This is a genomic window from Corynebacterium pilbarense (assembly GCF_026930265.1).
Taxonomy (GTDB): Bacteria; Actinomycetota; Actinomycetes; order Mycobacteriales; family Mycobacteriaceae; genus Corynebacterium; species Corynebacterium pilbarense.
This window is the reverse complement of sequence record NZ_JANRML010000001.1, coordinates 282,992-338,884: the sequence shown is the minus strand read 5'-3', so window position 1 is coordinate 338,884 and position 55,893 is coordinate 282,992. Positions and strand designations below refer to the sequence as shown.

General features: G+C 65.3%; 53 protein-coding genes, 1 tRNA gene and 2 pseudogenes (2 of these 56 only partly in view). 13 read left to right on the top strand and 43 right to left on the bottom strand.

Going from position 1 to position 55,893, the window contains the following annotated elements; translation table 11 throughout:
* Positions 1 to 43 carry the start of an NADP-dependent phosphogluconate dehydrogenase gene (gene gnd / locus NUW87_RS01660; RefSeq protein ID WP_269026978.1) on the bottom strand. It extends 1,427 nt beyond the left edge of the window, so 43 of the gene's 1,470 nt are visible here — the first part of the coding sequence; its start codon is at positions 41 to 43; its stop codon lies off the left edge, out of view.
* Between the two features lie 52 nt (positions 44 to 95).
* On the opposite strand from gnd, the gene NUW87_RS01655 reads away from it, so the two are divergent.
* Positions 96 to 545 carry a PaaI family thioesterase gene (locus NUW87_RS01655; protein ID WP_239218927.1) on the top strand — a complete coding sequence of 150 codons (450 nt, stop codon included), beginning with the start codon at positions 96 to 98 and terminating at the stop codon, positions 543 to 545.
* On the opposite strand, the gene NUW87_RS01650 is transcribed toward NUW87_RS01655, so the two are convergent.
* The 5 genes and pseudogenes from NUW87_RS01650 to NUW87_RS01630 form a co-directional block, all read right to left on the bottom strand.
* Positions 546 to 1,616, bottom strand: a complete 1,071-nt coding sequence (locus tag NUW87_RS01650; RefSeq protein WP_269026977.1) for a magnesium and cobalt transport protein CorA — start codon at positions 1,614 to 1,616, stop codon at positions 546 to 548.
* Positions 1,617 to 1,822: 206 nt separating this feature from the next.
* Positions 1,823 to 2,698 carry a pyruvate formate-lyase-activating protein gene (pflA, locus tag NUW87_RS01645; RefSeq protein WP_269026976.1) on the bottom strand — a complete coding sequence of 292 codons (876 nt, stop codon included), beginning with the start codon at positions 2,696 to 2,698 and terminating at the stop codon, positions 1,823 to 1,825.
* 3 nt (positions 2,699 to 2,701) lie between these two features.
* Positions 2,702 to 3,289 (bottom strand): annotated as a pseudogene (grcA2, locus tag NUW87_RS11940) (autonomous glycyl radical cofactor GrcA2).
* Positions 3,290 to 5,050, bottom strand: a pseudogene (locus NUW87_RS01635) (pyruvate formate lyase family protein); the annotation flags it as partial.
* Positions 5,051 to 5,379: 329 nt separating this feature from the next.
* The gene (locus NUW87_RS01630; protein ID WP_269026975.1) at positions 5,380 to 6,717 is read right to left on the bottom strand and encodes an NAD(P)/FAD-dependent oxidoreductase; all 1,338 of its coding nucleotides are present in this window, start codon (positions 6,715 to 6,717) and stop codon (positions 5,380 to 5,382) included.
* A gap of 686 nt (positions 6,718 to 7,403) precedes the next feature.
* Here NUW87_RS01630 and NUW87_RS11725 point away from each other — a divergent pair.
* On the top strand, positions 7,404 to 8,171 hold the full coding sequence (locus NUW87_RS11725) for an SAM-dependent methyltransferase (RefSeq protein WP_336296904.1): 768 nt from the start codon (positions 7,404 to 7,406) through the stop codon (positions 8,169 to 8,171).
* A 152-nt stretch (positions 8,172 to 8,323) separates the two neighbouring features.
* Here NUW87_RS11725 and NUW87_RS01620 read toward each other — a convergent pair whose 3' ends face one another.
* Both NUW87_RS01620 and NUW87_RS01615 read right to left on the bottom strand, forming a co-directional pair.
* Positions 8,324 to 9,034, bottom strand: a complete 711-nt coding sequence (locus tag NUW87_RS01620) for a YceI family protein (RefSeq protein WP_269026973.1) — start codon at positions 9,032 to 9,034, stop codon at positions 8,324 to 8,326.
* A gap of 7 nt (positions 9,035 to 9,041) precedes the next feature.
* The gene (locus NUW87_RS01615; protein ID WP_034999375.1) at positions 9,042 to 9,368 is read right to left on the bottom strand and encodes a hypothetical protein; all 327 of its coding nucleotides are present in this window, start codon (positions 9,366 to 9,368) and stop codon (positions 9,042 to 9,044) included.
* Between the two features lie 140 nt (positions 9,369 to 9,508).
* Between NUW87_RS01615 and NUW87_RS01610 the strand changes: the two genes are divergently transcribed.
* Complete coding sequence (locus tag NUW87_RS01610) at positions 9,509 to 9,886, top strand: RNA polymerase-binding protein RbpA (protein ID WP_034999032.1); 378 nt, start codon at positions 9,509 to 9,511, stop codon at positions 9,884 to 9,886.
* Between the two features lie 82 nt (positions 9,887 to 9,968).
* Here NUW87_RS01610 and NUW87_RS01605 read toward each other — a convergent pair whose 3' ends face one another.
* From NUW87_RS01605 to NUW87_RS01585, 5 genes are read right to left on the bottom strand one after another with little or no spacing between them, the layout of a single operon-like run.
* Positions 9,969 to 10,964, bottom strand: a complete 996-nt coding sequence (locus tag NUW87_RS01605) for a polyprenol monophosphomannose synthase (RefSeq protein ID WP_377734516.1) — start codon at positions 10,962 to 10,964, stop codon at positions 9,969 to 9,971.
* Between the two features lie 4 nt (positions 10,965 to 10,968).
* Positions 10,969 to 12,546 carry an apolipoprotein N-acyltransferase gene (gene lnt, locus NUW87_RS01600; RefSeq protein WP_269026972.1) on the bottom strand — a complete coding sequence of 526 codons (1,578 nt, stop codon included), beginning with the start codon at positions 12,544 to 12,546 and terminating at the stop codon, positions 10,969 to 10,971.
* Positions 12,547 to 13,089 (bottom strand): FxsA family protein, encoded by a 543-nt coding sequence (locus NUW87_RS01595; RefSeq protein ID WP_269026971.1) that lies wholly within the window; start codon positions 13,087 to 13,089, stop codon positions 12,547 to 12,549.
* A gap of 26 nt (positions 13,090 to 13,115) precedes the next feature.
* Positions 13,116 to 13,850, bottom strand: a complete 735-nt coding sequence (locus NUW87_RS01590) for an SDR family oxidoreductase (RefSeq protein WP_269026970.1) — start codon at positions 13,848 to 13,850, stop codon at positions 13,116 to 13,118.
* Complete coding sequence (locus NUW87_RS01585) at positions 13,843 to 14,958, bottom strand: M24 family metallopeptidase (protein ID WP_377734512.1); 1,116 nt, start codon at positions 14,956 to 14,958, stop codon at positions 13,843 to 13,845. The genes NUW87_RS01590 and NUW87_RS01585 overlap by 8 nt, the downstream gene beginning before the upstream one ends.
* A gap of 23 nt (positions 14,959 to 14,981) precedes the next feature.
* Here NUW87_RS01585 and NUW87_RS01580 point away from each other — a divergent pair, with 23 nt between their 5' ends.
* On the top strand, positions 14,982 to 15,551 hold the full coding sequence (locus NUW87_RS01580; protein ID WP_269026968.1) for a trypsin-like peptidase domain-containing protein: 570 nt from the start codon (positions 14,982 to 14,984) through the stop codon (positions 15,549 to 15,551).
* Here the strand turns inward: NUW87_RS01580 and NUW87_RS01575 are convergent.
* From NUW87_RS01575 to dop, 8 genes are read right to left on the bottom strand one after another with little or no spacing between them, the layout of a single operon-like run.
* Positions 15,548 to 18,310 (bottom strand): DEAD/DEAH box helicase, encoded by a 2,763-nt coding sequence (locus tag NUW87_RS01575; protein ID WP_269026967.1) that lies wholly within the window; start codon positions 18,308 to 18,310, stop codon positions 15,548 to 15,550. The genes NUW87_RS01580 and NUW87_RS01575 overlap by 4 nt on opposite strands.
* 5 nt (positions 18,311 to 18,315) lie before the next feature.
* On the bottom strand, positions 18,316 to 19,326 hold the full coding sequence (gene tatC / locus NUW87_RS01570; protein WP_239218901.1) for a twin-arginine translocase subunit TatC: 1,011 nt from the start codon (positions 19,324 to 19,326) through the stop codon (positions 18,316 to 18,318).
* Positions 19,327 to 19,335: 9 nt separating this feature from the next.
* A complete protein-coding gene (gene tatA / locus NUW87_RS01565; protein WP_239218899.1) occupies positions 19,336 to 19,599 on the bottom strand; it encodes a Sec-independent protein translocase subunit TatA in 264 nt (87 codons plus the stop codon).
* 35 nt (positions 19,600 to 19,634) lie between these two features.
* Positions 19,635 to 20,561, bottom strand: a complete 927-nt coding sequence (locus NUW87_RS01560) for a helix-turn-helix transcriptional regulator (protein ID WP_269026966.1) — start codon at positions 20,559 to 20,561, stop codon at positions 19,635 to 19,637.
* Positions 20,561 to 21,511 carry a helix-turn-helix transcriptional regulator gene (locus NUW87_RS01555; RefSeq protein WP_269026965.1) on the bottom strand — a complete coding sequence of 317 codons (951 nt, stop codon included), beginning with the start codon at positions 21,509 to 21,511 and terminating at the stop codon, positions 20,561 to 20,563. The genes NUW87_RS01560 and NUW87_RS01555 overlap by 1 nt, the downstream gene beginning before the upstream one ends.
* 6 nt (positions 21,512 to 21,517) lie before the next feature.
* Complete coding sequence (gene pafA, locus NUW87_RS01550) at positions 21,518 to 22,885, bottom strand: Pup--protein ligase (RefSeq protein WP_269026964.1); 1,368 nt, start codon at positions 22,883 to 22,885, stop codon at positions 21,518 to 21,520.
* Positions 22,886 to 22,913: 28 nt separating this feature from the next.
* Positions 22,914 to 23,102, bottom strand: coding sequence for a ubiquitin-like protein Pup (locus NUW87_RS01545; protein ID WP_239218891.1), 189 nt, complete (start codon positions 23,100 to 23,102; stop codon positions 22,914 to 22,916).
* A gap of 10 nt (positions 23,103 to 23,112) precedes the next feature.
* The gene (dop, locus tag NUW87_RS01540) at positions 23,113 to 24,612 is read right to left on the bottom strand and encodes a depupylase/deamidase Dop (RefSeq protein ID WP_269026963.1); all 1,500 of its coding nucleotides are present in this window, start codon (positions 24,610 to 24,612) and stop codon (positions 23,113 to 23,115) included.
* 66 nt (positions 24,613 to 24,678) lie between these two features.
* Between dop and NUW87_RS01535 the strand changes: the two genes are divergently transcribed.
* Complete coding sequence (locus NUW87_RS01535) at positions 24,679 to 26,163, top strand: peptide MFS transporter (protein ID WP_269026962.1); 1,485 nt, start codon at positions 24,679 to 24,681, stop codon at positions 26,161 to 26,163.
* A 105-nt stretch (positions 26,164 to 26,268) separates the two neighbouring features.
* On the opposite strand, the gene pdxS is transcribed toward NUW87_RS01535, so the two are convergent.
* On the bottom strand, positions 26,269 to 27,144 hold the full coding sequence (gene pdxS / locus NUW87_RS01530; RefSeq protein WP_269026961.1) for a pyridoxal 5'-phosphate synthase lyase subunit PdxS: 876 nt from the start codon (positions 27,142 to 27,144) through the stop codon (positions 26,269 to 26,271).
* A 58-nt stretch (positions 27,145 to 27,202) separates the two neighbouring features.
* Here pdxS and pdxR point away from each other — a divergent pair, with 58 nt between their 5' ends.
* The gene (gene pdxR / locus NUW87_RS01525) at positions 27,203 to 28,582 is read left to right on the top strand and encodes a MocR-like pyridoxine biosynthesis transcription factor PdxR (RefSeq protein WP_269026960.1); all 1,380 of its coding nucleotides are present in this window, start codon (positions 27,203 to 27,205) and stop codon (positions 28,580 to 28,582) included.
* Between the two features lie 6 nt (positions 28,583 to 28,588).
* Here the strand turns inward: pdxR and arc are convergent, their stop codons facing one another.
* From arc to NUW87_RS01510, 3 genes are read right to left on the bottom strand one after another with little or no spacing between them, the layout of a single operon-like run.
* Positions 28,589 to 30,109 (bottom strand): proteasome ATPase, encoded by a 1,521-nt coding sequence (gene arc, locus NUW87_RS01520; protein WP_269026959.1) that lies wholly within the window; start codon positions 30,107 to 30,109, stop codon positions 28,589 to 28,591.
* Positions 30,110 to 30,138: 29 nt separating this feature from the next.
* Positions 30,139 to 30,972 (bottom strand): tRNA (adenine-N1)-methyltransferase, encoded by an 834-nt coding sequence (locus NUW87_RS01515; RefSeq protein WP_239218879.1) that lies wholly within the window; start codon positions 30,970 to 30,972, stop codon positions 30,139 to 30,141.
* A 15-nt stretch (positions 30,973 to 30,987) separates the two neighbouring features.
* Entirely contained in the window at positions 30,988 to 32,199 is a 1,212-nt protein-coding gene (locus tag NUW87_RS01510; protein ID WP_269026958.1) for a M18 family aminopeptidase, read from the bottom strand.
* A gap of 26 nt (positions 32,200 to 32,225) precedes the next feature.
* Here NUW87_RS01510 and NUW87_RS01505 point away from each other — a divergent pair, with 26 nt between their 5' ends.
* Positions 32,226 to 33,089 (top strand): RecB family exonuclease, encoded by an 864-nt coding sequence (locus NUW87_RS01505; protein WP_239218875.1) that lies wholly within the window; start codon positions 32,226 to 32,228, stop codon positions 33,087 to 33,089.
* Here the strand turns inward: NUW87_RS01505 and NUW87_RS01500 are convergent.
* From NUW87_RS01500 to NUW87_RS01470, 7 genes are all read right to left on the bottom strand, one after another.
* Positions 33,086 to 34,753 (bottom strand): formate--tetrahydrofolate ligase, encoded by a 1,668-nt coding sequence (locus tag NUW87_RS01500; protein WP_269026957.1) that lies wholly within the window; start codon positions 34,751 to 34,753, stop codon positions 33,086 to 33,088. The genes NUW87_RS01505 and NUW87_RS01500 overlap by 4 nt on opposite strands.
* 5 nt (positions 34,754 to 34,758) lie before the next feature.
* On the bottom strand, positions 34,759 to 36,069 hold the full coding sequence (locus NUW87_RS01495; protein WP_269026956.1) for an anaerobic C4-dicarboxylate transporter: 1,311 nt from the start codon (positions 36,067 to 36,069) through the stop codon (positions 34,759 to 34,761).
* A 111-nt stretch (positions 36,070 to 36,180) separates the two neighbouring features.
* Positions 36,181 to 37,620: an aspartate ammonia-lyase gene (aspA, locus tag NUW87_RS01490; RefSeq protein ID WP_269026955.1), complete on the bottom strand. Its 1,440-nt coding sequence runs from the start codon at positions 37,618 to 37,620 to the stop codon at positions 36,181 to 36,183.
* A gap of 54 nt (positions 37,621 to 37,674) precedes the next feature.
* A complete protein-coding gene (locus NUW87_RS01485; RefSeq protein WP_269026954.1) occupies positions 37,675 to 38,343 on the bottom strand; it encodes an HAD family hydrolase in 669 nt (222 codons plus the stop codon).
* Positions 38,336 to 38,734, bottom strand: coding sequence for a hypothetical protein (locus NUW87_RS01480; RefSeq protein ID WP_269026953.1), 399 nt, complete (start codon positions 38,732 to 38,734; stop codon positions 38,336 to 38,338). Before NUW87_RS01480 ends, NUW87_RS01485 begins: the two co-directional genes overlap by 8 nt.
* Positions 38,735 to 38,758: 24 nt before the next feature.
* Positions 38,759 to 39,973, bottom strand: coding sequence for a cysteine--1-D-myo-inosityl 2-amino-2-deoxy-alpha-D-glucopyranoside ligase (gene mshC, locus NUW87_RS01475; protein WP_269026952.1), 1,215 nt, complete (start codon positions 39,971 to 39,973; stop codon positions 38,759 to 38,761).
* A gap of 16 nt (positions 39,974 to 39,989) precedes the next feature.
* On the bottom strand, positions 39,990 to 40,835 hold the full coding sequence (locus NUW87_RS01470) for an undecaprenyl-diphosphate phosphatase (RefSeq protein WP_269026951.1): 846 nt from the start codon (positions 40,833 to 40,835) through the stop codon (positions 39,990 to 39,992).
* 70 nt (positions 40,836 to 40,905) lie between these two features.
* Here NUW87_RS01470 and NUW87_RS01465 point away from each other — a divergent pair, with 70 nt between their 5' ends.
* A complete protein-coding gene (locus NUW87_RS01465; RefSeq protein WP_269026950.1) occupies positions 40,906 to 41,958 on the top strand; it encodes a YncE family protein in 1,053 nt (350 codons plus the stop codon).
* 12 nt (positions 41,959 to 41,970) lie between these two features.
* Entirely contained in the window at positions 41,971 to 43,050 is a 1,080-nt protein-coding gene (locus NUW87_RS01460) for a quinone-dependent dihydroorotate dehydrogenase (RefSeq protein ID WP_269026949.1), read from the top strand.
* On the opposite strand, the gene NUW87_RS01455 is transcribed toward NUW87_RS01460, so the two are convergent.
* The 4 genes from NUW87_RS01455 to tetA are packed head-to-tail and all read right to left on the bottom strand — an operon-like array spanning position 43,047 to position 47,337.
* On the bottom strand, positions 43,047 to 43,403 hold the full coding sequence (locus NUW87_RS01455; RefSeq protein WP_269026948.1) for a hypothetical protein: 357 nt from the start codon (positions 43,401 to 43,403) through the stop codon (positions 43,047 to 43,049). The two genes, NUW87_RS01460 and NUW87_RS01455, sit on opposite strands and share 4 nt — an antisense overlap.
* A 10-nt stretch (positions 43,404 to 43,413) precedes the next feature.
* Positions 43,414 to 43,947: a YbhB/YbcL family Raf kinase inhibitor-like protein gene (locus NUW87_RS01450; RefSeq protein WP_269026947.1), complete on the bottom strand. Its 534-nt coding sequence runs from the start codon at positions 43,945 to 43,947 to the stop codon at positions 43,414 to 43,416.
* 21 nt (positions 43,948 to 43,968) lie between these two features.
* On the bottom strand, positions 43,969 to 45,774 hold the full coding sequence (locus tag NUW87_RS01445) for an ABC transporter ATP-binding protein (RefSeq protein WP_269026946.1): 1,806 nt from the start codon (positions 45,772 to 45,774) through the stop codon (positions 43,969 to 43,971).
* A complete protein-coding gene (gene tetA, locus NUW87_RS01440) occupies positions 45,775 to 47,337 on the bottom strand; it encodes a tetracycline efflux ABC transporter TetAB subunit A (protein WP_369127936.1) in 1,563 nt (520 codons plus the stop codon).
* Positions 47,338 to 47,444: 107 nt separating this feature from the next.
* On the opposite strand from tetA, the gene NUW87_RS01435 reads away from it, so the two are divergent.
* Positions 47,445 to 47,533, top strand: a tRNA-Leu gene (locus NUW87_RS01435).
* Here the strand turns inward: NUW87_RS01435 and NUW87_RS01430 are convergent.
* A complete protein-coding gene (locus tag NUW87_RS01430) occupies positions 47,495 to 47,785 on the bottom strand; it encodes a hypothetical protein (protein WP_269026945.1) in 291 nt (96 codons plus the stop codon). The genes NUW87_RS01435 and NUW87_RS01430 overlap by 39 nt on opposite strands.
* Positions 47,782 to 48,366: a hypothetical protein gene (locus NUW87_RS01425; RefSeq protein ID WP_269026944.1), complete on the bottom strand. Its 585-nt coding sequence runs from the start codon at positions 48,364 to 48,366 to the stop codon at positions 47,782 to 47,784. Before NUW87_RS01425 ends, NUW87_RS01430 begins: the two co-directional genes overlap by 4 nt.
* Positions 48,367 to 48,497: 131 nt before the next feature.
* Here NUW87_RS01425 and NUW87_RS01420 point away from each other — a divergent pair, with 131 nt between their 5' ends.
* On the top strand, positions 48,498 to 49,100 hold the full coding sequence (locus NUW87_RS01420; RefSeq protein ID WP_269027022.1) for a TVP38/TMEM64 family protein: 603 nt from the start codon (positions 48,498 to 48,500) through the stop codon (positions 49,098 to 49,100).
* Between the two features lie 176 nt (positions 49,101 to 49,276).
* Positions 49,277 to 49,852 (top strand): MarR family transcriptional regulator, encoded by a 576-nt coding sequence (locus NUW87_RS01415; RefSeq protein WP_269026943.1) that lies wholly within the window; start codon positions 49,277 to 49,279, stop codon positions 49,850 to 49,852.
* On the opposite strand, the gene NUW87_RS01410 is transcribed toward NUW87_RS01415, so the two are convergent.
* Genes NUW87_RS01410 through NUW87_RS01400 form a run of 3 tightly spaced genes read right to left on the bottom strand, consistent with a single transcriptional unit; the run spans position 49,824 to position 52,391 of the window.
* Complete coding sequence (locus tag NUW87_RS01410; protein ID WP_269026942.1) at positions 49,824 to 51,098, bottom strand: SPFH domain-containing protein; 1,275 nt, start codon at positions 51,096 to 51,098, stop codon at positions 49,824 to 49,826. The two genes, NUW87_RS01415 and NUW87_RS01410, sit on opposite strands and share 29 nt — an antisense overlap.
* On the bottom strand, positions 51,099 to 51,527 hold the full coding sequence (locus NUW87_RS01405) for an NfeD family protein (protein WP_269026941.1): 429 nt from the start codon (positions 51,525 to 51,527) through the stop codon (positions 51,099 to 51,101).
* Between the two features lie 21 nt (positions 51,528 to 51,548).
* Positions 51,549 to 52,391 (bottom strand): DUF3097 domain-containing protein, encoded by an 843-nt coding sequence (locus NUW87_RS01400; RefSeq protein WP_269026940.1) that lies wholly within the window; start codon positions 52,389 to 52,391, stop codon positions 51,549 to 51,551.
* Positions 52,392 to 52,431: 40 nt separating this feature from the next.
* On the opposite strand from NUW87_RS01400, the gene NUW87_RS01395 reads away from it, so the two are divergent.
* On the top strand, positions 52,432 to 53,184 hold the full coding sequence (locus tag NUW87_RS01395) for an Rv1486c family protein (protein ID WP_269026939.1): 753 nt from the start codon (positions 52,432 to 52,434) through the stop codon (positions 53,182 to 53,184).
* Here the strand turns inward: NUW87_RS01395 and NUW87_RS01390 are convergent.
* Complete coding sequence (locus NUW87_RS01390; protein WP_269026938.1) at positions 53,181 to 54,218, bottom strand: ferrochelatase; 1,038 nt, start codon at positions 54,216 to 54,218, stop codon at positions 53,181 to 53,183. The two genes, NUW87_RS01395 and NUW87_RS01390, sit on opposite strands and share 4 nt — an antisense overlap.
* Before the next feature lie 18 nt (positions 54,219 to 54,236).
* Positions 54,237 to 55,893, bottom strand: partial view of a DIP1281 family NlpC/P60 protein gene (locus NUW87_RS01385; protein ID WP_269026937.1) — the 3' portion only. The gene runs 56 nt beyond the window's last position; only the last 1,657 of its 1,713 coding nucleotides appear in the window; the start codon falls outside the window, past its right edge — the gene reads right to left on this strand; its stop codon occupies positions 54,237 to 54,239.

Genomic DNA, 55,893 nt, shown 5'->3' with positions numbered 1-55,893 from the left:
CACCGATTTGAGCAAGCTTGTCACCGTTGCGTGTAGCAGTCATACGCCGGATTCTACGCGGGGTGCATTCGCTTGCGCCCGTATGATTGGCCGCCATGGACATGGAGAAGAATCTGCGCCTGTACCAAGAGGTCATCGAGGTCCCGCTGAGCAGCGAAGAGCTCGAGTACATCAACTCCGTCGAGTTCGACTTCGCCCAAACCCTCGGGCTGAAGCTGACCTACTGCTCCAAAGACCGCCTAGAAGGCGAACTCGAGGTGGAACAGCGCCACCTGCAGCCCACCGGCATCGTCAACGGCGGGCTCTACTGCGTGATCGGGGAGACGTTGGCATCTATCGCAGCGGTGGCCGCGAGCGGAAAGCCCGCGGTGGGGATGAGCAACTACACCGACCTGCTCGGCAGCGTGCGGGGAGGCCAGACGATTCGTGCGGTGGCCGAGCCCGTGCACGTCGGTAAGCGAACGCATCTTTGGCGAGTGGAGATGACCGCCGACGGCAAACTGGCCGCCGTGACCAACCTGAAGCTGATGGTGCTGGAGGTCTAGCTACAGCCAGTTGTTCTTGCGGAACCACCACCAGATCGCAGTGATCGCCGCAAACATGACCAGCAGCGCGGCCGGGTAGCCGTAGCGCCAACCCAGCTCCGGCATGACTTCGAAGTTCATGCCGTAAATACCGGCGATCAGCGTCGGCACGGCAGCCATTCCGACCACCGCAGAGATCGTGCGCATGTCCGAGTTCTGCTGCATGGTGATCTTTGCTACCGACGCATCAAGAAGCGACGTCAGACGCTCATCGAAGCCGGACAGGCGGTCGCTGACGATCGTGGAGTTGTCCTGCACGTCGCGGAAGTAGGTGCGCAACACCTTTCGCATGAAGTCCTTGTTGTTGGTCAAGCCATTGCGCAAAGCGGGAGCAAGTGGATCGATGGCGTGGCGCATCTCCAAAATCTCACGCTTGTAGGTGTAGATCTTATCGATGTTGATGTCCCGGCGCGGCGTGAACACCTCGTTTTCCAGCTCGTCCACGTCGTTTTCCAACAGGTCGGTGACCTTGAGGTAGTTGTCCACCAAGTAGTCCGACACTGCCCAAGCAACAGCCGTGGGGCCGAGCACGGCCAGATCCTCTTCGTCCTCAATCTTTGGGGTGAGATCCGGCAGGTGTGCGCCGTGGCGAATGGTGATGGCGAATTTCTCGCTGACAATCATCTGCACCTCGCCGGTGGAAATGATCTCGCGGGCATCCGCGACCTCTTCATCGTCGCGGTAGGACACCGAACGCACGACCATGAACAGCTGCTCGTCGTGGCGTTCGATCTTCGGGCGCTGGTGAGCGTCCACAACGTCGTCGACCACGAGGTCTTCGACGTCGAAGATCTCCGCGATCTTTTCCATCTGCTCCGTAGACGGCTCTTTCAGGCTGAGCCACACGAAGGCATTTTCGTAGCGCTCCACAACCTCAAGCGCATGCGCCATGCGCACATTGCCCGGCTGGCGCTTGCCGTCCACGAACACGCGGCAGAAGTCGATTTGGCGCTCGAGGGGGACCGGAATGCTGCGCGTGGGGGGCTGTACCTTCTTTGGTCGTTGCCCCGGCATTGGGATACGAGGCGGCATAGCTTCAAGCCCCCTTTCACTGGTACGAGGGGCTCGAGGCTTGAAGCGTTCGCCCCTGTGCGGCGGGAGAGCGCGCTGCGGGGCGCGCCGGTCAACTTAGGTGATATTACGCGCTAACGGGCGGTTGTCTAACGGGGGTGCAAAACTGCACAACCCCGTTCCCGACAACCGCCCTTAATGCGAGTTAGCGCGTGTTAAGAACCTCGCTAGAACACCTTCAGACCGCGACTGCGGAAGATCTCGCGGACGTGTTCCACGGACTCCGGAGATGGGGGAGTAACCCCTTTGAGCTCGTAGTCCATGCCAATGCGGTTCCATTTGTCCTCGCCCATGTTGTGGAAGGGGAGGACCTCAACGCGCTCCACGGTGCCCTTCCAGCGTGCGACAATGTCGGCCACGGCCTGCACATTGTCCTCGCTGTCCGTCAGGCCGGGCACAAGCACGAAGCGGATCCACACCGGTTTGCCCTTTTCGTGCAGCCGGTCGCCGAAGTCGATCGTCGGCTGCAGCTGGCGCGCGGTGACGTATTCGTACGTGTCGGGCAGACCCGACTTCACGTCCAGCAAGAACAGGTCGATGTTGTCCAGGTCCTCGTCCGTCAGACGAGAACCGAGGAATCCGGAGGTGTCGATCGTGGTGTGCACACCAGCGTCGTGGACTGCCTTGAGCAGGCGACGAGTGAACGCGATCTGGAACAGCGGCTCACCACCGGAGAGGGTCAGTCCGCCACCGGAGGCGTTGAACACCGGCTTGTAGCGAAGCACGCGGCGCACGACATCGTCGATTTGCTCGAGCGTGCCGTCCTTCATTTCCATCGTGTCCGGGTTGTGGCAGTACTTGCACCGCAGCGGGCAACCGGACAAGAAGATGGTCATCCGGGTGCCGGGGCCGTCGACAGCTGTGACCAGCTCCCACGAGTGGATGAGTCCGATTTCGCCTGTGCGGCGGGCCTCAAACAGCTCGGGGCGGGTAATCTCAAGGTCGTCGGTGGACAGTCCGCCTAAACCGGCAGCGACGCCGCGCACGCGCTCGCCCTGTTCGGGCGCAAGCGTGACGACGCCGCTAGTTCCATCCTGCGCCATATATTAAGCGCCCTTGTGGAAGGTACGGGAGATGACGTCGCGCTGCTGCTCCTTCGTCAGCTTGACGAAGTTGACGGCGTAGCCGGAGACGCGAACGGTGAGGTTCGGGTAGTTCTCCGGGTGCTCCATGGCGTCCTCCAGCGTGGACTCGTCCAGCACGTTGATGTTGGCGTGGTACAGGCCGGAGTCCATGTTGTTAGCGGAGCGGGAAGCCTTCATGGAAGCGAGGCGCTCGTCGAAAGTAGGGGTGGTCATGATGTTTTCTCCTTCAGAGTGGAAAGGTGGATGGGGAAGTCTGAGTTAGGCGGGGTTGATGACCGTGTCGGCGTTGTCCATGATGAAGCCAGCATCCAGGACACCGACCAGGTTGGTCACCTGCTCATCCTTGTTGCGGCCCAAGCCCGTCGGAGTGATCGTGTTGGTCAGCGAGATGCCGTCCAGCGCATCGTTGTAGTCGAGCTTGCCCACGGAGAGCATGGACGCGACCATACCGTGGTTGTCCGCGCCGTTCTCCGGGTTAGCGCCCGGTGCGAACGGGGTACCAGCCTTGTGGCCGGAGGGGAACGAACCGGTTGCCTTGCCGTAGACCACGTTGGAGGTAATCGTCAGCACCGACTGGGTCGGGATGGCGTCGCGGTACAGCGGGATCGCCTTGATCTTCTGCATCACCGTGTGCACCACCGTAGCGGCGATGTCGTCAGCGCGGTCGTCGTCGTTGCCGTAGAACGGGAACTCACCCTCGGTGACGTAGTCGACGATCAGGCCGGTCTCGTCGCGGACCGGGGTGACCTTCGCGTACTTAATGGCCGACAGGGAGTCCGCCACGATGGACAGGCCGGCAATGCCGCAGCCCATGGTGCGGACAATGTCGGAGTCGTGCAGCGCCATCTCGATGGACTCGTAGGCGTAGCGGTCGTGGCAGTAGTGGATGATGTTCAAAGCCTCGACGTAGGTGCCGACAACCCAGTCAAGCATCTCCTCGTACTTCTGCCAGACCTCGTCGAAGTCCAGCGGACCGTCGCCCTCAATCGGGGTGTGGTCGCCGTCGGTGACCTGCTTGCCGGTGACCTCGTCGCGGCCGCCGTTCATGGCGTAGAGCAGGGCCTTCGCGGCATTGACGCGGGCGCCGAAGAACTGCATCTGCTTGCCCACCTGCATCGGGGACACGCAGCAAGCGATGGCGGCATCGTCGCCCCACTTGTCGCGGATCTGCTTGTCGGACTCGTACTGCAGCGACGAGGTTTCGATTGAGATCGCGGCGCAAAATTCCTTGTAGCCCGCCGGGAGTGCCGGATCCCAGAAGATGGTGATGTTCGGCTCCGGCGCCGGTCCCAGGTTGCGCAGCGTCTGCAGCAGACGGAACGAGGTCTTGGTCACCTGGTGGCGGCCGTCCTCCGAGAAGCCGGCATCGGTCCAGGTTGCCCAGTACGGGTCGCCGGAGAAGATCTGGTCGTAGTCCTCGGTGCGCAGGAAGCGGACGATGCGAAGCTTGATCACCAGTGCGTCGATGATTTCCTGAGCCTCGACCTCGGTCAGGGTGCCGTTGGCCAAGTCGCGCTCGAAGTACGCGTCCAGGAAGGGGGAGAGGCGGCCAATGGACATGGCGGCGCCGTCCTGGCTCTTCACGGAGGCGAGGTAGCCGAAGTAGGTCCACTGCACGGCTTCCTTGGCGTTGGTGGCCGGGCCGGAGATGTCGAAGCCGTAGTCCTCGGCCATCTTCTTCAGCTTCTTCAGCGCCTTGATCTGCTCGGCGTGCTCCTCACGGTAGCGGGCCCAGTGCTCGGAGAAGCCCTTCTCCAGGGAAGCGTCCTTCGCCTGCTGCTTCTCCTCGATGAGGAAATCCACACCGTAGAGAGCCACGCGGCGGTAGTCGCCGATGATGCGGCCACGGCCGTAGGCGTCCGGCAGACCCGTCACGATGTGGGAGGACCGTGCCGCACGGATGCGCGGGGTGTAGATGTCAAAGACGGCGTCGTTGTGGGTCTTGCGGTACTGCGTGAAGATCTTCTTCACGTCCGGGTTGACCTCTTTGCCGGCCTCCCTGATGGCCTGCTCGACCATGCGCCAGCCACCGTTCGGCATCATTGCGCGCTTGGTCGGCGTGTCCGTCTGAAGACCAACAACGACGTCGTCGTCCTCCGAGATATAGCCCGGCTTGAAGGCGTCGATGTCGGCGGGCGTTTCCGTGTCCACGTCGTAGACACGGCGCTCACGCTCGACGGCGAGGTAGTTCTTGTCAAGGTAGTCCCAGAGGCGCAGGGTCTTTTCCGTGGCGCCTTCAAGGAACGATGCATCCCCGTCGTACGGGGTGTAGTTGCGCTGGACGAAATCGCGGACATCGATGCGTTCCATCCACGGGCCCGGCTTGAAGCCGTCCCACGCGCGGTTTTCAATTTGCGGCTCTGTCGAAACAGTCACAGTTGCACAGTCCTTCTTTAAAGCATTTGAGGATCTCTCGCGGCTGCGCTTGCCCATTTACTTACCCATGTACTTTCAAAGCGCGGGCCGCTCAAGAACCATTGTAAGGGATGATTCGGGACTAATAGTAATACGATTGGTGTGACATTGCGCACAACTGTCGTGGGCCAAAATGGCATGAAAGAACCGGCCCAAAGCCTGTGGAGAAAGGCTCTGGGCCGGTTTGGATCGCCGTCGGCGAAACGCCGGGGGAGGGCGAAGGGCTACTTCTCGTTCTCCAGCTCAGGCCCCTCGAGCTGCCCCTCGGTCACCGCCAGGTTGTGGCGGGTGCGCGAGAACGCGTTGATGGTCCACTCGTTGGCGGCCACAAGACGGTTGCGGGTGCCGGTGAGGAAGGACAGGTGCACACCCAGCCACATCAGCCAGCCGATGAAGCCGGTGATTTCCACCTTGCCCATCTTCACAACCGCGTTGAAGCGGTTGATGATGGCCATCGAGCCCTTGTCGAAGTACTCGAACGGGTCGCGGTTTTCCGGAGCGACGTCGTGCTCGACCTGCTCCTTGATGATCTTGCCCACGTAAGCACCGGACTGGATAGCCACCTGCGCAACGCCCGGGAGGCGGTCGCGGTTCATCATGTCGCCGACGATGAACAGGTTCGGCTCATCGCCCACGGACAGGTCGGCGTTGACCGCAACCTTGCCGGCTCGGTCAGCCTCGACGCCGAGCTGATCGGCGATCTGCTTGCCCAGCGGGGAAGCGGCAACACCGGCGGACCAGATCTTGGTCGGGGTGCTGATGGTGGTCTCCTGCTCGGTCTTCATGTCCTTGTAGGTCACGGAGTCCGCGTCCACGTTGGTCACCATCGCGTTGAGGATGACGGTCACGCCCGCCTTCTCCAGCTCGCGCTGTGCCTTCTTGCCCAGGCGCTTGCCAAACGGCGGCAGGACCTGCGGCGCGCCATCCAGCAGGTAGATCTTGGCCTGCTCGGTGCTAAAGGAGTAGCGCCCGGAGGTGAATGCGCGGTGCGCCATCTCGGCCACCTGGCCGGCCAGCTCCACACCGGTCGGGCCTGCGCCGACGATGACGAAGGTCAGCTCGCGCTCGCGCTCTTCCGGGGTCTCAGCCAGCTCCGCGCGCTCGAAGGCTGCGATAAGGCGGGCACGGATCTCAAACGCGTGGTCCAGCGTCTTCAAGCCCGGGGCGAACTCGGCGAAGTGGTCGTTGCCAAAGTACGACTGGCCGGCGCCCGCGGCGACGATGAGCGAGTCGTAGGAGAAGGTGGTCTCCTTGCCACCTTCGACCGAGGTGACGGTCTTCGCCGGAACGTCAACGGTCTCCACGGTGCCGCGAACAACGCGGACGTTCTGTTGGTTGCCGAACATCTGGCGCACGTCGCCGGTGATTTCGCCGGAGGACATCAGGCCGGTTGCCACTTGGTAAAGCAGCGGCGGGAAGAGGTGGTGGTTGGTGTTGTTGATCAGCGTGATGTCGACATCTGCGTCTGCGAGTTCTTTCGCTGCATTCACGCCGCCAAAACCTGCGCCCACGATGACAACGTGGTGACGACTACCTTCGGGGCGGTACACCTGAGAGGCCATGAGTGATATCTCCTCGGGATAATGACGTTATTAATTGGAACGGCATACATAGTACGCGCCCACCAATAAACTGCGCGGGCAGGCTCCGCCGTGGCACCCCATATCCCAGGGCTGCGCGCACTAGCATTCGAGGAATGGCCGAGAGCACTCCCGCGAACATCCCCGCGCACCTTCAACCAGTTGATGCAGACGCGTGGCCAGGGGTGGCCGATATCCCGAAGCCGGGGAGGTTGCGAACGAGGTTCGCGGAGGCCGGCTTCGCTCGTGCCTGCGCGAAAGCGGGCCTGTCGTTCGAAGGGGACGGCGCAGATATAGCGGTTGAGCGCGCTGAAGTGTTTCAGCGCGTCGCCGCGAGCGGGTGGGTTGGCCTCGCAGAGGGCTACATGGCGGGAGAGTGGTCGACAGGGGGATCGCAGCAGCTTGTCGACGTCCTGACGGCCCTCCTACGTACCGGCTACTGCCCGCGCACCCGCCGCGTGGATGCGGTGCGGCCAGCAACGCCAGGGGAGTTGCCGCCGGATCTAGTAGCGCACTTTTCGGGCGATGGACTCAGCGCGTTCCAGGGGCATTTCGCCACCGGAGTGGCCACCACGCAACGGGTGCGAATGAAGTCGCATACCAAAGGCGCAGGCAGAGGTCGCGAGCCCCGCGATCATTTCGTAGACGTGACGGAAATCGGGGCACCCATGGAGTCTGACAGGGCGGATCTGCGCGACGCTCAAAACCGCAGCGTAGAAGCTATTTTAGAGAGCCTGAACGTGGCATCTGGCACGCACCTGTTGGAGTATCCGTCCGGAGGCGGCGCATTAGCGTTCGAGGCCGCTGCGCGCGGGGCGACTGTCGACGCCGTGACCCGCGATGCGCGTATGTACGCCGCGATGCGCGAGCGGTTGATTCTCGCGGGCACAGACGGATCCGTCACCGTGGACCGTATTGCGGAGGGTCCGGCTGCTGTGGCTAAGCAGCGAAGCGGTGCCTACGACGCAGTCGCGAGCATGGAGGTGTTTGAAACCATGCCGCAACGCCAGCAGCGAAAGTACCTGCTTGCCGTGGATGCGCTGCTTAGTCAGGGCGGGCGAGTAGCCATGCAGACGATGGTGCGCACGCAGGCGTACAACCGCACGGCGGATCTCGCGCTGGAGTCGCTGCGGGCATATATCTGGCCGGGGCTGTATTTTTCGACGGTCACGGAGATTGGCAAGACAGTCGACCGCGAGACCGATCTGCGCGTCGTGGCGCAGACGTCGGCGCCGGAGCATCTCGCAGCGTCGCTGCGTCTGCAGCGCGTCACGTTCGACGGCAAACTGCGCGACGCGGCGGCCGACGGCTACGACGCCGTGTTCCGCCGCCTGTGGGTGTGGCAGTTCGCGTTGCGTGAGGCGATGGCGCGGCTGGGGATGATCGATCTGGCGCAGATCACGCTCGCGCGGAGAAGTAGAAGAGGACGCCGCTAATGGGAGACAGCGGCCACCAGAACGTTACTTGACATAATGTACATTATCGGACAGTTATATACGGATAAACAGCAAAAGGGTGCCGCACGCTCCTTGCGTCCAGCACCCTTCCATATACCTGTTTTAGCGTAACGTTACGTAAACAAGACCATCTACTTGGTCATGTTGATCCGGACGTTCACTTCGCCCTCCTCGGCGATTTTCGCCGCGACGAGCTCCGGGGTCTCCACGCCATAGTCCAAGCGGTTGATCGGAATATCGCCGGCGACGATCAAACGGTCGCCCGAACGCGAAACGTCGAACTCGTGCGTGACCTCGTTCGTCGTGCCGTGGATGGTCAGCTCGCCGGTGAGCTCTACGGTGCCCACGCTGCCGTCCTCCGGCACGGCGGACACATCAGCCGGTTGCGTCACCTTGAACGTGGCCTCCGGGTACTCGTCCGTGTGGAAGATGCGGCGTCGCACCGACGAGTCGCGCTTGTCGCTGTCGGACGACAAGTGCTGCATGTCAACGGTAATCTCGCCGGCGGACAGCGTGCCTTCGGTAATCGTGGCAAAGCCCGTGACTGCGCGCGTGGACGCCGATGTGCTGCGGCGCTCGCCCGGCAGCACCTCCTCAAATGTGAAGCCGGCGGATGTGACGTTGTCGCCCGGGCGGTTAGTTACCGTCCATTCGCCGTCAAGCTCAGTGGAGGCTGCGGACACGTTGTCGGCGTCGATCCCCTCTGTCTTTACTCCGCCGCCCTTAAACAGGCTCATAAACAACGGAATCATGGCCACAAGCACAGCCACGACGATGAAAATGGAAACGACAACGATTAAGGTTGTGCGCGTCTTTGCGCTGGTTGCCGCGCGTTTTTCCACCTGGAAATCACCTCAGCCTTTCAAGTTGCTGAGCTAATTCTACTAATTCGTCACAAAGTGGTGCCAAATCGTCAGGGCCTGCCCCTTCCGCTGCTGCCGTGCGGATATCCTCCGCGGCGCACCGCAGTGCGTACAGGCGATCGCGGTACTCTGCGACCTTGTTGCGGTTGAGGATGACCGCGTCCTCCTCAACGGACGTACCGGCAAGCATGGTGCGCTGTTCGTAGGCGCGCTGCTTGCAGGAGGGTCCGCAGTATTTGCGCTTTCGGCCACGGCCTCGGTTTACTGGGATCTCCTTGCCGCACCAGGCGCATGTGGCTGTCTTCTTGGTCAGGGCACGTAGCTTATCCGTCACAGGTGCTTACTTTATTACATGTGTCGATTACGCGAAAGTGGCCGGGAACAATTCGCACAACTGCACCGTTATACTGGAGCGACTGAAAGACAAACGGGTTGAAAAGGATGGTGAGTGCCATGGCTGATCGAGTTCTTCGCGGAAGCCGCATGGGCGCAGTCAGCTACGAAACGGACCGCGACCACGATCTCGCGCCACGCCGGATGGCAAAGTACCGCACCCCCAACGGTGAAGTGTTCGAGGTGCCGTTTGCGGACGACGCCGAGATTCCCGAGGAATGGATGTGCAAGAACGGCCAGGTAGGCACCCTCATGGAGGGCGAAGGCGTGGAGTCCAAGCCTGCTAAGCCGCCGCGCACCCACTGGGACATGCTGCGGGAGCGTCGCAGCATCGAAGAGCTCGACGTCCTGCTCGAGGAGCGCCTTGAGCAGCTGCGTAAGCGCCGCCGCACCGCCGCCCGCATTGCGAAGGAACAGCAGCAGGCCAACGAGAGCTAACCCCGTTTCACAACGGCTTAACGCAAGTGCCCGCCCCCGCGAAAGGAATTCGCGGGGGCGGGCACTTGCCTATGTGGGGCTGTTAATTCTTCCGCTTGCCGTCGAAGCCGAGCGCGTAGAGCGCCTGACGGACGGTTTCCTCGCCCAAGTGGATCGCGGTGTTGACGCGACGGGCGGCGTTTGACTGGAGCTTGCCCAGGTTGGCGTTGTCGATCTCGTGCTTGGCCACTGCTCCGAACTCGCCGAGCGCGTTGACAATCTGCTCGGGAGCGTCGGCGGCCGTGCGGCGGACGTCGGAAAGCTTCGAGTGCTCCACGGCGTAGACGAGCTGGCGCACGGTCTCGGAGGTCAGATCCTTGACAAAGGTTGCCTTCTCCGAAACACCCCACTTGGTGACCTCGGCCAGCGATGCGGTGGCGAAGCTGGCGTCCAATTTGGACTCGCCGAGCTTACGGTCCTCAAACGTGATCGGCACCTCGCGGATGTCGAAACCGAGCTTGTCCACCTTGTGGGCGATCTCCACCTGGAAGATGTATCCCTTGGTAGACAGGGAATCCAAGTCCAACTCTTCCAGCACCTCGCGCTTGAAGGCGCGGTAGCCGGCGGTCATATCCGCCACGTCCGTGCCGAGGGCGAGAGAGACGTACTGGTTGCCCAGCTTGGACAGCAGGAAGCGGTTCTTCGGCCAGTTCACCACTTCCCCGCCCTCGATGTAGCGGGAGCCGATGGCCAGATCCGCGCCGTTATCCAACGCGTCGAGCAGCCTGTGCAGCTCCTCCGGTGCGTGCGAGCCGTCGGCGTCCATCTGCACCAGCACCTGGTAGTCGCGCTCCAGGCCCCAGTTGAAGCCGGCGCGGTAGGCGGCCAGCAGGCCGTCCTTGCCGGTGCGGTGCAGCACGTTGACCTCGTCATGGGAGGCGGCGAGCTCGTCGGCCTTCGCACCGGTGCCGTCCGGCGAGTTGTCGTCAACGACGAGGATGTCCACGGCATCCTTCGTAGCCAGCACGCGTTCGACGATAAGCGGGAGGTTCTCCACCTCGTTGTAGGTCGGAATGATCACCAGGGTCTGGTTGGCCACGGCGCTAGTTCTCCTCGGTTCTACGCTGTTGTTCTCCGGTAGGAGCATACCCGCGGCCACGTCGGCGCGCGGACACGGCTGCGGCAAGCATCAGCGCCACACCGGCGGCGACCATCAGCCACTCCAAAACCTGCCCGAACCGCACCGCGGGTGTGGTGCCGGTACGCAGCGGAAGCGTCTCCATCAAGTGGGCGGGCTTGAAAATCTCCGTCTGTTGGGACACCTGTCCATCCGGGTGCACGATCGCCGATACGCCAGAGGTGGCAACGACCACCACTGCCCTGTCGGTTTCTATTGCGCGCATCCGGCTCATCGCCAGCTGCTGGTACGTCATGTCCGTGAATCCGAAGGTGGCGTTGTTCGTCGGCGTGGACAGGATCTGGGCGCCGCCGCGCACCGCCATGCGGTACGCCTCGTCTTCCGCCACCTCGTAACAGGTGGCAACGCCAACGGGAATGCCGCCCATGTGGACCACACCGTTGTCGTCGCCAGGCTTGAAGTCGCCCGCCAAGTCCACCAGATCCGAGAAGTTGCGGAAGAAATCGCGCATGGGCATGTATTCGCCGAACGGCTGCAGGAAGCGCTTGTCGTGGCGCTCCCCTGGCCCTGTCTCCGGGTCGAAGACCACCATGGTGTTGCGGGCGCCGACATCGTCGCGGGTGAGCGTGCCTACAAGCAGGGGCGTATCCACGCCGCGCACCGCCGCACCCACCAGGGCCTCGGCCTCCGCGTCGACGAACGGGTTGACGTCGGAGGCGTTTTCCGGCCAGAACACCATGTCCAGCTCCTCGCCGGATTCTTCGGCCGCTTCCGCGAGCCGGAGTGTTTCGTTGACGTGGTTGCTCAGCACCGCCCGGCGCTGCTCGTTGAAGTCCAGGCCCATGCGAGGCACGTTGCCCTGCACGGCCCCGACGCGGGCCTGATCGACGGTGGAGCTGTCCTTTCCCACGCCGATATTGGCGATCAAGCCGGCAGCCAGCGACAGGATGATGGCGGCAACGGCCGCGCGGCGCGAAGTGGCGCTGAGAAGCGAGACGCACCCGACCGCCACGAGCACCGTGGCGACGGTGACCAGCGCGGGCCCACCCCAGGCCGACAGTGCCGCCAGCGGGCCGTTGATCTGCCCCCACGCCAGGCGCACCCACGCGAAACCGCCGAAGGGCCACGAGGAACGCACGAACTCGACCGCCAGGTAGACCAGCGGGAACGCGAACGCACCGTAGCGCCAGCGGGCCACCAACACGCCGAACGCGCCGGTGGCCAGCGCGTAGAGCGCCATCGTGATGGCCAGCGCGATATACGGCATGGCGCCGACAAACTCGCCGACCCACGGCAGCAGGAACAGATAGCAAAACAGGCCATGCGTGAACCCGATCAGCGCACCGAAGCGGGCGGAAGGACGCTCCTGCGCCTCCCCCGCCATGCCCAGAGCAGCGGTGGCGCGCCTAGGCCACGGCATGAGTGTCAGCCACAGCAGCGCGATGCCGAGCACGGCAGCCCACCAGTGGCCGAGAGGTTCGTACGAGAGGTAAACCAGCCAGCCAGAAACGGCGGCGAGTCCGAAACGGAGAAACGCCGGCATTTAGCGCGCCCCGCCCGCGCTGCCGCCGCCATCGTCCGGGTCCTGCGGGCGCTCAGGGCTGTCCATGCGGTACCACTGCTCCAGCTCGTCGGCGTCGATGACCGGCTCCTGCGGCTTTTCGCCGCCCGGCTGGTTGAAGGAGCCGTAGCTGGTTTGGAACTGCCCCATCGGTGTGGCGTCGTAGACACGCACGCCGAGGTTCTCCACCGCGGCGCGCGCACGCTTGGTCATGGTCTTGCGGATCAACGCGCGCGTCGGCCCGAACACCAGCGGCAGGCCGATCAGGGAGGTGACAAAGCCGGGGATGACGGAGAGTGTCCAACCCCCGATGAGCAGCGCGGAATCGCCCGCGAGCTTGCCCACGCTGGAGCGGCCGTGCGCGGCCTGCAGCAGCGAGTTGCGCAGCGCCATGCTGGCTGCGGCGCCGCCGGCAATCATGAGCACGAAAATCGCCAAAAGCGCCCAGCCAACACCGATGGCTTTGGCCACCAGGAAAAACGCGAGCGCTTCGACGACGAAGTATGCGAGAAGAGGAATCGGCATGGCCACGAGGGTACCTGGCTTGGCGGCTACCTCGGCATGTGCCTCCACACTGGCCGCGGCACCACGCGCATGATGGCTGCGAGGACAGCCAGGCGCCGCGGGATCCACACCGTGGTGCTCTTGCCCCGCGCCGCAGCATCCACCACCGCGTCTGCGACAACACCCGGGGTCACCGACATCACCGCAGGTTTCATCCCTTCAGTCATGGACCCGATGACGAAGCCCGGTCGCGCCAGGATGAGGCTGAGGCCTGTACCGTGCAGCCGGTCCATCAAGCCCTGGCAAAACGCGTCCAGGCCCGCCTTGGTGGAACCGTAGACGTAATTGGCGCGGCGTGCCCGCCACCCGGCGATGGAGGAGAAGGCGAAGATCTCCCCGCGTGCCATCTCGTCGGCAAGCACCGTAAGCATGCTCACCTGCGCGAGGTAGTCCACAGTGGCGATGCGCGCGGCCTCGCGCTCGTCGCGCTCTGCGAGCTCCTGGTCGCCGAGGATGCCAAACGCCACGATCGCGGTGGTGACATCGCCCGCCTCGCGCACGATGCGGCGGTGCGATTCGAGGTCGGTGGCGTCGAAATCGAGCGTGCGCACCGCTGTGGCACCCGCGGCAAGCAATCGCTTCTCGACGTCCGCCAGGCCCCCACTCCCTCTGGCCGCCAACACGACCTTTCGGCCCTGGCAGACGCGTGCGGCGATCTCGCCGCCGATGTCGCTGCGCGCTCCGAGCAGGAGCACTGCGCCCTGACCAGCAGCGCTAGGCATCGTTTACGCCTAGCGTGCGGCGGGTGTGGTTGAGCGTTTCAATGCCGTTCGCGGTCATGCGCACGATGTCCTCGATGCGCATGCCCCACTTGCCTGGCACGTAGATGCCCGGCTCGATGGAAAATGCCATGCCCTCGCGCAGCACCACGTCGGAGCCGGCGATGATGAACGGCTGCTCGTGGCCGGACAGGCCGATGCCGTGGCCCAGGCGGTGCGTAAAGTATTCGCCGTAGCCAGCGTCTGCGATCACCTCGCGCGCCGCGGCGTCGAGCTCGCCGGCAGTGATGCCGGGCTTGGCGGCAGCGCACGCGGCGTCGAACGCGCGCTCAAGCACCGCGTAGGCCTCCAAGAAGTCCTTCGGCGCCTTGGCAGGCTCGCCCACCACGTGGGTGCGGGTGCAGTCGGACTGGTAGCCGGACGGCAGCGCGCCGCCCAGGTCCACCACCACGGGGTCCCCCTCCTCGAGGACACGGTCGGAGAAGTCGTGGTGCGGGTTGGAACCATTAGGCCCGGAGCCGACGATGACGAAGGAGACGGATTCGTGCTCCTGAAGGATCAGCGCGTGCAGCTCGTCCGCGATCTCGCGCTCCGTGCGACCGGGCTGGAGCAGCTCGGCAGCGCGCTCGTGCACGCGGTCGATGGCGGCGCCGGCCTTTGCCAGCTCGGCGACCTCCTCGTCGTCTTTGACCATGAATAGTTCCGCCACCGCGTCGGAGGCAAGCTCGGTTGCAGGCAGTAACGCCTGCAGCGCGAAGACGTGGTCCGCGGTCAGCGACGATCCGAGGCCCACGGTGCCGTCTTCAAGCGTATCCGCCACGAGCTTGTACGGGTTTTCCCCGTCGCGCCAGCCGATGATTTCAACGTCTGCCGCGCCTTCCAGCCCCAGCGACTGAATGTCGGTCACCGGCGCCACCACGGTGGTGCCGCCAGGCGCGATCACCAGCGCGGTGAGCCGCTCGTGCGAGGAAGTCCAGGAACCGGTGAGGTAGGCGAACTCGGCGCCGGTGCCGATGACCAGCCCACCCAGACCGCGCTGTTTAACCAACTCCACGGCTTCCTGGCGGCGTGCGGTGTACGTATCAGAGTCGAATGCAGTCATGTGCGCCATGGTAGATCGCTAGCATCGTGGGAGTGTTGCCTGCCCTGAACCGCTCCGTCGCCCGCCTTAGCACTCCGGGCGGCGGCTACTGCTCGGGCGCGCTCATCGCCCCCGACATCGTGCTCACCTGCGCACATTTCTTCCGTGAGCGCCCGCATGCAGGGGTGCGGGTGCGTGTCGACGGCTCCGTGTTCCCCGTCGACAGCCTCCACATTCTGGCCGGCACGGATGTCGCACTCGTCCGGCTGCCGGAGAAAGTGGAAGCCACTCCGCTCGAGCTCGGGCCGTCGCCACGCTTGTTCGCCCGTACGCTCACTCTCGGATACGGCGGTCAGGCTCGCAGCGTCAAGGCGCGGCCGGGTGTCTACCTGGGCACGCTTCCGGTGTCCTGGTTCAGGAAGCGCGTGACGCGGGTGCGTCCGGCCGGACTGGTCTACGCCAATCCGCCTGCGGTCAAAGGCGACTCCGGCGGCCCTGTGTTAGTCGGAGGAAAGGTCGTTGGTGTGCAATCCCTCATCCTGGATCCGGGCGGCACGAACCTGCGCATCGCCACCGTGTCCCTGTGGCCGCGGGGGCTGGCGCGTTCGCTGCGGGGGCTCTAGTTGCCGATCGCCACTACGCCGCGGCGGATCGCGTCCACAGCCCGGTTCGCGTTGTCCCGGATCTGGTCCGAATAGCCGGTCTTTTTGACCTGCTCCAGCAGGTCGATCACCTGGCGGCACCAGCGCACGAAGTCGCCGGGGGTGAGCTCTGCGCCCGATTCCGCCGCCGCGGCCAATGCGTAGCCCAGCGGCGCTCCGGCGGTCCACTGATGGATGGACAGGCAGAACCCGGGGTCCGGCAGGCGGGTTGCGGGCAGGTTGTGGCGCTGCTCGTCGGCAACCAGTTCGCCGTAGATACGCATCGTCTCGTTCATCGCGTCGGCCATGGTGTCGGTGGCGGCTTCGGGGCTGCCGCCGGTGGCGCGCCGGTTTTCGAAGACCACCATGGAGGCCACACCGGCGAGCTCAGCCGGGTCCAGGTTGTCCCAGATGCCGCGCTTCAGGCACTGCGCGACCAAAAGATCGGAGACATTGTGGATGCGGGAGAGGCGCTCGCCTTCGTCGGTGACCTGCGGTTCGCCGTCGATAAGCTCAACGTAATCCATCTCCGTGAGCAACCCGATGATGCGCTCGAACGTGCGTCCCAACGAATCGGTGGAGGTATCCACGCGCCGCTCCAGCTTGGCTAGCGTGCGCTCCTCGCGCACGATTTCCTCGGCGGTGCGCGCCAGAATCTCCCTATCCGCCGCCGGCCAGTCGTGCACCGGGTGGTTGCGGATGGCCTCACGCAGCGCGGTGACCTTCTTGCTCGGCCGCACCCGGGACTGCTCGCGCAGGCGTCTCGGTGCGTTGAAGTGGCCCCGGTGCAGAAGTGACGCAACCTTGCGGGCGTGACGACGCGGCTGGTCCTGCATGTGGCGCGGCACCTTGATGCGGCCCACAACCAACGGCGGGTTCTTGAACGCGGCGGCGTCGATTCGCCCGGACCAGCCGCGCTCCGTGGTCACCCACGGGCGCGGGTCGTACGGCTTGCCCGCGGGTTGCACCACGGCGGCAAGCTCCGGCTTGCGCTTGCTGGGCAGCGCGATGACCTGACCCACCTGCAGCGAGCCGAGAATCTTTATGGTCTCGGTGTGGCGGCTGTCCAGGTGATCGCGGCGGGCTTGCTTTTCCTCCTCGGACAGATCCCGGCGCAGCTGGGAGTAGTCGACCAGTTCGGCGGCCGCGTCGTCGCTCGGCGGAGCGAACGCGGAGATGTCGCGTTCGAGCTTGGATCGCAACGAGCGCACCTTCTGCTGCAACCGCTCGATGTCGCGCACCTCGCCAACCACCGAGCGGTCCGTTTGGAACTGGGCGAAGGACTGCTCGATCAGGCGGATGGAATCGTCGAAGCCATTCATAGCCAGCATGTTGATGGCCATGTTGTAGCCGGGCTGGAACTGGGAAATCAGCGGGTACGTGCGTGTGGACGCCAACCCCGCCACCTGGTGCGGGTCCATCGCGGGCGCCCACTGCACCACGGCGTTGCCGATGTGGTCGATGCCGCGCCGACCAGCGCGGCCTGTGAGCTGGGTGTACTGGCCCGGGGTGAGGTCCACGTGGGCTTCGCCGTTGAACTTGACCATCTTCTCCAGCACCACGGTGCGCGCCGGCATGTTGATGCCCAGCGCCAAGGTCTCGGTGGCGAAGACGACCTTGACTAAGCCGCGGACGAACAATTGCTCCACGATGTGCTTGAACGCGGGCAACAGGCCAGCGTGGTGCGCGGCGAACCCACGCATCCAGGCGGTGCGAACCCGGCGGAAGTTCAGTACCTCCAGATCCTCTTCGGGGATGCCTTCCACGCCTTCGTCGATGATCTGCTCGATTTCCGCGCGCTCCTCAGGCGTGGTCAGCTCCTTGCGCGAGCGCAAACACTGAAACAGTGCTCCGTCGCAGCCCGCGCGGGAGAAGATGAACACGATCGCAGGCAGCATGTCCTGGCCCTGTAGCGCTGAGACGACCTCGGGCCGGCCGACGGGGCGCACTTTGTCCTGGCCGCGCGAGCGTCCGCTGCGCGAGCGGGAACGAAAGCCCCTCCCCTCCTCGAAGTCGCGGCGGCCCTCGTCGGAGGAGCCGGCCTCGATGCGCTCGATTGCGTGCTCGAGGCTGCGGTTGACGCGCCCGCCGGTGCCCGGCTCGAAAAGCGGGAACATCTTGCGGCCGACCATCATGTACTGGCTCAGCGGCACCGGGCGGTGCTCGGAAACGATGACCTCGGTGTCACCGCGCACCGCGTCCAGCCACTCGCCGAATTCCTCGGAGTTGGACACGGTGGCGGACAGCCCGATCAGGCTGACAGAGTCGTCGAGGTTGAGGATGATCTCCTCCCACACAGCGCCCCGGTCCCGGTCCGCGAGGTAGTGGATCTCGTCCATCACCACGTGCGTGAGTCGGTCCAGCTGCGGCGACTCCGCGTACAGCATGTTGCGTAAGACCTCGGTGGTCATGACCACGATCTCGGCGGAGCCGTTGATGCTGGTATCGCCGGTGAGCAGGCCCACCGCGTCCTCGCCGTGCTCTGCGACGAGGTCGTGGTACTTCTGGTTGCTCAGCGCCTTAATCGGTGTGGTGTAGAAGCACTTCGTGCCGCGGTGCAGGGCGAGTGCGACGGCGAACTCGCCGACGATGGTCTTGCCCGAACCGGTGGGCGCGCACACCAGCACGCCACGGTCCTGCTCCACCGCCTGGCAGGCCTGGAGCTGAAAGGCGTCGAGTGCAAACGGCTTCGCGTCGGCGAATTCCCGCAGAAACGATGTACCAGGATCGGGGGAAAGCATGCCCCCTACAGTACGTCCCTAAAATCTGCTCCGCCTGCGTAGCCCCGCGGCGAAGAGTTGTGCTGGCGCTCCGGCGTGCGCTGCACCGGTGTCGGGCGCTCAATCGTCTCCGCCCCAATGCTGCTTGCGGGGCCGACGGATGTCGGTGCCTCAATCGGGCCGGAGGCTTCCTCGTCGTCCAGATCCATCCAGTCGGGGCGTTTGCGCTTTTGCTTGCGGTCGTTCCAGCGACAGAACTGGAAGGCCATCTCCACCAGCAAACAGATGGAAATAGCCAGCGCCACCATGGAAAACGGATCCTGGCCCGGAGTCATCACTGCAGCGAAGATGAAGATGCCCACGATGATCAGGCGCCGCTTGTCCTTGACGTGCTCGTATCGGAGTACGCCCAACATGTTGAGCATGATGATGATCAGCGGCACCTCGAAGCTCACGCCGAAGATGACAATGAGCGCGAGGAGGAAGTTGTAGTACTCCCCTCCTGAAAGCGCCGCAATCTGGACCTCGGAGCCCATAGTCATGAGCACATACAGGCCCTTATCCAGCACGAAGTACGCCAGCAAAGCGCCGGAGACGAACAGCACAACCGCGATGGTGACAAAGCTGAACGTGTAGCGGCGCTCGTTTTTGTGCAGGCCCGGGGTGATGAAGTTCCAGATCTGCATGAGCCAGACCGGCGATGAAAGGACCAGCCCAGCGAGCGCGCCGACCTTTAGGCGCAGCATAAACATCTCAAACGGGTTAGTGGCCAGCAGGCGGCATTCGCCGTCGCCGGTGAAATCCGCCCGGAGTTCCGACGGCAGGTTGCAGTAGGGGCCGCGGATGATCTCGCCCAGTGGCATCATGCGCGGCGGGGCGGACTGGTACCAGATGAAGCCGATGATAGTGCCGACGACGATCGCGGCCAGTGAGATCATCACTCGCCGGCGGAGCTCCTGGAGGTGCTCCACCAGCGACATCTCACCTGCCGGGTTTTTCGCTCGCTTCGGCTTCTTGGGGGTTTTCGTGCGTGCCATCAGGCGGAACTAGCGTGGATTGTTCTCCGGACGCTCCCAGAAGTCGGCCTCCTGAGCAGCGCTGCGGGTTTCCTGCGCCGGCGCAGCGTCGATCTGGCGCTGCTGCGCCGGGGTGTCCGCCTCGTCTTCGTTGCGCATCTCCTTGACCTCGGACTTGAAGATGCGTGCGGAGCGACCCATGGAACGCGCCAGGTCCGGCAGCTTGTTCGCGCCGAACAACAGCAGCACGAGGAAGATGACGATGATGAGCTCGGTCCATCCAATATTTGGCATGGGCTGTCCTTTCCGAAGACGGTGTAACGCGCAGATTAGTCTAACGCGTCGAGTGCACGTTGCGCGCGCGACATCGCTTCTGCCGCAAGACCTGCAGGCTCGACGATGCGAACCCGGTCAGCTTGGCTGAGGCTGAAGCGAACCAGCCAGCTGTCGCTGCCGTAGCGCATGGTTGCCGGGAGCCATTCGCTTTGCGCTTGCGCATCTTCCAGCTCGATGTCCCAGTAGTCCGCAAGCCAGGTGGCGTCTTTGTGGATCATGAGTTTGGCTTGCGGCTGGTTGGCCATGCCGAATGGGTCCGCCGGGTCGAAATCTGTGCCGGGGGTCTCCGAAGGAACGTCGAGAAGCTCAGCATGTTGGATCCTGTCCAGGCGGAACGTCTTCGTCGCGCCGTTGTCCGTGGCGCGCAGGTAAGTGGCGCCGGACTGGTGGAACAGGCTCGCGGGGTCCACCTCGCGCTCGGAGACGGTGTCCGAGGATGCAGAGTAGTAGGTAATGCGTAACTTGCGCTTGGCGGCGAGCGCCTCCGCCACGGTGCCGGCCACGCCCGCTTCACCGGTGTGCTCCGCGTCGCCGACCGCCTGGGAGGTCGTCACCGCGCGGATCTTCTCCGCGGCGGAGCGCACCGCACGGCCGTCCACAAGCCCCGGCATGGTTTCCAGGGAATCCAGCAGGATGAGCAGGGCGCTTGCCTCCGCGGGGGAAAGACGCAGCGGGGTGGTCATCCCCTGGTCGTCTATGATGTCGACGCCCTTCCAGGAGTACTCCAGGTCGATCATCTCGCCGGGCCCGGTGCCCACGCCGGACAGAAACAGCAGCTCGAAATCGTCGCGCACCTGCATCGGGTCCGCGCCGAGGTCGCGGGCGATCTCCATTGGCGTCAGCCCTGGGTGGTTCGACGAGTACGCCAGCAGGTTCAGCAGGCGAACCACGCGCTCCTGGCGCTTGAAGTCCACGGCCATTAGTCGCTCCCCTCTACAGCGGTGCGCAGCAGCTTGACGACGTCCTCACAGACCTGCACCGGCTCCACCGCGACCACGTTTCCGGCGAGGCTGGCGATGGTGCGCACAGCCCAGTCGCGGTCCACATCGCGCAGCGTGATGGTGTCCGTCTCTCCTCCCGCGCCGACTTTGGAGGCACGGGAGCCGCGCTGGGCGAGTTCCTCGCCGGTGCCGCGGGTGACGGTGACGGTGGCGCTGATCAGCTCGCCGCGCAGCGTCTCCTCCACCAGCGCCTGTAGGTCGCCCGCACGCTCATGGAACGCGTCGATGTGGCGCACCTTCTTCAGCCCCGAAACCTTTTTCAGGCGGAACACGCGCACGTCCTCACGCTCGATGTCGTAGCCGACGAAGTAGGCGCGGTTGTTCAAAGACACCACGCCCCACGGGTCCACCACGCGGCGCTCCTGGGCTTTGCCTGGGGCGCGGACGAAGTCGAAGGAGATGCGCTGCTTCGCCTGCACACACTTCACAATCGCGCGCAGGGTGTCAGGGCGCAGCTGGAAGATGTCGTTGGACACGCTCATCAGCGCCGGCGCGTCCATGGAGCGCGTTGCGCCCGAGGCGGCGAGCTTGGTCCAGCCGGAGCGGGCGAACTCGCCGAGCGAGCCCGGCTTGCTCAAATCCGCGGCAAGGCCAACCACGGAGGCTTCCTCGGCGGTGAGGTCCACGGCGGGCAGTTCGTAGAGGTCTTTGACCACCCAGACTTCGCCGTCCTGGTAGCGCGCGGGAACGCCGAGGTCGCGCAGCTCGCGCACGTCGCGCTCGATTAAGTGGGTGGCGGCGTCGCGGGTGCGGCCACCGTAGCCGTCCACATTCGCCTGCACCCAGGCGACGTCGCGTTTTGCGGGCGAGGCCAGCAACGCAAACGTGAGCCCGACTTGGCGCACGACCATGTCATTGTCGTTGGCCACCGCGACCTATCCTTCTGCTGTTTCTTGCGCCCGCACCCAGCTGATCAGGTCGGCTGCGGCGTCGTCCGCAGTGGCGAACGGGTCCTGCAGCTCCACCGTGCGGGGTTCCGGGCGGTTGACCTTCAAGTGCACCCAGTCGACATTATGCGCAAGGCCCCGCTCGCGCACGGCGGTGAGAAACTCGCCGCGGACAGCTGCTCGCGTGGTCGCGGGCGGGTTGTCCACCGCGTGCTCGATGGCGGCGTTGTCGATCCACCGCGCCGCGAGCCCCTTGCGTTCCAGCACGTAGAACAGCCCGCGCTCGGGGTTGATGTCGTGGTACGTCAGGTCGATCTGGGCGAGCTTCGGGTGGTCCCAGCCGCAGCCGAGCCGGTCTTTGAACTGGGTGAGCAGTTTGCGCTTGATCACCCAATCGATCTCCGTGTCTACGCCGGAGAAGTCCTGCGTGGCAATGGCGCCGAGCACGCGGGCCCACAGGTCCACCACCCGCGCCATCTCCTCATTCGGCGTGCCCTCGTCCGGGCGCTGCTTGAGCCAACGCTTCGCCGCGTCGAGGGTGCGCTGCTGTACCTCGAGCGCGGTGACGGTGCCGCCCGCTGCAAGGTTGAGTTCGGTAGCACCTGTGGGGTCGGCGGCGATGTCGCGGATGTGCGCGATCGGATCCGCCAGTTCCATGTCCGGCAGGTCGAAGCCGGCCTCCAGCATCTCTATGACCAGCAGCATCGAGCCGACCTTCAGCGCGAAGGTGGGCTCGGACATGTTGGAATCGCCCACGATCACGTGCATGCGGCGGAAGCGGTGAGAATCTCCGTGGGGTTCGTCGCGGGTGTTGATGATCGGCCTGGTGCGCGTGGTGGCGGACGAAACGCCCTCCCACACCTGGTCTGCGCGCTGGGAGATGACGAACTTGTCTCCCGCGATCTTGCCCGCGCCACAGATCAGCTGGCGCGTGATCAGAAACGGCAGCAACTGTTGGCCGAAGGACTTCAGCGCGAGCTCGCGGCTGATCAGGTAGTTTTCGTGCGCGCCGTAGGAGTTGCCGCGCGAATCCACGTTGTTTTTGAACAGGTAGGTCGAGCCCGCGAAGCCGTCGTTTAGCAGCGCCTCGTCGCACTGCTGCGACAACTGGTGGAAGATCCGCTCCCCCGCCTTGTCGTAGGCGAGCAGTTGGCTCAGCGAGTCGCACTCCGCGGTTGCGTACTCAGGGTGCGAGCCCACATCCAGATACAGACGTGAAGCGTTGGCTGTGAATACGTTGGAGCTGCGGTGCTGCGCGACCACCGGGCGAAACAGGTAGCGAGCGACCTCCTCGGGCGTGAGCACCTGGCGTGAGCCGTCGTAGGCGGCCACGCCGAACTCCGTTTCTACGCCCATCACTCGGCGCGGGTAGCTGGTTGTCAGCTTACTGCCCGCCCTTCTGCACAAACGACTTCACAAACTCCTCCGCGTTGTTGTCCAACAGCGCGTCAATCTCGTCGAGCAGGTCGTCGGTGCCGGAGGTGTTGATCTGGGCCTGGCCGGCCGATTCTGCTGAGACGTCCTCGCCGTGGTTGTCCCCGCCGCCGGAAGCTTGTGTCTGTTGCGTAGCCATAGATGCAACCTTAGCGCTCTGGGGCCAGCCCCAGGCCGGAAAGCAGCTCGCGTGTTGTCGCAGAGTTTTCGATTAACTCCCCCACGTCCGCTTTCGTGTGGCTGCCCAGCAGGTCCAGCGGTACCCGGTAGAGCTGCCCGTCCACGGTAAAGAGCATGGACTGCCAGTTCGAGGCCGTTAAGTCTTCTGCGAACTTTTCGCCGGCGCGCCCCCGGAAGTAGGCGCGGGTGTCCTCCGGTGGGTGCGCCGCGGCACGCGCGATCTCTTCGGCGCTGACCATCGTGCGCATCGCTCCCTTGCGCACCAGCGCGTGGTACAGGGACGTCTTTGGGTCGATGTCCGCGTACTGCAGGTCAATCGCCTGCAGCTTCGCCTGGGTTGCTCCGCGCTGTTCAAACCTGCGCACCAGCGCCCACTTCGCGGTCCAATCCAGCCGGTCGGCGGTGGAGAGCGGGTCGCGCTCGAGATCGTCGAGGACCTCGCCCCACATCTTGAGCACTTGCTTATCGACGTCGCTGCGCCCCTCGCACCCAGCCCTGTATTCACGGAGGATGGAGATCGCGGACATCCTTTGGCCGTCGAGAAGCTCAAGCTCGTATTGCAGCGTGGGGTCGTGGCTGACTGCCTTGATGTCTTCGACCGGGTTTCTCAGGCGAAGGTGCGAGAAATCCACGCCGGCCTCAATCGCATCGAGCACAAGCGAGGTCATGCCGAGTTTGAGGAAGTTGGAGAACTGGCTCATGTTCGCATCGCCCACGATGACGTGCAGGCGGCGGAACTCCTCCTCGGGTGCGTGCGGCTCGTCGCGCGTATTGACAATGCCGCGGTTGAGCGTGGTTTCCAGCGAAATCTCCTGCTCGAAGTAGTCCGCGCGCTGCGAGATTTGGAAGCCTGGCTCCTGCGACTCCTGGCCGATGCCCACCCGGCCCGCGCCGATGATGACCTGGCGGGTGACGAAGAACGGGATCAGCGCCTGGGTGAGGTTCTCGAAGTTGGTGTGGCGCGAGTACAGGTAGTTCTCGTGGCTGCCGTAGGAGCGGCCCTTGCCGTCGACGTTATTTTTGTAGAATTTCAGCGGCGGGCACGGCTCGTGCTTGGCCAGCACGGAGACCTTCTGTTCCCACAGCTCGCGGATGCAGGCGGCGGCGTCGTTGAGGACGATGTCGCCGGCGGCATCAAAGACCATGGCGTCGAAGGCGTTCGAGCATTCCGGGCTGGAGTATTCCGGGTGGCCGTGGTCGACGTAATAGCGCGCGCCGTTGGTGGTGACCACGTTGGCCACCCCGATCGCGTTTGCGTCCACAACCGGCACGCTGCGGTAGCGCTGCAGGTTGAAGCCGCGGGCGTCTTTCAGCGGGGCTTCTTCCGCGTAGTCCCAGCGGGTGCGGGCCTGGGTGCGCAGCGCCGCGTAGGCAACCACCGCGTGCGTGGAAGTGACCAGCGGGCTGATCTGCGGGTTGTCCGGGCAGGTGATGCCGTACTCCGTCTCGGTTCCCATGTAGCGCGTCATAGGTGACGAGCCTACAGGCGTGCCCGCGTTTGGAAGATAATACGATCAGACGTATTTTATTTGAGTATGACTTCCGTAACACAGCCCGGTGCGGCCGCGCCGCAGACCGAGCGCAAATTCTTCGGCCAGCCCTGGGGGCTGGCCAACCTCTTCGGCATTGAGCTGTGGGAGCGCTTCAGTTTCTACGGCATGCAGGCGCTACTGGCGTACTACATGTACTACTCGGCAACGGAGGGTGGTCTCGGCATCGACGAGCCCACCGCGCTGAGCCTGGTAGGCGCTTACGGCGGCTTCGTTTATATGATGGCGCTGCTCGCCTCCTTCGTGGGCGACCGCATCCTCGGCGCCGAACGCACCCTGTTCTACTCGGCGATCCTGGTCATGGTCGGCCACGTCGTGCTCGCCCTCGTTCCGGGCGCCACTGGACTCGCCATCGGCCTGGTGTGCGTCGGCATCGGGTCCGGCGGCGTGAAGACGGCGACCCAGGTGGTGCTCGGCGACCTTTACACGCGCGAGGACCCGCGCCGCGACGCAGGCTTTTCCATCTTCTACATGTCCGTCAACATCGGCGGCCTGCTCGGCCCCGCGATCACGGGCTGGGTGTGGGGCAAGTCAGGCTTCCACTGGGGCTTCGGTCTGGCCGCCATCGGTATGGCCATCGGCCTGATGCAGTACATACTCATGCGTAAATCCACCATCGGCGCCGCCGGCTCCGAGGTGCCCAACCCGCTGCCGCGGTCGAAGTGGGCACCCGTCGGTTTCAGCGCGCTGGCAGTTGCCGCGATCATGGTCGGTCTGCTCACCACGGGCATCCTGCCGCTGGACTTGCTGAGCTGGGTCGTCTTCGCTATCGCCCTTGCCGCGACGGTCATCCTGCTGTGGGAGATGTTTGCCTCCGACAAGGTCACTGCCCACGAGAAGTCGCGCCTGACCGGCTACATCCCACTGCTCGCCGGCTCCGTCGCGTTCTTCGCCATCTTCCAGTCGCAGTTCACCGTAGTGGCGCTGTACACGGATCAGCGCGCTGACCTGACCTTCTTTTGGACTGAACTCGAGCCCTCACAGGTGCAGTCCTTCAACCCGCTGTTCATCATCATTTTCGCGCCGATCTTCGCCACCGTGTGGACGAAGCTGGGCGAGCGCCAGTGGGCTTCTGCCACGAAGTTCGGCGTGGCCAACATCATCATCGGCCTGTCGCTGTTCATCTTCCTGCCGTACGTGGGCAAGGGCGAAAACTCCACCCCGCTTGCGGTACTGGTGCTGATCCTGTTCCTGTTCACCATGGGCGAGCTGCTGCTCTCCCCCGTCGGTAACTCGCTGGCCACCAAGGTCGCCCCGGTGGCGTTCAAGTCGCGCCTGTTCGCGGTGTGGCTGATGTCCGTATCCATGGGTACCGCGCTTTCCGGCGTACTCGGCTCGCTGTACAACCCGAACGATGCCACCGCCGAGCGCACCTTCTTCTTGACCCTGTCCGCAGCAACGATCGTGCTCGGGTTGGTCCTGATCGCAATCAGCCGCTGGGTCGTGCGCAAGTTTGGGGACGTGCGCTAGGCGGAGCTTGCGTCGCAAAGCTAAAGCTCGTTACTCGCACATCGTTTATCGCCTCTCAGAGGAGACTAACGAGGTGCAGGTAACGAGCTTTACGCGTTTGAAGCCCTACCAGCCGCGCTCAGCCAGGCGGTGCGGCGCGGGAAGGTCGGCGACGTTGATGCCGACCATCGCCTCGCCCAGTCCGCGGGACGCCTCGGTCACGGCGGCGATGTCGTTCCAGTTCTGGGTCGCCTTGACCACGGCCTTGGCGCGGGCCTCCGGGTTGCCGGACTTGAAGATGCCGGAGCCGACGAACACGCCGTCAGCGCCGAGGTGCATCATCAGCGCCGCGTCGGCCGGGGTGGAAACGCCGCCGGCAACCAGCAGCGGCACCGGGAGCTTGCCGTGCACAGCCACGTAGGCCACCAGCTGGTACGGCGCCTGCAGCTCCTTCGCCGCGACGAAGAGCTCGTCGTGGTTGCTGTTCCAGATCGCCTGCAGTGACGCAATTTCACCCTTGATGGTGCGGATGTGTTTGGTGGCTTCCGAAACGTCTCCGGTGCCGGCCTCACCCTTGGAGCGGATCATCTGCGCACCCTCGTTGATGCGGCGCAGCGCCTCGCCCAGGTTGGTGGCGCCGCACACGAACGGCACCGAGAAATCCGTTTTGTCGATGTGGTTGACGTAGTCGGCCGGGCTCAGCACCTCGGACTCGTCGATGTAGTCCACGCCGAGGTGCTCGAGGATCTTCGCCTCCATGTAGTGGCCGATGCGCGCCTTGGCCATGACGGGGATGTCGACCGCCTCGATGATGCCCTCGATCAGGTCCGGGTCTGACATGCGGGCCACGCCGCCCTGGGCGCGGATATCGGCGGGAACGCGCTCGAGCGCCATGACGGCGGACGCGCCAGCGTCCTCGGCGATCCTGGCCTGCTCGGGCGTGACCACGTCCATGATCACGCCGCCAATGAATTTCTGGTTCAACTCTTCTGCTTGAGACATACCGCTTAGTCTGCCCGTGCAACTGGTAGATTCCAAGTGCCAGTTCCATTTAGTTTCTTTGGACCAGTTGATGCTGCTGCACGTCTCCCGCAACCACCCCACCCCGATCCCGGCACAGATCGCCGCGGGTATCCGCGACGCTGTCGCCAGCGGGGCGCTATCGCCTAACGACGTCATCCCGTCCACCCGCGCCCTCGCCGAACAGCTCGGGGTATCCCGCGGCAGCGTGGTCACCGCCTACGACCAGCTCGAAGGTGAGGGCTACCTGCTGACCAGCCAGGGCGCGCCGACGCGGATCCACCCGGACCTCACCGTCGCCGCGCCCCTGCCCGAACCCACCGGCGGCTCGCCTGCCCGCACAACCCCGAAGGCACGCATCTCCTTGAAGCCCTCGCCCGGCAGCGCGGGCACCATCCGCCCCGCAACCTGGCGTAAGGCGTGGCGCGTGGCTGCAGCGGAACCCGGGAACGCGGTGGACAAGTCCGGTGAGCCGGAGCTGCGCCATGCAGTGGCTGAGCATCTCCGCCTCGCTCGCAGTATGCGCGTCTCACCGGACCAGATCGTGGTCACGGGCGGCTCCCGTGAGGGACTCATGTGCATTCTCTTTGCGCTTGGTCCAAACCTGCGCGTGGGCGTGGAAGACCCCGGGCACCCGGGACTGCGTCGCGTGATCCCGCTCGCCGGCCACGAGGTCGTGGAATGCGCAACCGACGCCGACGGCATCGTGGTCGACGAACTCCCAGACTCCCTCGACGCCTTACTGGTGACCCCGTCGCATCTCTACCCCTTCGGCGGCGCAATGCCCGCCGCCCGCCGCGTGGAGCTGCTCGAGTGGGCCGTGCGCACCAACACGGTTGTGATCGAGGACGACTTCAACACTGAGCTGCGCTACCGCATCTCCCCACAACCGGCGCTGTCCTCGCTGGCAACCCGCGCGGACGTGCTCACCCTCGGCACGTTTTCCACGCTGCTCTCCCGCGAGCTCGCCGCCGGCTACGTCGTGGTCTCGCCAGCGACCGCCGAGGCTTTGCGCGAGGTCCGCAGCGTCTTGGGCATGCCGGTTTCCTCCGTCACCCAGCGGGCGATCGCGCACTTGCTTAACGACGGCGTGGCCCGCCGCGCATCCCGCGCCGTCCACCGGGGATTAGCGCAGCGACGGGGAGTACTACATGAGCGGCTGGTTCCGCTATACGACGGTGCCCGACTCGCACCCGGCGACGGCGCGGACCTCACGGTTCGTTTCGGCACCCGAGAAGAGAGGGACGAGTTTGAAACGCGTCTGCTTGAGGCCGGTATCGCGTCCGGGCACGAATCCACCTTGTGGACCAACAGCGGCGACGGTTTGGTGCTGAGCTTTGCACACCTCAGCGCTGGTGATTTCGATGTCGCTGTCGACACAGTTGCGCAGACGCTCGCCACCCTGGGCCGAGCCCAGTAACCGGGCCTACCCGATGACCTCCGCGGCGACGACGCGCTTGCCGTGGCGGCCGGTGATCCGCGCCCACTCGTCGGGGTTCGCCGTGTTCGGCATGTCTTCGCTCTCGTCCTGCTCGGCGCGGACGGCCTCGCGGAGGTGCGCCTCCGTCAGGCCGGCGGTGGACACGCCCGAAAGGTGGTCCTTGATGGCCAGCTTCTTGGCGCGGTCCACCACGTTGGCGATCATCGCGCCGGAGACGAAATGGTGGTAGTGCAGGGTTTCGGCGGAGCCGTCGACAAGCTCGAGGCGTACGAAGGGACGCGGGGCGAACATGGCGTCTGCGGTGGCGTCGATAAGCACCTCGCGCGGGGCCGAAAGCGGGACCTCCTCGGTGATGTAGCGCGCGAGGATGTCCTTGGCTTCGTCTTTGTTGGGGCGCGAGACGCGGATTTTGATGTCCAGGCGGCCGGGGCGCAGGATGGCCGGGTCGATGAGTTCCTCGCGGTTGGTCGCGCCGATGACGATGACGTTGGCGATGTCCTCCACGCCGTCGATTTCCGTGAGCAGCTGCGGGACCACGGTGGTCTCCATATCGGAGGAGACACCGGAGCCGCGGGTGCGGAAGATGGACTCCATCTCGTCGAAGAAGACGATCACCGGGTTGCCACCGGCGGCCAGCTCGCGGGCGCGCTCGAAGATGAGGCGGATGCGGCGCTCGGTCTCGCCGACAAACTTGTTCAAAAGCTCCGGGCCCTTGACGTTGATGAAGTGCGCCTGTCCCCCGTCGCCGATGCGCTGCGACAGCGAATTCGCCACTGCCTTAGCGATGAGCGTCTTGCCGCAGCCGGGCGGGCCGTACAGCAAAAGCCCCTTCGGCGGGCGCAGGTCGTAGGCCTGGTAAAGCTCCGGGTGGGAAAACGGCAGCTCCACGGAATCCTGGATCGTCTCGATCTGGGAGCTCAAACCACCGATGTCGGCGTAGGTGACATCCGGGATCTCGTCCAGGGACAGCTGGTTGACCTCGGTCTTCGCGATACGCTCAAACGCGTAACCGGCGGAGGCGTTGACCAGCACCGTGTCGCCGGCGCGGGCGGATTCGCGCAGCGGCTCGGCGAGCATGACAATCGATTCGGCGCCCTGCTGGTCCGCCACAATCGCGCGGTCCACGCCGACCCGCTCGACCATGGTTGCGAGCTGGCCGGTGGGGTCGAAACCGCAGGTCTCCACCACGATCGTGCCCTCGCCCAGCCGCACGAGCGTGCCGGGGACTAGCTTGGACGGATCCACCAGCGGCGAGACCTTCAGCCGCATGCGCCGTCCGGTGGTGTGCACCTCCGCCTCTCCGCTGCGCGGGGCGGGCGCGAGGTAGATCCCGTACGTCGATGCCGGCTCGTTGAGCTCCTCGACCTTCGCGTACAAGTCATTGAGCTTGTCGCGGCTGACTTTCAGCAGCTCAGCGAGCTTCTCGTTGCGCGACCCGAGATCGCGGTTTTTGCGCTTGAGCTCGCGCAGCTCCGGTCCGAAGGCATCGTCGTGGATTTCAGGCATGCGTTCGAGCCTACATAGGAGCGGGCTGCTTATCGACGAGCCTTGCGCTGCGGCCGCGGCGGCGTCACCCCGTCGGCGAGCCTGCGCGTCCAGACGAGGAATGCCGTGTGCGCGTTCATGCGGTGCTCCGGGCGCGTGGCAAGGCCTTCAACCTTCCACTCACGCAGCAGAGTCTCCCACGCGCGCGGTTCGGTGAAGCACTTCGCCTCGCGGATGGCCTCCATGATGTTCATCAGCTGCGGCACGGTGGCCACGTACGTCATGAACACACCACCGGGGATGAGCACGTTTTTCACCGTGTCGATGAAGTGCCACGGCTCCACCATGTCCAAGATGACGCGGTCGACCTGGCCGTCCAGGTTTTCCGGGGTGACCTCGCCGAAATCGCCGAGGCGCGGGGTCCACCACTCGGGTTCGCCTCCGAAGTAGTCGGCGACGTTGTCTTTGGCGAACGCCAGGTGGTCGTCGCGGATCTCGTAGGAGTACACGTGGCCTTCCGGGCCCACAGCGCGCAGCAGCGACATGGTCAGCGCGCCGGAACCGGCGCCCGCCTCCAGCACTCGCGCGCCCATGAAGATGTCGCCCTCGACCAGGATCTGCGCGGCGTCTTTCGGGTAAATCACCGCGGCACCGCGCGGCATGGACAGCACGTGGTCCACCAGCAGGTGGCGGAAGCACAGGTAGTCGGAGCCGAGTGTTGACTTCACCACGGTTCCTTCATCGGCGCCGATGATGTCGTCGTGGCTGACTATGCCCTTGTGCGAGTGGAATTGCCCGCCCTCTTTGAGCTCGATGGTGAAGTGGCGGCGCTTCGCGTCGGTGAGCTGCACCTTGTCGCCTGGCTGGAACGGTCCCGAATACATGGCGGTAAGTATGCCTTACTGCGCCGCCGCATAAAAAGCCGTCAGCGCGCGCACGAAGTAGTCCATGTCGTCCACGCCGCACAGCTCTCGGGCGGAGTGCATGGAAAGCAGCGGCACGCCGACGTCCACCGTGGGAAGGCCCAAGCGCGTCGCCGAAATCGGGCCGATGGTGGATCCGCACGGCACGGCGTTGTTACCCACGAACGTTTGGTGCGGCACACCCGCCGCGCGGCAGGCCAGGATCCACTCCGTCTCCGTGGCGGCGTTGGAGGCGTAGCGCTGGTTCGCGTTGATCTTGAGCACTGGGCCCTTGTTCACCAGCGGGTGGTGGGTGGGGTCGTGCTTGCCCGGGTAATTGGGGTGCACGGCGTGGGCCGCGTCGGCGGAGACCTGGATGGAGTTTGCGATGATCTCGGCCGGGTCGCCGAAGCCTGCCGCGACCTTGGTCAGCACGCGCTCCAGCAGCGGGCCGCCGGCGCCGGCGGTGGATGCGGAGCCGACCTCCTCGTGGTTGAAGGCGGCAAGCACCAGGATGTCCTCGGCGTCGTCCTTGGCGGCAAGCATCGCTTCAAGGGAGGCCCATACGCTGGTCAGGTTGTCCAGGCGGCCGGCGGCGAGCAGGTCGCCTAACACCTCGCCGCGCTGCGCGTCCGCAGTGATCAGCTCGTGCGCCACGATGTCCTCCGCGCTAAGCCCCGCGGACTCGGCAGCCAGCTCCAGCAGCGGGCGGTCCACGCCCAGGATTGGCTGGGTGTGCACCTGGCGGTCGATCTCCGGCATGTCGCCGCGGTAGAGGTGGATGGCCAGGTTGGGCACGCGCGCGACCGGGCCGGTGTTGACCAGGTGCTCGGTGCGGTCCGCGGTGACCACGCGGCCCGCAAACGTCAGGTCGCGGTCGAACCAGCTGGCCAGAATCGGCCCGCCGTAGACCTCCACCGCAGCCTGGCGGAAGCCCTCGCGCACCACGTCCGGGTCCGGCTTGGCCATCAGTCCCGGCGAATCTGTGTGGGAGCCGATCACCCGAAACCGTGGGCGGGCTGTTTCGGGCACCCACCAGGCGACCACGGCCCCGTCGCGCTCGATGAGGTGGCCGCCGGGGGCGTGTGCGCCGTCGTCAAGCGAAGTGCTCCGTGTAAACCCCGCGGTTTGAAGCCTTTCGGCGACGGCCGCGCTCGCATGGAACGCGGAGGGGCTTTGGGCGATGAAATCGATGAACGGCTGTGTCATGGCTCCACTCTATGATGTTGAGCACCATGTTGAACGCCAGCACTCCCCCACGCCCACTAGCCATCTCGCCCTCGCGCGCCTCCGACTACAAACGCTGCCCGCTGCAGTACAGGCTGCGCGCCATTGACAAGATTCCGGAGCCGTCGACGGAAGCCCAGGTCAAAGGCACTCTGGTCCATGCCGTGCTGGAGGAAATGTTCGCCTGGCCGCGCGAGGAACGCACGTACCCGGCGGCGGTCAAGCGGCTGAAGCCGAACTGGGAGAAGATGCGCGCCGAGGACCCTGCTTGCGCCGAGCCGGTCGCGGACGAGTACCAGTTGCTTGTGGACGCCCGCACGTTGCTGCGCGGCTACTTCACCATGGAAAACCCGCTGGGCTTCGACGCGCACGCCCAAGAGATGCCGGTGGACTTCACGCTGCCCAACGGGGTGCCGGTGCGCGGGTTCATCGACCGCGTGGACATAGCTCCCACCGGCGAGGTTCGCGTGGTCGACTACAAAACCGGCAAAAAGCCACTGCCGCGCTACTCCCAGGACGCGCAGTTCCAGATGCGCTTCTACGCGCTGGTGTACTGGCGCATGTTCGGGGTGGTGCCCACGCAACTGAAGCTGATGTATCTGAAGGTGATGGACTCGATGATCCTCGCCCCGTCACGCGAGGAGCTGGAGTACTTCGAACGAGACCTAGCGGAGCTGTGGTTCAAGATCGAAGCCGACGGCAAGGCCGGCACGTTCCGCCCGCAGCAGTCCAAGCTGTGCGGGTGGTGCGCCTTCCAGCATCTGTGCCCGGTCTTCGGCGGCACTCCCCCGGAGTACCCCGGGTGGCCGGGGTCGCGGGCGGAGGCACGTAGCGACGGCGGCGCCGCGCCCGGGGACGCGACTGAGGCCTAGAACAGGCCGGAAACCACGCCGTTCGCGTCCACGTCGATGTTGTTGGCGGCCGGCTGTTTCGGCAGACCCGGCATGGTCATCACGTCGCCGGTCAGCACCAGCACGAAGCCGGCGCCGGTGCGCGGCACGATGTTGCGCACGTGCAGCGTGTGGCCTTCCGGCGCGCCGAGCTGGGCCGGGTCGTCCGAGAATGAGTACTGCGTTTTGGAGATGCACACCGGCAGGTTGTCAAAGCCGTTGTCCTTGAGCGTCTGCAGGTCCTTCCGCGCTGCGGCGGAGTACTGCACGTCGGCGGCGCGGTAGATCTCCTTCGCAATGGTCTCGATGGACGCCTCCAAACCTTCGGCGGGGTCGTACAGCGGGTGCGAGGTGCCCTCGGTGAGGTTGTCCAGCAGGGTCTGGGCGAGCTCGAGTGCGCCGTCGCCGCCCTTCGCCCACACGTCCGCCTCAGCCAGCGCGATGTCCTTAGCCTGCGCCCAGTTCTTCAGGAATTCGAGCTCGGCCTCGGAATCGGTGGCAAAGCGGTTGAGCGCAACCACTGGGGTCACGCCGAACTTGCGCACGTTTTCGACGTGGCGCTCGAGGTTGACAATGCCCTCCTCCAGCGCGGCAACGTTTTCCGCCGACAGGTCCGCCTTGGCCACGCCCGCGTTGTGTTTGATGGAGCGGATCGTGGCCACAATGACGGCACCGGCGACGTCGAGGTCCCCGTAGCGCGCCTTGATGTCGAAGAACTTCTCCGCGCCCAGGTCGGAGCCGAAGCCGGCCTCCGTGAGCACGATGTCGGCGTACTGCTGGGCGGTGCGGGTGGCAATCAGGGTGTTGCACCCGTGGGCGATGTTGGCGAACGGGCCGCCGTGGATGAACGCAGGCGTCCCGCCGAGGGTCTGCACGAGGTTCGGGTTGACCGCGTCCTTCAGCAGCGCGGCCATCGCGCCTTGGGCACCGAGGTCACCGGCCGTGACCGGCTTCTTGTCGTAGGTCAGCCCGATGGTGATGTTGGCCAGGCGCTGCTTTAAGTCCTCCAGGTCCGTGGCCAGGCCCAGAATCGCCATGATCTCGGAGGCGGCGGTGATGGTGAAGCCGGTCTCCGCCGGCACACCGTGGGCCGGCCCACCCAGGCCGGTGACGACGTTGCGCAGCGCGCGGTCGTTGACATCCACACAGCGCTGCCAGGTCACGCGGCGCGGGTCGATGTTGAGCGCGTTGCCTTGGTGGATGTGGTTGTCAATGAGCGCGGCCAGCGTGTTGTTGGCGCTGGTGATCGCGTGGAAATCGCCGGTGAAGTGTAGGTTGATCTGCTCCATCGGCACCACCTGGGAGTAGCCGCCGCCAGCAGCGCCGCCCTTGATGCCCATCACGGGGCCAAGCGACGGTTCGCGCAGCGCGACCATGGCGTTCTTGCCCAGCTTCGCCAGCGCGTCCGTCAGGCCGATCAGGGTTGTGGACTTGCCCTCGCCCGCGGGCGTGGGCGAGACACCGGTGACCACGACGAGCTTGCCGGGGGCGTTGCCCGGGTTCTGGGTGATGTCCACCTTGGCCATGTGCTTGCCGTACGGGATCAGCGCATCGTCGGACACACCTGCCTTCGCGGCGATCTCGGTGATGGGGGCGAGCTTATGGGCCTGAGCAATTTCGACGTCAGTCAACGGTTGTGCAGTCATGCACCTCACACTACAACGGCACCAATGGCATAACCCAGAATTACGCTGACAAAGATGCACACCACACCCGGCACCAGGAACGGGTGGTTAAACACGTACTTGCCAATGCGGGTGGAGCCGGTGTCGTCCATCTCTACCGCGGCAAGCAGCGTCGGGTACGTCGGCAGCACGAACAGCGCGGAGACGGCAGGGAAGGCGGCGAGCGCGGTCAGCGGGCTCACGCCAATCGCTAGTGCCGCCGGGATCAGCGCCTTCGCCGTCGCGGCCTGGGAGTACAGAAGCGATGCGGCAACGAAGAGCACGACTGCGAGCAGCCACGGCTTCGCGGTGAGCACGTCGCCTGCGATGTTTTGGATGTCTTCGATGTAGTAGTTGATAAACGTCGTGCCCAGCCAGGCCACGCCGAGGACGCACACGCAGGCGGACATGCCGGAGCGGAACACCTGGGTGTTTAAGATCTCCGCCGCGGTCGTGCGTGTGACCAGCACGATGGTTGCCGCGGCACCGAGCATGATGGCCATGATCGCCTCGTTGCGCGGGATGGTTGGGTCAGCAATGAGGCCCACCTGCTCCGAGATCAGCGTGGCGTAGACCATCACGATCACAATCGCGGCGAGGAAAATGCCCACCGATGCTTTCGCCCCTTGGGGTGCGACGTAGTGCTCGCGGGCAGCTGGCTTTGCCACGAGACCTTCGGCAACCCGCTGGCGGTAGACCGGATCATCCTCCAGCTCCGCACCCGACTTGTTGGCGATCCACGCCATCGGGAAGATCGCGAAGAACGTCGCAGGGATCATCACCGCCAACAGCTGGAGGTAGCCCACGCCGAGCGGCTCGAGCGCGGAGGCCATGAACACCACCGCGGCGGAAATCGGCGAGGCGACAATAGCCATCTGCGAGGCGATCACGGCCGCCGACAACGGACGCGAGGGCCGCACCTTGCCCTCCTTGGCCACCTCCACAATGACGGGCATGGTGGAAAATGCGGTGTGGCCGGTGCCGGCGAGCACCGTCATCAGCCACGTGACAATCGGCGCGTAGACCGTGATGCGCTTCGGGTTGCGGCGCAAGAAGCGCTCGGCCAGGTCCACCAGGTAGTCCATGCCGCCGGCGAGCTGCATCGCGGAAATCGCGGCGATGACGCACATGATGATGCCGATGACATCGAACGGGATGGCCTCCGCGCTGACCGGCATCCCGGTCGCGCCGAGCAGCAGGACGCCGAGCCCGCCGGCGAAGCCGATGGCGATGGAGCCCATCCGCGCGCCCACCACAATCGCCCCGAGGAGGATGATGATGTGGACGGCAAGTAACACGGAGGGCTCCTTCAGACAGTTATTAGGTCATCCCATTATCTGTCCGAAGGAGCCCGAAATGGAAATGCAGCCAGTGTGATGTTGCCTACGCGGCTGCGTTAAGCGGCGTGCCTATGCGTCGAGGCTCGGCTCGTCGTCGACGTAGAGCTTGCCGCGGTACTCCGGGTGCATGAGGTTTTCCTTGCTCAACAGCTTCTTCAGGTCCTCCTCCTCGATAAGGCCCTTCTCCAGCACAAGGTCGTAGACGCTCTTGCCGGTCTCCGCCGCCTCGCGGCCGATCAGGTCGCCGTTGTGGTGTCCGATCACCGGGTTGAGGTAGGTGATAATCCCGATGGAGTTGGTCACGTACGCCTCGCACACCTCCTTGTTGGCGGTGATCCCGGTGATGCACTTCTCACGCAGGGTCTTCGCCGCGTTGGCCAACAGGCGGATGGACTCGAACAGGGACTGGCCGATCACCGGCTCCATCACGTTGAGCTGGAGCTGGCCGGCCTCAGAGGCCATGGAGATGGTCACGTCGTTGCCGAAAACCTTGAAGCAGACCTGGTTGACCACCTCGGGGATGACCGGGTTGACCTTCGCCGGCATGATCGAGGAGCCTGCTTGGCGCTCCGGCAGGTTGATCTCGTTGAGGCCGGCGCGCGGGCCGGAGGAGAGCAGGCGCAGGTCGTTGCAGATCTTCGACAGCTTCATCGCGGCGCGCTTGATTGCGCCGTGCATCATCACGTAGCCGCCGGTGTCGGAGGTCGCCTCGATCAGGTCCGGGGACGCCTGGATGTCCAGACCGGTGACCTCGCGCAGCGCGGAGACGACCTGGTCGCGGTAGCCGTTCGGGGTGTTGATGCCGGTGCCAATCGCAGTGGCGCCCAGGTTGACCTCCAGCAGCGAATCGGCCGCGCTGCTGATAGTGCGCTGCTCCTCAGCGAGGTTGGCGCCGAAGGCGGTGAACTCCTGGCCCAGGGTCATTGGGACGGCGTCCTGAAGCTGGGTGCGGCCCATCTTGATGATGTCGGCGAACTCGTCGCCCTTCGCACGCAGCGCCTTCTGAAGCTCGTCGAGCTCCTCCAGCAGCCCCTGCACGGCGTAGTACACGCCGAGACGGAAGCCGGTCGGGTACGCGTCGTTAGTGGACTGCGACATGTTGACGTCGTCGTTCGGGTTGATCACGGAGTAGTCGCCCTTGTCGCGCCCGAGCAGCTCAAGCGCGAGGTTGGCCACCACCTCGTTGGTGTTCATGTTCAGCGATGTGCCTGCGCCGCCCTGGAAGACGTCGATCGGGAACTGGTCCATGCACACGCCCTCGTCCAAAATTTTGTCGCAGGCTGCGACAATGGCCTCGGACTTGTCCTTGGGCAGGGCGTGCAGGCGGCGGTTGGCGATTGCGGTGGCCTTTTTTACCTGCACCATTCCGCGGATGAACTCCGGCACGTCGTTGATCGTGCTTGCGGAGATCTGGAAATTATCCTTGGCGCGCAGGGCGTGGATGCCGTAGTAGACGTCAGCGGGGACCTCGGCGGCGCCGAGGAGGTCTTCTTCAGTACGAGTGCTCATGGGCGCCACTATACGTAGCTAAAAGCTTCTCGACGGGCGCTGCGTACCCCCGTTTTATGCCTGTCGAGCTGCAGAAAACCAATCGTCCACGTCACTGGCACCCGCACCGACGAAGTTGTCCGGAGCGAACTTCAACACACCGGCGGGAACCTCATCGGCTAGGCCCAGCACCGCGCATTTGGCGGCGGCTGCGGCGGACATGCCGTGCCAGGAGTCCTCCACCACGAGGCACTCCCCCGGCGCCGCACCCGCGAGCCGGGCGGCCTCGAGGTACATGTCCGGCGCTGGCTTCGCATGCGACACTTCGTCGCCGGTGATGGTGCCTGCGAAGAAGTCGCGACCGATCGCGTCGATGCACGGATCAGCCAGCACCCGCTCCGTGTTGGTGCACACGAACATCGGCGTGCCCCGCCGCGCGAGCGACTCGAGCACTCCACCGATGCCGGGGTTGAGCTCGATGCCGGTGGCGAACAGCTCGCGCATGCGGTCGAACATCCAGGTGCGGTAGCGCTCCAGGTCGCCGTCTCGAAGCTCGTAGCCCGCCCACTCGGCCACCACGTTCAAGGTGTTGGGGAAGCTGCCGCCGATGGTCTTGGCGCGCACCTCGGGGGTGAGCGGGCGTCCCAGTAGCTCGCCGAGCTCGTAGGTGGCCTTGCCCCACAGCGGCTCAGTGTCGATGAGTGTGCCGTCCATGTCCCAGAGGACGGCGGCCGGCCTACTCAAGTTCCGGCAGCTCGTTGAGCGCCTCGTCCGTGGTACCGGTAGCGGCTGCTGCACGGAACACCAGGGTCTCGATGTCGGCCTTCTCTTCCGGCTCGAGCACCGCGTTGGCGTGCTTCTCGTTGAACTCCTCGAGGTTCTCGTAGAACGGCACCACGACCTTGACCAGCGCGTCGCCCTCAGGGTCGTCGCCGAGCAAGTCGAGTGCGTCCAGGAACATCTCCAGGAGCTTTTTCAGATCCGGCAGCACTGCCGGGTCGAAGGGCTCTTCCCACAGGTCCTTGTCCTCGTCCTGGAGGTAGGAGCCGGTGGCGAAGGTGGTTAGGTCATCGATGAATTCGTCTACCTCGGGCTGAAACTGGGCCCGAATCGAATTGTCCGCAGCTGCGCTCATGCGCCCCATTGTGCGCGAGACGAGCTAAATGCGCACGCCGAGCAGCCCGTCGAGGGCGGTGGCGATGATCTGGTTGTGGTCGCCGGCCACGCCGTCGAGAAGCGAAAGTGCCTCGGGGGTTCTGAGATCGTCGGCGAGAATCGCGCGAAGCTTATCGACGACTTCCGTCGCCTCCGCCTCACTGACCTCCTCCGAAAGCTGTTCACGCCAACGCGCGAGACGCTCTTCTGCCTCGGCGAGGATCGCGTCGGAGAAGTCCCGGTCCTCGCGGTAGTGCCCCGAAAAGACGGCCAGGCGGATCGCCGACGGGTCGTGGCCCGCCTCCGAGAGCTTGTGCACGAACACGAGATTGCCCAGGGACTTGGACATCTTCACCCCGTCGAGCGCGATCATGCCGGCGTGGACGTAGTGGCCAGCCATGCGGTCGACCTCCAGCGCCGCCTCGGCGTGCGCCGCGGAGAATTCGTGGTGCGGAAACGCCAGGTCAGACCCGCCGCCCTGGATGGAGAAGTGCCCGCCCAGACGGTTGGTCGCAATTGCGGAGCACTCCACGTGCCAGCCCGGCCTGCCCGGGCCGAACGGTGAATCCCAGGCGGGCTCGCCCTCGCGGTGACCGCGCCACACCAGCGCATCCAGCGGGTCGCGCTTGCCTTCGCGGTCGGGATCGCCGCCGCGCTCAGCGAAGTACTCCTCCATGGTGGCGCGGTCCAGGTTGGATTCGTAGCCGAACTGCTTGGTGGCCTCGATGGAGGCGTAGATGTCGCCCTGGTCGAGCTCGTAGGCCGCGCCGGCGTCGAGCAGCTGCTGCACCATCGCGATCACCTCGTTTACCGATTCCATCGCGCCGATGTAGTCGCGCGGCGGGATCACGGAAAGGATCTCCATGTCGCTGCGGAATAGGTTGATCTGGCTGGTGCCGAGTTCGCGCCAGTCCACGCCGTCGCGTTCAGCGCGCTCGAACAGTGGATCGTCCACGTCGGTGATGTTCTGCACGTAGTGGACCTTGTGGCCGTTGGCGATGAGTTGGCGCTGCGCCAGGTCGAAGGTGAGGTAGGTTGCGGCGTGGCCGAGGTGGGTGGAGTCGTACGGGGTGATGCCGCAGACGTACATCCCCACCTCGCCGTTCGCGTCCGGGGTGGTGTCTACTTCCTTGACGCGCTGATCGGCGGTGTCGTAGAGCTTCAGCGCCACCGGGGCGCCAGCGACTGCGGGTACGGACGGATCGGGCCATGCATGCATGCGCACAACCCTACAACTACGCGCCCATCACGCCAGTGCCGAGCAACGCCATGACAAGAAGGCCCAGCGGAATGCGGTAGGCGGCAAACCACGCGAACGAGTGATTGGACACGAACTTCAGCAGCCACGCGATCGAGATGTAGCCGACCACGAAGCCGATGCCGGAGCCGACGAGCAGCTGCAGGCCGCTCGCCGCCTGACCCGCCTGAGGGTCGAAGGCGTCCGGCAGGGAGAACAGCCCGGAGGCCAGCACGGCGGGAATGGCCAGCAGGAAGGAAAAGCGGGTGGCCACCTCGCGGTCGAGGTTGAGGAAGAGGCCGCCGGAGATGGTGCCGCCGGAGCGCGACACACCCGGGATGAGCGCCAGGCACTGCCACAGACCCATCACAACCGCGTCCTTCATGGTCAGGTCCTCGAACCCGCGAGTTTTCTTGCCGCGGCGCTCGGCCAGGATGAACACCAACGAGAACAGGATCAGCACGGTGGCGGTGATCCAGAGGTTGCGGAAGTTCTCGCGAATTAAGTCCTTGAGCAGCACGCCAGCGATGCCGACCGGGATGGTGCCGGCGATGACCATCCATCCCATGCGGTAGTCGAAATTCCTCTTGGACTTGTCCGCTAGGCCGGCGAACCAGGCGGTGAGGATGCGCCAGATGTCTTTGGCGAAGAACACCAGCACGGCCAGCTCGGTACCCAGTTGGATCACAGCGGTGAAGCTGGCGCCGGCGTCTTCGCCCCAAAACAGCTGGGAGACGATGCGCAGGTGGCCCGAGGAAGATACTGGTAGAAACTCGGTGAGGCCCTGGACGATGGACAGGACGATCACCTGCACCCAGGACATGGTGGTGGCGGGATCAGTCATGGCGAAAGACACTACCCCGCCTTACTAGCCATCGCGGTACGCGACGGGCGCGTTGCTAGGCTTTGGCCTTGTGAATGCTCGTCTATTTGCCCCCAATTCCCGCCTCCGCTTCGCCGCGGCTTCCAGCGCAGTCATAGCTGCCCTGACCTTGAGTGCTTGTGGCGCGTCTCCCGCCGCCAAGATCGAGGAAGCTGGCGGTGAGGCCGCTGCGAACATGGGCAGCGCTGAGCCTGTGCAGTCCCCGCACTCGCAGGACCCGGCGGGCGACGTGGTCGACTTCGAGCCGGTGCGCGATGTGGACGTCACGAACGGCCGCATTGGGGTGCGCACGGACAACGCACTGACCATCGGCACGCTGGAAGAGATCCAGCAGGGCAAGGCCGCCCGCCACGAGCTGGACCAATCCTGCGGCGAGGCTTCCGCCAACGCCGGCACTTTCGCGCTCGCCTGCGCAGGCGAAATCAAGCTTTTCGGCGACCGAGAGGAGACTATTGCAACGGAGAAGCCGGTCACGGTGGCCACGGTGGCGTCGTCAGGCGAGGTGCTCGCAGGCAGCGACACTGAGCGCAAGGTGTGGGTCTTCGACGGCGGCGAGCTGAAAGACACCATCGACGTCGCACGCGAGACCGACCAGCTTGAGGCGGTGCCGGTGGACGGCCAGCGCGACTCCGTGGTGCGCACCAACCGCTTCGACACCACCATCCAGGACATCGACTGGAACGGCTCGCGCCAAGGCGGCACCCTGCGCGTGGGCCTAGGCGTGGGCAAGGTGCGCGGTGGCGAGCACGGCCTGGTGCTAGCCGCGGACTCCACAGGCAACCAGATCCACGTCTACACCACCGACGACATCATCCGCCTCCAGCAGTCCGCACCCGTGCCGGAGGCACCCTGGGACGCCGCGTGGGACCCGGCGCAGCGCCTCGCGTGGGTCAGCTCGCTAGCCAGCAACACGGCGACCGGTTACGACATCTCTCAAGGCATTCCGGTGAAGCGCAAGCACTTCGCCACCGTCGCCGATGCCCAGAGCATCATTACGCTTGACGACGGCACCGTGGTCGCCGCCTCCGCATCCGGCGACGGCATCCAGATCGTCTCCCCCGCCGACCAAACCGAGAGCAACTAGGAGATACCACCCATGACGCTCTACGACCGCGCACTCAAGCTCATGTTCCTGCTGCCGCCGGAGCGCATCCACGGCATCATCAGCAGCGCACTACAGACGCTGCACCTGGCCACCCCGGTCAACCGCGTGATGGAAAAGGCCGTGCGCGTGCACGACCCGGTGCTGCGCCAGACCGTTTTCGGCGTGGACTTCCCCGCCCCGCTGGGCCTGGCGGCCGGCTTCGACAAAAACGCCGAGGCCATCGACGCTTGGGGCGCGGTCGGCTTCGGCTACGCCGAGATGGGCACCGTGACCCCGAAGTCCCAGCCGGGCAACCCCACACCGCGCTTGTTCCGCTTGCCGGAGGACAAGGCGATTTTGAACCGTATGGGATTCAACAACAAGGGCGCGCTCGTAGTCGCCGACAATCTCCGCGCGCGCCGCTCCCGCGACGTGGTGGGCATCAACATCGGCAAGAACAAGACCTCCGAAGATGCCGTGGCGGACTACCGCGCCACCGCGACGCTGCTCGGCGGGCTGGCGGATTACCTGGTGGTCAACGTCTCCTCCCCCAACACCCCGGGTCTGCGCGACCTGCAGGCAGTTAAGGAGCTGCGCCCGATCTTGGAAGTGGTGAAAAAATCCACCGCCACCCCAGTGCTGCTGAAGATCGCCCCGGATCTTTCCGACGAAGACATCGACGCCGTGGCTGACCTCGCCGTGGAGCTGGACCTTGCCGGCATCGTGGCCACCAACACCACCATCTCCCGCGACGGGCTGAAAACTCCCGCCTCCAGGGTGGAGAAGATGGGCGCAGGCGGGATCAGCGGTGCCCCGTTACAGAAGCGCTCGCTCGAGGTGCTCAAGCGCCTCAACGAGCGAGTCGGCGACAAGCTGGTGCTGGTCAGCGTCGGCGGCATTTCCACCCCGGAGCAGGCGTGGGAGCGCATCGCCGCGGGCGCGAGCCTGCTGCAGGGCTACACCCCGTTCATCTACGGCGGGCTGGGCTGGATCCGCGGCATCCACCGCGGGATCGCCGCACAGATTAAAGCCCACGGCCTGGACTCGATTGAGCAGGCCGTGGGCAGCGGGCTGGAGTGGAAAGAACTCTAAACGCGCCCTGCTGCGCTGCGGCGCAGCACCACCGCGCACAGTCCGGCGGCGAGCGCCCACCCGATGAGCCAGAACGGTGTGGTGGCCATGAATTCGGTGTCGGGCGCGATAAATCCGAGCCCAATGAGCACCACGGCCGCGAGCAGCGCGCCCACCTGGGTGCGCGAGCCTTCCTGCTTGGTGTTGTAAGTGGCGAAGGCGCCGACGATAGCCACCGCAGCGATGACGGAGAGCACCTGCGGGGTGACGGGGAACGTGGCGTCGCCTCGGAGCAGCGCCAGCACGGCGTAGAGCACGAGCACGAGTGCGATGCCCATGAACGCGCCGCCGACGCGGAGTTGCACTGGAACCATTCGGCGAATCTTACTGGTTTTCGTACCAGCCCCAGATGATGGCGCGGCCGAGCGAGTGGAAGTTCAGGTTGAAGCCGAGCTGGGTGGGGTTGGCAATCTCGTCCGCGGGCAGTTCCGTGTCCACCGCGTGGACGGCGAACAGGTAGCGGTGCGGGCCGTGGCCGGCCGGCGGGTTTGCGCCGTAGAAGCCCTGCACGCCGCTGTCACCGGTGAGTACCACCGCTCCGACACCGAGGTCGTCCTTCGCGCCCGCGCCGGCGGGCAGCTCGGTGACGTCAGCCGGGATGTTGAACGCGGACCAGTGCCAGAAACCGGAGGCGGTCGGCGCGTCCGGGTCGAAGCAGGTCACAGCGTACGTCTTGGTGCCCTCCGGGGCGCCGGACCAGGACAGCTGCGGGCTGGTGGCGTTGTCGCCGGCCAGCGTGTCGGCGAGGCGCTCGCCGTCGACGATGTCCTCGGACGCGATGTCGAAGGAAGGCACGTCCGCAAGCGGGGCGTACGGGTCGGGGCCGGGGAAACGGTCGGAAACATAGTTGGCAGTCATGTCCCCATTCCTACCGGATATCTAGTGACCACCGCCACTCCATGCGTCAAAGAGTTGCGCGTATCTCCCACCTGCCGCGATGAGCTCGGCGTGGGTGCCGTCCTCAATGATGCGACCGGCGTCCATGACCAGGATCCGGTCCGCGGCTGCCGCCTGGTCGAGGCGGTGCGCCACCACCAGCGCCGTGGTGTCCGCGGTAATCCTCGCGGCGGCGTCCTCTAGCGCGTTGGTGGCGTCGCTGCCAGCTTCTGCCGTCGCCTCGTCCAGGATGAGGACCTTCGGGCCCGAGAGCGCCACGCGCGCGAGCGCGAGCTGCTGCTCTACCTCCGGGGGTAGGTCCTCCGCACCCGCGCCGACGGCGGTGTCCAGCCCTTTCGGGAACAGGCGCGCGAACTGGGTGCCTTCCGGGTCGAGCCCGACGCTGGTCAGCGCCCGGTATAGGTCCGTGTCGGTCGCGCCTTGTGCGGCCATCGAGAGGTCCTCGCGCAGAGTGCCGGCGAACAGGTGGACATCCTGGGTGAGCAAGGTGACGTTCTTCGCGGTCCACGTGTCGCTGACCTGCGAGGTATCTACTGCGCCTACCCGGATGCTGCCATCTGTGGGCTCCACCAGCCCGGCGATGAGCGCGGCGAGCGTGGACTTGCCGGCGCCCGAAGTCCCCACCAGCGCGGTAGTTGTTCCCGCCTTGAGCGTGACGGAGAGGTCTTCCAGCACGTTGGCACCGCCTGGGTACGCGAAGGAGACGTGGTCCACTTCCACATTCACGGGCGCTTCCAGGTCCTCCGGCACCGCTGTGGCACCTCGTCCGTCCGCAAGCTTGGCCAGGCTCACCGCGCGGCCCACGGCGGTGGCCGCACCTTGCAGTTCCCCGACGAAGAACAGGGCGTTGAACACCATGACTTCGGCGCGGATCACCATGAACACCGCTGCGCTCGCCTGGCCCGGGGTAACAGCGCCGGTCGAGGCGAGCCAGGCACCCACACCGAGGGTGAGCAGCACCCACGCGGCGAAAGCCACCTGGCCGATGCCCATGAGCCTGATGAACCAAGGCACGCGGTCCATCTCCGCCTCCACCGCGCCCCACGAGGTCCGCCGCATCCGGGCCAGCGCCCAGCGCTCCAAATCGAAGGCGCGCAGCGTGGGCAGGCCCCGGACGGTATCCAGCAGCACCGCGTTGCGACGCGCCTCCGCCACACTCACGGCGTTGGAGGCAGCCGGGATCGCGCGCACCACCTCGCGGGCAAACGGGTAGGTGCAGACGCAGATCAATAGCAGGATCCCGGCGAAGCGGACGTCGATAAGCAAAAGCCCGATAAACGTGATCGGAAAGACGAACACGGTGGTGAGCACTCGCGAGCCGATGGCGGTGATGGTTTGGACGACGTCGTCGATGTCCTTGGTCATGCGGGTGATGACGTTGCCGGTGCCGAGCTCCATCACCCGCGGCACGGGTGCGCGCAGGATCGCGTCGAGGCAGCGACGGCGCAAGTCGATGGACGCGCGGGCGACCTTGAGGCCCACCACGTAGTTACCGAGGGCGCGCAGGAACATCTCGACGAGCATGCAGGCCAACGCCAGTCCAACAGTCCACACAAAGGCGCGGGTGCCGGTGCCCAGTAGCGGCACCTCGCCTCCGGTGAGCGGGTCGACGCTGCGCCCGAACAGGTTCGACTGCGTGGTGTACACGGCGACGATGAGCGCCTGGATGAGCAGCAGACCCACCCACCAGCGTCTGTCCAGCGCGTTGGGCAGCGCCGAGAGGTACGCGAAGGTCTCCTTCACACTTGCGGGTGCGACCGCGTCTGTGCGTGCGTAATCGCGCTCCATCTACGCCACCTCCAATGCGGATCCGGCGTGCTGCCACGCCGTGTTCCCGGTGATCACCACGGTCGTTTTGTCCGCCCTGAGCGCGGCTACGGCTTCCACGACATCCGCCTGGGTCACGGAATCGAGCCCCGTGGTTGGGTCGTCCAGGATGAGCACGTCCGGGTCGGCGGCAAGTGCCCTGGCGAGCGCGACGCGCTGACGCTGCCCGCCGGAGAGGTTCAGGCCGGCCTCCCCAAGCGGCGCGTCCGGCAACTCGCCGTTTTCGCCTATGCCGCCGAGCCTGCGGAGAATGTCCTGGCAGTGGGCGGCGGCGAGCGCTTGTTTCACCGCTTCTTCCGGCACATCCCCGCGCGGATTCACGTTGTCCGCGATGGTGCCTTCAAACACGTTGACGGTGTGCGGCGGGAACAGGACATCGCCGCGCTGCGCCCACGCGGCGGCTGTGGCGTAGGAGCGCTCCGCCGGCTCGAGGATCCACAGCCCCGCGCCTGGGACCGGGGTGTCTGTCGGCTCAGGCCCCGCGGTGTCGTCGCCCGCGTGGTGCAACTGCTCGATTCGCTGACCGCTCGCGACGGCCCTGCCCCACCCGCTGGCTAAGTCGCCGAACGCGAAGCCCGCCATGTTCAGCGCCGGCGGCACCAACAGTGCCACGGACGTCAGCTGCCCCGGGGTGATCTCCCCGCGCAGCGTCATCCACGCGCTGAAGCCCACGATGGCAAGGTTGCACAGCCACGCCACGCAGAATCTGGCAAAACCGAGCCACACCTCCACGCGTAGGTGGGTGAGCATCAACTGCTTCGCCTTCGCCGTTTCCGAGTGAAAACGTGTTGCCACGGTTGCGCCCGCGCCGAGGCCTTTGACGGTGCGGATGCCTTGCGACGCATCCGTGGCCAAGCCAGCAACATCAGCCTCCGCCGCACGCCGCTTGAGCGACACCCGTGTCACCGGACCGGCAGTCCACGCCGCAAACAACGCGATGACAAGCGCGCTTACGGGAATGCTGAGCGAGACCCACGGACTCACCGTCCACATCGCCACCATTGCGCCCGCGGCGTAGCCGATGGCCATCAGCGGAAACGACAGCAGCTCGCGGTAGCGGCCAATAGTGTTCGCGTCGGCGTCGATGGTGTTGAGCACTGTGCCAGGACTCATCGCCCCCGCACCGCGGCGCAGCACGCCCGAGGACAGGTGTTGCTGCGCGTTGTGGGTGACACGGCGGACGGAAGCGGAGGCCAAGCCGTCGCCGGTGGCCTCGCCGATGAACTGGAGGATGAAGATGCCGACCAGCACCGCGAAAAGCCACCACGCGTTGAAGGTGCTCTCGCCCACCAGGCCGTCGACGATCATGCCCACCACCACCGGCACAAACGCGGCGATTCCGGTGCCGAGAAGGTAGCTGACAATGTGCAGTGCCAACACACCCGGATATGCGCCGACCATGTCCCTGACCACGCGGTTTCCACTATTCCAGCGTGACGGGTGGAGACGGTTCGGGTCGTCCGCTGGTGGGGCGGGCGGGACGAACCAGCTGTACGTCTTCATTCTGCGCGGCGGTGGGATCATTCTGGAAAATCTAGCAAATTTTCAGCCTTGTACTGGCGATTTGGCGGTTCAATCGCCCCGCCCTATAGTTATGCGAGTGCCCAGCCGAGAGGCTGAAAACACCCTAAGCCCGGGTGGCGGAATGGCAGACGCGCTAGCTTGAGGTGCTAGTGTCCTATTAACGGACGTGGGGGTTCAAGTCCCCCTCCGGGCACCACCGGAAAACCCCGTCGCAGATCTTGTGGCGGGGTGATTTTAATTTTTTCCGGCCGACAGCTACGTCCAGCCGGCCCCGTTCATCGAGCCGATCGATCCCCCCACCGAGACCATCCGTGCCCGGATGCTCAATCTCGAGGTGCCGGTCCAGCGCCACAACGAACACAAACCCGAGCGCGGCGAGCGCAAGAAGCACCGCCAGCAGGTGGTACTCCGAAATGGACCCTTGCGCTAACGGTCCCACGATGCTCATTTTTGCTCATCCGGCATCATCACCTTTGTCTCTGCGGCCGCCCGACGGTTCTCGGTTCCGCGGTTGAGCAACACCACCAGCAGGAAAAACGCAACAGCGAAGGCGATTACCACTGCGGCCCAGATGTACCCGAACAGCCGGGTTTCCCAAAGTAGGTGGGCCACATGAACCATGAGTTTGTGTGGCGCAGCGACCAACACGACGGCGAGCACCACCGCGGCAATGTACGGCCACGGCTTGCTGGAACGCGCAGTGAGATACGCCCAGGACATGGCCAGGAAGGAGACGGCGGGTCCGTATATCCCGATGACGATTGCATAGCCGGCGGGCTCCCCTTTCAGTATTGGGAGGATCCAGGGTGTCACGACTGCCACAACTACGAACCCGCAGGACGCCGCGGTTCGCGCGGCGCCGCCCGTCGATGCCCGCGCAGCCGCTATGCACCCGACTACGAGAGCGCTGCCGTAAAACACCAGTGACAGCACCATCGGCCCGTAGGTCACTCCGATTCCAAGGAATGTCAATGCCAGGGAAAGTAAAAACAGGCCGACGGACGATGTGTTGCGTTGATTTAAGCTCATGAGCCCCCCTCCTCAAGTTGGTTCCAGGCTACAGCCCGGTGGAAGATGGCGTGGTGAATCGTTTGCGGAAGGCACCCCGGTACCGGATAGCACTCATCGTTGCGGCCGGCGCGTTGTTCGTCGCAGCATGGATGCTTCTCGACGTCCCCCCGCTTTCGACCTTGCGCACCTGGTCCGATCAGACCGGTGCCTGGTTCCCTGTTCTGTTCTGGCTGCTGTACGTGCTGATCACCCAGTTCCCCATCCCGCGGACCCTGATGACGGTTTCCGCCGGCATCCTGTTCGGCACCGCCCGCGGGATCCTCATTGCGCTGACAGCGACGACGGTCAGCGCAGTCATCTCGCTGCTCATCGTCCGTACGCTGTTGCGAGATTGGGTGGAGCCGCGCCTGACGCACCCGGCCGTGGAGAACATCAACCGGCGCCTCGAGGAACGTGGGTGGTTGGCGATCTTGAGCTTGCGCATGATCGCGGCCGTGCCGTTTTCCATCATGAACTACGCCGCCGCGATCACCCGGGTACCGGTGCTGCCGTTCGCGCTCGCGACGTTGGTGGGTTCCGCCCCGGGCACGATCCTGGTCACTCTGTTCGGCGACACGCTCACGGGCGATGCGGACCCGGTGTTCGTGGCCATCATGGCGGTGCTCGCCGTCGTCGGCGTCGCTGGGCTGGTGCTGGACGCTCGCATGCCGACCCGCTCACCTGATCGTCTAGCAACCACTGATCCCCGCTAGACGAACAGCCCACTATCGACACTCGCATTCAATATCACCTGGGAAAATGTCGAGCTCAATTCCGAATCGTCTAGCAGACTGAAGCAAACCGCTAGACGATCCGGCTGTAGGGCTCGGCCCCACTGGTTACGTGTCGCAGTCAAGCCCCAAGGGTAGACAGGGGTACGCTACGGCCCATGATTGCCGTGCATGCGAGGTACCGGGGCCGCGAGAAGGCCCGCGCCACCGTGGTGGAGCGCTCCGCAGAGGCGCTGAGTTCCCTGCCCGGTGTCGCAGGCTTCGAAGTGCTCGGGGTGGAAGACATCCGCTCGCAAGTCGCGGACGCGGAGGCTGCGCTGAACCTGATTATGGCGCTGCTTTCGGACGGTAACTGGGCCATCGGACTCGGTATCGCCGACGGCACCGGCCGCAGCGCACCGAGCGACGCTGCTGCCACGGCGACTACTGCAGTCGGGACGAGGGCGGGTCAGGTGCGGGTGATCGTCGATAGGCAAGATGCGACGACTGAAGCCGCGGACATCGCGGCGACCTTCGCGCTGATGTCGCACGTGCTGCACAAGCGCACCTACGAGGGGCGCGAGGCGACGTCGCTGGTGCGACGCGGCATGAATCAAAATGAGGCCGCCGCAACCCTGGGCATCTCCAAACAGGCGATGAGCCAGCGGTTGCAGGCGGCCGGGTGGCCCGCGGAGCAGGCCGGGTGGCAGCTAGCGCTGAATTTGATTACTCGGGCTGCTGGTCAGGGCGAGTAACGGGACGGGAGACCGGCTCGGGCTGCGCCTCCGGTTGGAAGGTCTGCTCAAAACCGGCCTGCTGCGGCTCGCCCGTGGTGATCTCGCGGCGGGTCGCGCCGCTGGGTTCCGGCTTCATCGAATCCTGTGTCGAATCCTGGGTCGGATCCGGGTCATCTACGTGCTTGTTGGCCACCGCACGCGCCTCGGCGAGTGCCTTCGCCAGCTCCGGGTCGGTGGAGGTGTCGAACCAGCGGTCGGTGTTGCCGGACTCCGCGAGTTCGCGGTCCTGATCGGTCGGCGTCTCCGCCTCGTAGCGGAACACACCGTCGTCGTCCTTGTCGGCGAACGCGCGGGCGAACTGCTGCAGCGAATCGCCGAACTGGGACGGGATCATCCACATCGTCGCCGCGTCGTTGTTGGCGATCTTCGGCAGCTGCTCCAGGTACTGGTACGCCAGGAGCTCCGGGGTGACGCCGGAGGACTTGATGGCAGCGTTGACCTTCTGGATCGCGCGGGCCTCACCCTGCGCAGCCAGGTACTTGGCGGCTCGCTCACCCTCGGCGCGCAACATCATCGCCTGGCGCTCCGCCTCCGCGTTGAGAATCGCGGCGTGCTTCTCGCCCTCCGCGGAGAGGATGCGGGCCTGCTTTTCACCCTCTGCGGTTTTGATGTCGGACTCGCGCTTACCCTCGGCCGTGAGAATCATGGCACGCTTCTCGCGGTCCGCCTTCATCTGCATCTCCATGGACTGCTGGATGGACGGCGGCGGATCAATCGCCTTGAGCTCCACACGGCTAATGCGCAGGCCCCACTTCGCGGTGGCCGCGTCCAGTTCGCCGCGCAAACGGCGGTTGATGGTCTCGCGCGAGGTCAGCGTCTCTTCAAGCGTCATGCCGCCGACGACGTCGCGGAGCGTGGCCACAGAAATCTGCTCCACGCCGACCAGGTAGTTGTCTACGCCGTAGATGGCCTTAGCCGGGTCGTTGATCTGGAACGTGACCACCGTGTCGATCGCCACAGTCAGGTTGTCCTGCGTGATCACGGCCTGCGGCGGGAAGGACACCACGCGCTCACGAGTGTCCACGCGCTGACGCACGCGGTCGATATAGGGCACGAGGAACGTCAGCCCGCCGGATGCGGTACGGGTGTAGCGGCCGAGGCGTTCAATAACCGCCGCTTCACCTTGCGGGATCAGCTTGATTGACGCGGTGAGAATTGCCACCACCAGCGCGATGATGACGAAGAATGTGATAAACCCTCCCATTTAGGGCTCCTTCCACACGACAGCGACGGGGCCGTCAATATCGTAAACGGTCACGCGGGATCCCGCCGGGATGGTTTCCGCCGAGTCGAGGCTGCGGGCGGACCACAGGGAGCCGTCGAAACGCACCTGGCCCTCGCCGCCAACGATGTCCTCGACGACCTCTGCCGTGCTGCCGACCAGCGCCCGCGGCGAATCGTCCAACACCAGCGGCTTTTCCATGCGCCGGCGCAGCGGCGGACGCAGGAAGAACCAGAACAGAGCGGAAGACACGGCGAACACAGCGACTTCCGCCCACATTGGCACACCAGCCAACGCGACAAGCGCCGTGGTGAGCGCACCTGCGCCGAGCATGAGCAGCGTCAGCTCGCCCACAGTCAATTCCAGAAGCGCCAGCAGCGCCGCAGCTAAAAACCAAAGCAAAGGTCCCACGTGACGTACCTTACATGTGTTCTAGAGATCGTTTTTGGATAATTCTGGGTTGGTGACGAAGTCCACCAACCGCTCGACTGCGCCGATGAGCGTGGAATCCAGGTCCCGGAAGGTGCTCACCGACGACGATACGCGCCGCCACCCTTCCTTCGGGTCCGACCACCCCAGGCGGCGGCACACCCCGGTCTTCCAATCCTCACCGTAGGGCACCTCCGGCCACGCGGGAATACCCACGCTAGACGGCTTCACCGCAGCCCAGATGTCAACGTATGGGTGGCCGGTGACCAGCACGTGCGGGCCGACGTGCTCCACCAGCCGGGACTCCTTCGTGCCCTCGATCAGGTGGTCCGCCAGCACCCCGATGCGCCGGCCCGGTCCGGGCTGGAACTCGTCCAGACGCTCCTGCAGGTTGTCCAGGCCTTCCAGATACTCAACCACCACGCCCTCGACGCGGAGGTCGTGGCCCCACACCTGCTCCACAATCGCGGCGTCGTGGATGCCTTCCACCCAAATACGCGACGGCATTGCCACCTTGGCCTTGACGTTTTCCACCTTCCGGGAGCCGGAGTTGGACCGCTTCGGCCCGTCGTCGCGCGGCGCCACGTAGCGGGTCAGTGTCACGCGCTGGCCCTCCACCATGAACGCGCCGGGCAGCATCTTGAACAGGCGCTGGGTGCCGTAGCGGTCCTCCAGGCGCACGAAGTCGCCGTCGTAGGTCCGTTCGAAACCGACCACCGCGCCGACGAAGTCGTTTCCCACGATCTCCACGATGATGCCGGGTTCCGCCGGCATCTCCGGGTAGCTCGGGCGCTTGTTCCGCGCGTGTCCGCTGAAAATGTCTCCGCTGTACCGGCTATCTCGCATAATGCGTCCGCATTGTATCGGCCCCGTTACACTGGCCCGGATGCACACGCGCGCCGAAGTCTATTCACCCCTGCAAAACACCGCCGTCTGGCTGGCGGCGTGGCTCTACAACGTCGAATCCTCCGACGACACCGTCGACGCGCTCACGGATCTCGGAGGTGCGCATTCGTACGGCAGCCTGCCTATGGCGCATTTGCTTCACGACGTCCGCTCCGCCGCCGACCTCACCACCCCCGGCCCCGCAATCAGACTCATCCTCTGGGGTCCGGGCCAGGCACCGCGGCTGCGGGCCGGCTCCCCTGCGATGGAAGCGCTGACCCAGGCCGGAGCGCTGGTGGTGCGCGGGGCAGGGATGCACCACATTCTGGTGCCGGAATACTCGGGCAGCGGGGTGAATTGGCGCTGGTTCGAAGACCCGGAGCCGCTGCCGGAGCCGGAGTGGCTCTCCCCCGGCGAGGCGGACCAGCTGCTCTCCCGCGCCACCGACCAGGCGGCCGTGCTGATCGAGGCAGCCGGCGGCACCCGAAAGGATCTGCCCAACCCGCGGCTGGCAGTGGGCACGCTCGCGGACTTCTACGACACCCCGGGGCTTCCCGCCGGTGTGACCCCGCGCGCTGCGAAACTCTTTGCGCGCGCAGACAGGGTGGCTGCCACGATTGAGACGGTCACCGACCGCCTGGACGACCACTCCTTCGACCCGCAGCTGTTCGCGCTCTGGCGCCACGTGCGCTCCGCCCGCATGGCTGGTGTGGCGGATGCGGTGGTGGACTACCAGCGCGAGTGGGCGCGCTAGCGGCCCGGCCGCTTCACCGGGGCGCAGCAGCCCTCCTTGCACGGCGCGCCATTCACGGTGCAGCCCTGCACCGTAACCGCAGACAAGGTCTTAGGCTTGACTTCCGTGCCGACAGCCTCGGCGATGTCGACCACCATGCCGGCGAACGCGCGCTCGAGGCCGACGGTCGGGGTGCGCGTCAGGGAAACCCCCATCTCCTCGCACGCTTGCTTCAGCTCGGTGTCGAGGTCCCAGACCACCTCCATGTGGTCAGTGATAAAACCGAGAGGCACGCAGATGAGGTGCTCCATCCCCTCGCGCTGAAGCTCCTGGGCGCGGTCCACCACGTCCGGCTCCAGCCACGGCGTCGCCGGGTTGCCGGAGCGCGACTGCCACACCACCTCGTAGCTATCTACGCCGGCCTGCTTTGCGACGAGCTTCGCCGCCTCCGCAACCTGCCTCGAGTACAGGTGCTGATCTGCCGGGCCGCCGGAGTTCTCGTCCGCTGCGGTGGGCACGCTGTGCGCGGTGAACAGCACGCGCGTATCGCCGGTTGCCTTCTCCACGGCCGCGCGCAAACCCTCTGCCACGAGCTCGACGAATGTCGGGTGCCCGTAGAACTGCCAGAGCTTGGTGTAGGTGATCTCCGGCGTGACCTCACGGATTCGTTGGATGTCCTCGTCGTACTGCCGGCAGGCGGAGTACCCGCCCCAGGCACTGGTGGCGAAGACGAGGACGTTCCTGTGGCCGTCGTCAAGCAACTGCTTCGCAGTATCCGCGGCGAACGGGCGCCAGTTGCGATTGCCGAAGTAGACAGGCAAGTCAATGTCGCGGCTCGCAAGCTCAGCCTCGATGTTGGCGATGAGCTCGCGGTTTTGCCCGTTGATGGGGCTGACGCCGCCGAAGTGGAAGTAGTGCTCGCCAACCTGTGCCAGCCGCTCGCGCGGGATGCCGCGCCCGCGAGTGACGTTCTCAAGAAAAGGAATAACCTCGTCCTCCCCCTCGGGGCCGCCGAAGGAAAGGACGAGGAGTGCGTCGTAGTCGTTGAGAGCCATGCCCCCGAGTTTATCCCGCTAGAGCAGGCGCACCGCGTTCGGAGCCATGCCGGACCAACGCACCGGAGCAATGGTGACGTTCTGGCCGGACTGCGGCGCCTCGATCATGGTGCCGTCGCCGAGGTAGATGGCCACGTGCTGGTTGCCGCCCGGGCCCCAGAACAGCAGGTCGCCGCGTTGAGCCTCGCTCGCCGGGATCTGGGTGCCACGCTGGTACTGGTACCCGGTGTAGTGCGGCAGCGCCACGCCGGCCGCCGCAAACGCGTAGAGCACCAAGCCGGAGCAGTCGAAGCCGGACACCGAACCGCCGTTCACGCCGGTGGTCGGGCCGTTGGCGTCGCCACCGCCCCACACGTACGGGGTGCCAATCTGGGACTGCGCACGCGCGATCACAGCCTCCACCTGGGAGGAATCCGACACCGCGGCTACAGACTTCTGCGACTTCGCAGAGACGTCGGCGGCGGTCTCGACCTCCGGCAGCACCGCAGAGAGGGAATCAGTAGAGTCCGCAGTTTCCGTGGTGTCGGAAGTTTGCTCGACCGTGCCGAGTGCACCGTTGAGACCGTCCGCGAAAGCGGTGACCAACTCGACGGCATCCGTGTTGGAATTGTCGAAGGAGCCGTGGTTGGCCGCCACGCCGCCGACCATCGCGATTCCGGCCGCGACAGCGCCGACCTTGGCGATCGTGTCGCTGTCCAGCGCCGGCAGGCCGGCCTGGGAAGACAGCGCCGCAATATCGCTATCCGACGACGTCTGCGCCACGGTGCGCACCGCATCGACCACGGTTTCACGGCTGGGCTCGGGCGCCTCCGGGGCGTCGTTGGACACGCGCTGGCGCACCAAGTCCACGACCTCTTCCGGCACCTCGTAGGTGGTGTCGCCCTTGGACACGGTCAGCGTGGCCGCGTACGGGTCGGCAGCGATGGCGCCCTCGGGCTCGGCTGCGGCGGTGTCTGGGGTTTCAGGCTGCGCCTGGTCAGACTGGTCCTGGTTGGTTTGGGTCTTGTCGGTTTGGGCCGGACGCTGCTGATCCAGTTCCTTCTGAGCAGTATCCAGCTGGGACTGGGCGGCGTCGCGTTCTGCGACGGATGCTTCGAGGGCGGCGCGGTTGGCGTCGAGAAGCTCTCGCGCGCTCGCCTCGGCCTGCTTCGCCTCGGCCTCGGAAGCGTCGGCAAGCTCGCTGGCCTGGCGAAGCGTGGCCTCCTCATTAGCCGCCTCGGCGCGGGCCTGCTCGGCTTCAGCAAGCTTCGCGCGCTTCTCCTCCGAGCGCTGGCGAAGGAAAAGCGAGCGATCCAGCACGTCGCGCTGGGTGTCTTTGCCGCTGACGGCGACGAGCGCGTCACTCGGGCTGGCGCCGCGGTACTGCGAGCGGCTCAGATCATCAAGCTCGGCGCGCAGGGCGTCGACACGCTCCTGCGCCTCGTTGAGACGGCGCTTCGCCTCATCCTTGCCGCGACGAGCCTGCTCGGCCTTGACCTGGGCATCGTGCAGGTCCACCAGCGACTGGTTGACGGACTCCTGCAGGCCGCCGAGGTCCAAGTTGAGCGCGTCGACGTCGGCCTGCGCGCGGGACACAGCGGTCACAAGCTCGCTCATTCCGGAGGCGGAACTCTGACCATTGGCGGCCGGGCTGACTAGGCCCGCCACCAAAGAAATGGTTGCGGCACACGCGGTG

Bases quoted from the DNA above. Each gene is read 5' to 3' on its own strand.
- NUW87_RS01510 (WP_269026958.1), bottom strand. From the start codon at position 32,199: ATGACACAGCCGTTCATCGATTTCATCGCCCAAAGCCCCTCCGCGTTC.
- NUW87_RS01585 (WP_377734512.1), bottom strand. From the start codon at position 14,958: ATGGCGCACATGACTGCATTCGACTCTGATACGTACACCGCACGCCGC.
- NUW87_RS01470 (WP_269026951.1), bottom strand. From the start codon at position 40,835: ATGACTGATCCCGCCACCACCATGTCCTGGGTGCAGGTGATCGTCCTG.
- tetA (WP_369127936.1), bottom strand. From the start codon at position 47,337: ATGATCCCACCGCCGCGCAGAATGAAGACGTACAGCTGGTTCGTCCCG.
- tatC (WP_239218901.1), bottom strand. From the start codon at position 19,326: ATGGCACGCACGAAAACCCCCAAGAAGCCGAAGCGAGCGAAAAACCCG.
- NUW87_RS01630 (WP_269026975.1), bottom strand. From the start codon at position 6,717: ATGGCCTCTCAGGTGTACCGCCCCGAAGGTAGTCGTCACCACGTTGTC.
- aspA (WP_269026955.1), bottom strand. From the start codon at position 37,620: ATGAGCACTCGTACTGAAGAAGACCTCCTCGGCGCCGCCGAGGTCCCC.
- NUW87_RS01515 (WP_239218879.1), bottom strand. From the start codon at position 30,972: ATGTATTCGGGACCGTTCCAGCCAGGCGACAAGGTGCAGCTCACCGAC.
- NUW87_RS01455 (WP_269026948.1), bottom strand. From the start codon at position 43,403: ATGGTTCCAGTGCAACTCCGCGTCGGCGGCGCGTTCATGGGCATCGCA.
- arc (WP_269026959.1), bottom strand. From the start codon at position 30,109: ATGCCTGAAATCCACGACGATGCCTTCGGACCGGAGCTGCGCGAGCTC.
- NUW87_RS01390 (WP_269026938.1), bottom strand. From the start codon at position 54,218: ATGGCTCTCAACGACTACGACGCACTCCTCGTCCTTTCCTTCGGCGGC.
- mshC (WP_269026952.1), bottom strand. From the start codon at position 39,973: ATGCATGCATGGCCCGATCCGTCCGTACCCGCAGTCGCTGGCGCCCCG.
- pafA (WP_269026964.1), bottom strand. From the start codon at position 22,885: ATGGGCGTAGAAACGGAGTTCGGCGTGGCCGCCTACGACGGCTCACGC.
- NUW87_RS01545 (WP_239218891.1), bottom strand. From the start codon at position 23,102: ATGGCTACGCAACAGACACAAGCTTCCGGCGGCGGGGACAACCACGGC.
- NUW87_RS01395 (WP_269026939.1), top strand. From the start codon at position 52,432: ATGCACACGCGCGCCGAAGTCTATTCACCCCTGCAAAACACCGCCGTC.
- NUW87_RS01445 (WP_269026946.1), bottom strand. From the start codon at position 45,774: ATGGAGCGCGATTACGCACGCACAGACGCGGTCGCACCCGCAAGTGTG.
- NUW87_RS01430 (WP_269026945.1), bottom strand. From the start codon at position 47,785: ATGAGCATCGTGGGACCGTTAGCGCAAGGGTCCATTTCGGAGTACCAC.
- NUW87_RS01420 (WP_269027022.1), top strand. From the start codon at position 48,498: ATGCTTCTCGACGTCCCCCCGCTTTCGACCTTGCGCACCTGGTCCGAT.
- NUW87_RS01655 (WP_239218927.1), top strand. From the start codon at position 96: ATGGACATGGAGAAGAATCTGCGCCTGTACCAAGAGGTCATCGAGGTC.
- NUW87_RS01425 (WP_269026944.1), bottom strand. From the start codon at position 48,366: ATGAGCTTAAATCAACGCAACACATCGTCCGTCGGCCTGTTTTTACTT.
- NUW87_RS11725 (WP_336296904.1), top strand. From the start codon at position 7,404: ATGGAGTCTGACAGGGCGGATCTGCGCGACGCTCAAAACCGCAGCGTA.
- NUW87_RS01610 (WP_034999032.1), top strand. From the start codon at position 9,509: ATGGCTGATCGAGTTCTTCGCGGAAGCCGCATGGGCGCAGTCAGCTAC.
- NUW87_RS01500 (WP_269026957.1), bottom strand. From the start codon at position 34,753: ATGACTGCACAACCGTTGACTGACGTCGAAATTGCTCAGGCCCATAAG.
- NUW87_RS01650 (WP_269026977.1), bottom strand. From the start codon at position 1,616: ATGCCGCCTCGTATCCCAATGCCGGGGCAACGACCAAAGAAGGTACAG.
- pflA (WP_269026976.1), bottom strand. From the start codon at position 2,698: ATGGCGCAGGATGGAACTAGCGGCGTCGTCACGCTTGCGCCCGAACAG.
- pdxS (WP_269026961.1), bottom strand. From the start codon at position 27,144: ATGTCTCAAGCAGAAGAGTTGAACCAGAAATTCATTGGCGGCGTGATC.
- NUW87_RS01505 (WP_239218875.1), top strand. From the start codon at position 32,226: ATGTTGAACGCCAGCACTCCCCCACGCCCACTAGCCATCTCGCCCTCG.
- NUW87_RS01560 (WP_269026966.1), bottom strand. From the start codon at position 20,561: ATGGCCGTGGACTTCAAGCGCCAGGAGCGCGTGGTTCGCCTGCTGAAC.
- NUW87_RS01575 (WP_269026967.1), bottom strand. From the start codon at position 18,310: ATGCTTTCCCCCGATCCTGGTACATCGTTTCTGCGGGAATTCGCCGAC.
- NUW87_RS01410 (WP_269026942.1), bottom strand. From the start codon at position 51,098: ATGGGAGGGTTTATCACATTCTTCGTCATCATCGCGCTGGTGGTGGCA.
- NUW87_RS01595 (WP_269026971.1), bottom strand. From the start codon at position 13,089: ATGCCGATTCCTCTTCTCGCATACTTCGTCGTCGAAGCGCTCGCGTTT.
- dop (WP_269026963.1), bottom strand. From the start codon at position 24,612: ATGACGCGCTACATGGGAACCGAGACGGAGTACGGCATCACCTGCCCG.
- NUW87_RS01460 (WP_269026949.1), top strand. From the start codon at position 41,971: ATGACGCTCTACGACCGCGCACTCAAGCTCATGTTCCTGCTGCCGCCG.
- NUW87_RS01450 (WP_269026947.1), bottom strand. From the start codon at position 43,947: ATGACTGCCAACTATGTTTCCGACCGTTTCCCCGGCCCCGACCCGTAC.
- NUW87_RS01400 (WP_269026940.1), bottom strand. From the start codon at position 52,391: ATGCGAGATAGCCGGTACAGCGGAGACATTTTCAGCGGACACGCGCGG.
- lnt (WP_269026972.1), bottom strand. From the start codon at position 12,546: ATGCCGGCGTTTCTCCGTTTCGGACTCGCCGCCGTTTCTGGCTGGCTG.
- NUW87_RS01415 (WP_269026943.1), top strand. From the start codon at position 49,277: ATGATTGCCGTGCATGCGAGGTACCGGGGCCGCGAGAAGGCCCGCGCC.
- NUW87_RS01590 (WP_269026970.1), bottom strand. From the start codon at position 13,850: ATGCCTAGCGCTGCTGGTCAGGGCGCAGTGCTCCTGCTCGGAGCGCGC.
- tatA (WP_239218899.1), bottom strand. From the start codon at position 19,599: ATGCCAAATATTGGATGGACCGAGCTCATCATCGTCATCTTCCTCGTG.
- NUW87_RS01480 (WP_269026953.1), bottom strand. From the start codon at position 38,734: ATGAGCGCAGCTGCGGACAATTCGATTCGGGCCCAGTTTCAGCCCGAG.
- NUW87_RS01535 (WP_269026962.1), top strand. From the start codon at position 24,679: ATGACTTCCGTAACACAGCCCGGTGCGGCCGCGCCGCAGACCGAGCGC.